64 protein-coding genes, 1 tRNA gene and 4 pseudogenes (2 of these 69 cut by a window edge) are annotated in these 53,690 nt (G+C 67.7%); 31 read left to right on the plus strand and 38 right to left on the minus strand.

Going from position 1 to position 53,690, the window contains the following annotated elements:
• From cmk to CHC09_RS36535, 3 genes are all read left to right on the plus strand, one after another.
• On the plus strand, positions 1-50 hold the final stretch of the coding sequence (gene cmk, locus CHC09_RS36525) for a (d)CMP kinase (protein WP_089297853.1). It extends 667 nt beyond the left edge of the window; only the last 50 of its 717 coding nucleotides appear in the window; its start codon lies off the left edge, out of view; it ends in the stop codon at positions 48-50.
• Entirely contained in the window at positions 47-1,489 is a 1,443-nt protein-coding gene (der, locus tag CHC09_RS36530; RefSeq protein ID WP_089297854.1) for a ribosome biogenesis GTPase Der, read from the plus strand. The genes cmk and der overlap by 4 nt, the downstream gene beginning before the upstream one ends.
• 51 nt (positions 1,490-1,540) lie before the next feature.
• Positions 1,541-1,614: transfer RNA gene (locus CHC09_RS36535), tRNA-Pro, on the plus strand.
• 69 nt (positions 1,615-1,683) lie between these two features.
• On the opposite strand, the gene CHC09_RS36540 is transcribed toward CHC09_RS36535, so the two are convergent.
• The 17 genes from CHC09_RS36540 to CHC09_RS36620 all read right to left on the minus strand — a co-directional run bounded on the left by CHC09_RS36540 (position 1,684) and on the right by CHC09_RS36620 (position 11,873).
• Positions 1,684-2,850 (minus strand): tyrosine-type recombinase/integrase, encoded by a 1,167-nt coding sequence (locus CHC09_RS36540; protein WP_089297855.1) that lies wholly within the window; start codon positions 2,848-2,850, stop codon positions 1,684-1,686.
• Complete coding sequence (locus tag CHC09_RS36545; RefSeq protein WP_275407951.1) at positions 2,847-3,053, minus strand: helix-turn-helix domain-containing protein; 207 nt, start codon at positions 3,051-3,053, stop codon at positions 2,847-2,849. The genes CHC09_RS36540 and CHC09_RS36545 overlap by 4 nt, the downstream gene beginning before the upstream one ends.
• Positions 3,054-3,083: 30 nt before the next feature.
• On the minus strand, positions 3,084-5,021 hold the full coding sequence (locus CHC09_RS36550; protein WP_239138770.1) for a replication initiator: 1,938 nt from the start codon (positions 5,019-5,021) through the stop codon (positions 3,084-3,086).
• Positions 5,021-5,317, minus strand: a complete 297-nt coding sequence (locus tag CHC09_RS36555) for a hypothetical protein (RefSeq protein ID WP_089297856.1) — start codon at positions 5,315-5,317, stop codon at positions 5,021-5,023. Before CHC09_RS36555 ends, CHC09_RS36550 begins: the two co-directional genes overlap by 1 nt.
• Complete coding sequence (locus tag CHC09_RS36560; RefSeq protein ID WP_089297857.1) at positions 5,314-6,078, minus strand: DUF2637 domain-containing protein; 765 nt, start codon at positions 6,076-6,078, stop codon at positions 5,314-5,316. Before CHC09_RS36560 ends, CHC09_RS36555 begins: the two co-directional genes overlap by 4 nt.
• Positions 6,075-6,365 carry a hypothetical protein gene (locus tag CHC09_RS36565; protein WP_089297858.1) on the minus strand — a complete coding sequence of 97 codons (291 nt, stop codon included), beginning with the start codon at positions 6,363-6,365 and terminating at the stop codon, positions 6,075-6,077. The genes CHC09_RS36560 and CHC09_RS36565 overlap by 4 nt, the downstream gene beginning before the upstream one ends.
• On the minus strand, positions 6,362-6,568 hold the full coding sequence (locus CHC09_RS36570) for a hypothetical protein (protein WP_089297859.1): 207 nt from the start codon (positions 6,566-6,568) through the stop codon (positions 6,362-6,364). Before CHC09_RS36570 ends, CHC09_RS36565 begins: the two co-directional genes overlap by 4 nt.
• Positions 6,565-6,981, minus strand: a complete 417-nt coding sequence (locus CHC09_RS36575) for an RRQRL motif-containing zinc-binding protein (protein WP_089297860.1) — start codon at positions 6,979-6,981, stop codon at positions 6,565-6,567. The genes CHC09_RS36570 and CHC09_RS36575 overlap by 4 nt, the downstream gene beginning before the upstream one ends.
• Positions 6,978-7,277, minus strand: a complete 300-nt coding sequence (locus tag CHC09_RS36580) for a hypothetical protein (protein WP_089297918.1) — start codon at positions 7,275-7,277, stop codon at positions 6,978-6,980. Before CHC09_RS36580 ends, CHC09_RS36575 begins: the two co-directional genes overlap by 4 nt.
• A gap of 23 nt (positions 7,278-7,300) precedes the next feature.
• On the minus strand, positions 7,301-7,753 hold the full coding sequence (locus tag CHC09_RS36585; protein ID WP_089297861.1) for a DUF6197 family protein: 453 nt from the start codon (positions 7,751-7,753) through the stop codon (positions 7,301-7,303).
• A gap of 117 nt (positions 7,754-7,870) precedes the next feature.
• Positions 7,871-8,353, minus strand: a complete 483-nt coding sequence (locus tag CHC09_RS36590) for a hypothetical protein (protein WP_089297862.1) — start codon at positions 8,351-8,353, stop codon at positions 7,871-7,873.
• On the minus strand, positions 8,350-9,228 hold the full coding sequence (locus tag CHC09_RS36595; RefSeq protein WP_089297863.1) for an FtsK/SpoIIIE domain-containing protein: 879 nt from the start codon (positions 9,226-9,228) through the stop codon (positions 8,350-8,352). Before CHC09_RS36595 ends, CHC09_RS36590 begins: the two co-directional genes overlap by 4 nt.
• Positions 9,229-9,320: 92 nt before the next feature.
• The gene (locus CHC09_RS36600) at positions 9,321-9,698 is read right to left on the minus strand and encodes a hypothetical protein (RefSeq protein WP_089297864.1); all 378 of its coding nucleotides are present in this window, start codon (positions 9,696-9,698) and stop codon (positions 9,321-9,323) included.
• Between the two features lie 17 nt (positions 9,699-9,715).
• Positions 9,716-10,045 carry a hypothetical protein gene (locus CHC09_RS36605; protein WP_089297865.1) on the minus strand — a complete coding sequence of 110 codons (330 nt, stop codon included), beginning with the start codon at positions 10,043-10,045 and terminating at the stop codon, positions 9,716-9,718.
• Between the two features lie 13 nt (positions 10,046-10,058).
• Positions 10,059-10,985: a hypothetical protein gene (locus CHC09_RS36610; RefSeq protein WP_089297866.1), complete on the minus strand. Its 927-nt coding sequence runs from the start codon at positions 10,983-10,985 to the stop codon at positions 10,059-10,061.
• Between the two features lie 90 nt (positions 10,986-11,075).
• Complete coding sequence (locus CHC09_RS36615) at positions 11,076-11,306, minus strand: hypothetical protein (protein ID WP_089297867.1); 231 nt, start codon at positions 11,304-11,306, stop codon at positions 11,076-11,078.
• Between the two features lie 246 nt (positions 11,307-11,552).
• Positions 11,553-11,873, minus strand: coding sequence for a hypothetical protein (locus tag CHC09_RS36620; RefSeq protein WP_089297868.1), 321 nt, complete (start codon positions 11,871-11,873; stop codon positions 11,553-11,555).
• A gap of 169 nt (positions 11,874-12,042) precedes the next feature.
• Here CHC09_RS36620 and CHC09_RS36625 point away from each other — a divergent pair, with 169 nt between their 5' ends.
• Positions 12,043-12,771, plus strand: a complete 729-nt coding sequence (locus tag CHC09_RS36625; RefSeq protein ID WP_089297869.1) for a DUF5919 domain-containing protein — start codon at positions 12,043-12,045, stop codon at positions 12,769-12,771.
• Positions 12,772-12,783: 12 nt separating this feature from the next.
• Positions 12,784-13,251, plus strand: coding sequence for an NUDIX hydrolase (locus CHC09_RS36630; RefSeq protein WP_089297870.1), 468 nt, complete (start codon positions 12,784-12,786; stop codon positions 13,249-13,251).
• Here CHC09_RS36630 and CHC09_RS36635 read toward each other — a convergent pair.
• Positions 13,248-13,799 (minus strand): HD domain-containing protein, encoded by a 552-nt coding sequence (locus tag CHC09_RS36635; RefSeq protein WP_089297871.1) that lies wholly within the window; start codon positions 13,797-13,799, stop codon positions 13,248-13,250. The genes CHC09_RS36630 and CHC09_RS36635 overlap by 4 nt on opposite strands.
• A 574-nt stretch (positions 13,800-14,373) precedes the next feature.
• Here CHC09_RS36635 and CHC09_RS45710 point away from each other — a divergent pair.
• The 5 genes from CHC09_RS45710 (at position 14,374) to CHC09_RS48595 (ending at position 17,575) form a co-directional block, all read left to right on the plus strand.
• Entirely contained in the window at positions 14,374-15,006 is a 633-nt protein-coding gene (locus tag CHC09_RS45710; RefSeq protein ID WP_143232786.1) for a hypothetical protein, read from the plus strand.
• A gap of 271 nt (positions 15,007-15,277) precedes the next feature.
• The gene (locus CHC09_RS36640; RefSeq protein WP_239138784.1) at positions 15,278-16,177 is read left to right on the plus strand and encodes a tyrosine-type recombinase/integrase; all 900 of its coding nucleotides are present in this window, start codon (positions 15,278-15,280) and stop codon (positions 16,175-16,177) included.
• Positions 16,178-16,365: 188 nt separating this feature from the next.
• Positions 16,366-16,884, plus strand: a complete 519-nt coding sequence (locus CHC09_RS48085; RefSeq protein ID WP_239138771.1) for a tyrosine-type recombinase/integrase — start codon at positions 16,366-16,368, stop codon at positions 16,882-16,884.
• Between the two features lie 15 nt (positions 16,885-16,899).
• On the plus strand, positions 16,900-17,313 hold the full coding sequence (locus tag CHC09_RS48090; RefSeq protein ID WP_239138772.1) for a tyrosine-type recombinase/integrase: 414 nt from the start codon (positions 16,900-16,902) through the stop codon (positions 17,311-17,313).
• Positions 17,314-17,443: 130 nt separating this feature from the next.
• The gene (locus CHC09_RS48595; RefSeq protein ID WP_275407953.1) at positions 17,444-17,575 is read left to right on the plus strand and encodes a hypothetical protein; all 132 of its coding nucleotides are present in this window, start codon (positions 17,444-17,446) and stop codon (positions 17,573-17,575) included.
• Positions 17,576-17,753: 178 nt separating this feature from the next.
• On the opposite strand, the gene CHC09_RS36655 is transcribed toward CHC09_RS48595, so the two are convergent.
• The 5 genes from CHC09_RS36655 to CHC09_RS36675 all read right to left on the minus strand — a co-directional run bounded on the left by CHC09_RS36655 (position 17,754) and on the right by CHC09_RS36675 (position 22,224).
• Positions 17,754-18,680 (minus strand): NmrA/HSCARG family protein, encoded by a 927-nt coding sequence (locus CHC09_RS36655; protein ID WP_089297873.1) that lies wholly within the window; start codon positions 18,678-18,680, stop codon positions 17,754-17,756.
• Between the two features lie 179 nt (positions 18,681-18,859).
• Complete coding sequence (locus tag CHC09_RS36660) at positions 18,860-19,510, minus strand: TetR-like C-terminal domain-containing protein (RefSeq protein ID WP_089297874.1); 651 nt, start codon at positions 19,508-19,510, stop codon at positions 18,860-18,862.
• 479 nt (positions 19,511-19,989) lie between these two features.
• Positions 19,990-20,868, minus strand: a complete 879-nt coding sequence (locus tag CHC09_RS36665) for an NAD(P)H-hydrate dehydratase (protein ID WP_089297875.1) — start codon at positions 20,866-20,868, stop codon at positions 19,990-19,992.
• Complete coding sequence (locus tag CHC09_RS36670) at positions 20,852-21,580, minus strand: histidine phosphatase family protein (protein ID WP_089297876.1); 729 nt, start codon at positions 21,578-21,580, stop codon at positions 20,852-20,854. Before CHC09_RS36670 ends, CHC09_RS36665 begins: the two co-directional genes overlap by 17 nt.
• A gap of 143 nt (positions 21,581-21,723) precedes the next feature.
• Complete coding sequence (locus tag CHC09_RS36675) at positions 21,724-22,224, minus strand: hemerythrin domain-containing protein (RefSeq protein WP_089297877.1); 501 nt, start codon at positions 22,222-22,224, stop codon at positions 21,724-21,726.
• Positions 22,225-22,674: 450 nt separating this feature from the next.
• Here CHC09_RS36675 and CHC09_RS48095 point away from each other — a divergent pair, with 450 nt between their 5' ends.
• The 5 genes from CHC09_RS48095 (at position 22,675) to CHC09_RS36700 (ending at position 26,671) form a co-directional block, all read left to right on the plus strand.
• Complete coding sequence (locus CHC09_RS48095; protein ID WP_239138773.1) at positions 22,675-22,851, plus strand: hypothetical protein; 177 nt, start codon at positions 22,675-22,677, stop codon at positions 22,849-22,851.
• 39 nt (positions 22,852-22,890) lie between these two features.
• Complete coding sequence (locus CHC09_RS36685) at positions 22,891-24,075, plus strand: zinc-dependent alcohol dehydrogenase (protein ID WP_089297878.1); 1,185 nt, start codon at positions 22,891-22,893, stop codon at positions 24,073-24,075.
• A gap of 118 nt (positions 24,076-24,193) precedes the next feature.
• Positions 24,194-24,610 (plus strand): hypothetical protein, encoded by a 417-nt coding sequence (locus tag CHC09_RS36690; RefSeq protein ID WP_089297879.1) that lies wholly within the window; start codon positions 24,194-24,196, stop codon positions 24,608-24,610.
• 91 nt (positions 24,611-24,701) lie between these two features.
• Positions 24,702-25,613 (plus strand): methyltransferase, encoded by a 912-nt coding sequence (locus tag CHC09_RS36695; protein WP_239138774.1) that lies wholly within the window; start codon positions 24,702-24,704, stop codon positions 25,611-25,613.
• On the plus strand, positions 25,610-26,671 hold the full coding sequence (locus CHC09_RS36700) for a carboxylate-amine ligase (RefSeq protein ID WP_089297881.1): 1,062 nt from the start codon (positions 25,610-25,612) through the stop codon (positions 26,669-26,671). Before CHC09_RS36695 ends, CHC09_RS36700 begins: the two co-directional genes overlap by 4 nt.
• Here CHC09_RS36700 and CHC09_RS36705 read toward each other — a convergent pair.
• Complete coding sequence (locus tag CHC09_RS36705) at positions 26,657-27,619, minus strand: iron-containing redox enzyme family protein (RefSeq protein ID WP_089297882.1); 963 nt, start codon at positions 27,617-27,619, stop codon at positions 26,657-26,659. The genes CHC09_RS36700 and CHC09_RS36705 overlap by 15 nt on opposite strands.
• 51 nt (positions 27,620-27,670) lie before the next feature.
• Between CHC09_RS36705 and CHC09_RS36710 the strand changes: the two genes are divergently transcribed.
• Positions 27,671-27,907 (plus strand): CDGSH iron-sulfur domain-containing protein, encoded by a 237-nt coding sequence (locus CHC09_RS36710; protein WP_089297883.1) that lies wholly within the window; start codon positions 27,671-27,673, stop codon positions 27,905-27,907.
• A gap of 283 nt (positions 27,908-28,190) precedes the next feature.
• On the opposite strand, the gene CHC09_RS36715 is transcribed toward CHC09_RS36710, so the two are convergent.
• The 3 genes and pseudogenes from CHC09_RS36715 to CHC09_RS36725 form a co-directional block, all read right to left on the minus strand.
• Complete coding sequence (locus CHC09_RS36715) at positions 28,191-29,138, minus strand: SDR family NAD(P)-dependent oxidoreductase (protein WP_089297884.1); 948 nt, start codon at positions 29,136-29,138, stop codon at positions 28,191-28,193.
• Between the two features lie 404 nt (positions 29,139-29,542).
• Complete coding sequence (locus CHC09_RS36720; RefSeq protein ID WP_089297885.1) at positions 29,543-31,801, minus strand: catalase; 2,259 nt, start codon at positions 31,799-31,801, stop codon at positions 29,543-29,545.
• Between the two features lie 221 nt (positions 31,802-32,022).
• A pseudogene (locus tag CHC09_RS36725) lies at positions 32,023-32,289 on the minus strand (SDR family oxidoreductase); the annotation flags it as partial.
• A 527-nt stretch (positions 32,290-32,816) separates the two neighbouring features.
• Here CHC09_RS36725 and CHC09_RS36730 point away from each other — a divergent pair.
• Both CHC09_RS36730 and CHC09_RS36735 read left to right on the plus strand, forming a co-directional pair.
• On the plus strand, positions 32,817-33,488 hold the full coding sequence (locus CHC09_RS36730; protein ID WP_280523926.1) for a GAF and ANTAR domain-containing protein: 672 nt from the start codon (positions 32,817-32,819) through the stop codon (positions 33,486-33,488).
• 40 nt (positions 33,489-33,528) lie between these two features.
• Positions 33,529-34,275, plus strand: coding sequence for a GAF and ANTAR domain-containing protein (locus CHC09_RS36735; RefSeq protein WP_089297886.1), 747 nt, complete (start codon positions 33,529-33,531; stop codon positions 34,273-34,275).
• 182 nt (positions 34,276-34,457) lie between these two features.
• Here CHC09_RS36735 and CHC09_RS36740 read toward each other — a convergent pair.
• Together CHC09_RS36740 and CHC09_RS47260 are read right to left on the minus strand one after the other, a co-directional pair.
• A pseudogene (locus CHC09_RS36740) lies at positions 34,458-34,925 on the minus strand (catalase HPII); the annotation flags it as partial.
• 118 nt (positions 34,926-35,043) lie between these two features.
• The gene (locus CHC09_RS47260) at positions 35,044-35,232 is read right to left on the minus strand and encodes a hypothetical protein (RefSeq protein WP_203833364.1); all 189 of its coding nucleotides are present in this window, start codon (positions 35,230-35,232) and stop codon (positions 35,044-35,046) included.
• An 883-nt stretch (positions 35,233-36,115) separates the two neighbouring features.
• Between CHC09_RS47260 and CHC09_RS36750 the strand changes: the two genes are divergently transcribed.
• From CHC09_RS36750 to CHC09_RS48925, 5 genes and pseudogenes are all read left to right on the plus strand, one after another.
• Complete coding sequence (locus CHC09_RS36750) at positions 36,116-37,030, plus strand: alpha/beta fold hydrolase (protein WP_089297919.1); 915 nt, start codon at positions 36,116-36,118, stop codon at positions 37,028-37,030.
• Positions 37,031-37,108: 78 nt separating this feature from the next.
• A complete protein-coding gene (locus CHC09_RS36755; protein ID WP_342352368.1) occupies positions 37,109-38,116 on the plus strand; it encodes a diacylglycerol/lipid kinase family protein in 1,008 nt (335 codons plus the stop codon).
• 240 nt (positions 38,117-38,356) lie between these two features.
• Positions 38,357-38,860, plus strand: coding sequence for an STAS domain-containing protein (locus CHC09_RS45720; RefSeq protein WP_143232787.1), 504 nt, complete (start codon positions 38,357-38,359; stop codon positions 38,858-38,860).
• Between the two features lie 9 nt (positions 38,861-38,869).
• Entirely contained in the window at positions 38,870-40,027 is a 1,158-nt protein-coding gene (locus CHC09_RS36760; protein ID WP_239138776.1) for an AI-2E family transporter, read from the plus strand.
• 410 nt (positions 40,028-40,437) lie between these two features.
• Positions 40,438-40,816: pseudogene (locus CHC09_RS48925) on the plus strand (IS982 family transposase); the annotation flags it as partial.
• Positions 40,817-40,838: 22 nt separating this feature from the next.
• Here the strand turns inward: CHC09_RS48925 and CHC09_RS36770 are convergent.
• On the minus strand, positions 40,839-41,708 hold the full coding sequence (locus CHC09_RS36770; RefSeq protein WP_089297887.1) for a hypothetical protein: 870 nt from the start codon (positions 41,706-41,708) through the stop codon (positions 40,839-40,841).
• Positions 41,709-41,978: 270 nt separating this feature from the next.
• Entirely contained in the window at positions 41,979-42,371 is a 393-nt protein-coding gene (locus CHC09_RS36775; protein ID WP_143232788.1) for a hypothetical protein, read from the minus strand.
• 245 nt (positions 42,372-42,616) lie between these two features.
• Here CHC09_RS36775 and CHC09_RS45725 point away from each other — a divergent pair, with 245 nt between their 5' ends.
• Positions 42,617-42,820, plus strand: coding sequence for a hypothetical protein (locus tag CHC09_RS45725; RefSeq protein WP_143232789.1), 204 nt, complete (start codon positions 42,617-42,619; stop codon positions 42,818-42,820).
• 44 nt (positions 42,821-42,864) lie between these two features.
• Here the strand turns inward: CHC09_RS45725 and CHC09_RS48930 are convergent.
• Positions 42,865-42,972 (minus strand): annotated as a pseudogene (locus tag CHC09_RS48930) (IS982 family transposase); the annotation flags it as partial.
• Between the two features lie 101 nt (positions 42,973-43,073).
• On the opposite strand from CHC09_RS48930, the gene CHC09_RS47265 reads away from it, so the two are divergent.
• Positions 43,074-43,283, plus strand: coding sequence for a hypothetical protein (locus CHC09_RS47265; RefSeq protein ID WP_203833365.1), 210 nt, complete (start codon positions 43,074-43,076; stop codon positions 43,281-43,283).
• Positions 43,284-43,295: 12 nt separating this feature from the next.
• Positions 43,296-43,712: a transposase gene (locus CHC09_RS36785; RefSeq protein WP_307833949.1), complete on the plus strand. Its 417-nt coding sequence runs from the start codon at positions 43,296-43,298 to the stop codon at positions 43,710-43,712.
• Positions 43,713-43,768: 56 nt separating this feature from the next.
• Here the strand turns inward: CHC09_RS36785 and CHC09_RS48105 are convergent, their stop codons facing one another.
• Positions 43,769-44,659, minus strand: a complete 891-nt coding sequence (locus tag CHC09_RS48105; RefSeq protein WP_239138777.1) for a DUF3618 domain-containing protein — start codon at positions 44,657-44,659, stop codon at positions 43,769-43,771.
• 680 nt (positions 44,660-45,339) lie between these two features.
• Here CHC09_RS48105 and CHC09_RS36795 point away from each other — a divergent pair.
• A complete protein-coding gene (locus tag CHC09_RS36795; protein ID WP_089297889.1) occupies positions 45,340-45,645 on the plus strand; it encodes a MerR family transcriptional regulator in 306 nt (101 codons plus the stop codon).
• 77 nt (positions 45,646-45,722) lie between these two features.
• Here CHC09_RS36795 and CHC09_RS36800 read toward each other — a convergent pair whose 3' ends face one another.
• Positions 45,723-45,995: a hypothetical protein gene (locus CHC09_RS36800; protein WP_089297890.1), complete on the minus strand. Its 273-nt coding sequence runs from the start codon at positions 45,993-45,995 to the stop codon at positions 45,723-45,725.
• Between the two features lie 865 nt (positions 45,996-46,860).
• Here CHC09_RS36800 and CHC09_RS36805 point away from each other — a divergent pair.
• From CHC09_RS36805 to CHC09_RS36815, 3 genes are all read left to right on the plus strand, one after another.
• On the plus strand, positions 46,861-47,064 hold the full coding sequence (locus CHC09_RS36805) for a cold-shock protein (RefSeq protein ID WP_089297891.1): 204 nt from the start codon (positions 46,861-46,863) through the stop codon (positions 47,062-47,064).
• A gap of 341 nt (positions 47,065-47,405) precedes the next feature.
• The gene (locus tag CHC09_RS36810) at positions 47,406-48,608 is read left to right on the plus strand and encodes a GAF domain-containing protein (protein WP_239138778.1); all 1,203 of its coding nucleotides are present in this window, start codon (positions 47,406-47,408) and stop codon (positions 48,606-48,608) included.
• A 497-nt stretch (positions 48,609-49,105) separates the two neighbouring features.
• The gene (locus CHC09_RS36815; protein WP_089297892.1) at positions 49,106-49,300 is read left to right on the plus strand and encodes a hypothetical protein; all 195 of its coding nucleotides are present in this window, start codon (positions 49,106-49,108) and stop codon (positions 49,298-49,300) included.
• A gap of 120 nt (positions 49,301-49,420) precedes the next feature.
• On the opposite strand, the gene CHC09_RS36820 is transcribed toward CHC09_RS36815, so the two are convergent.
• Positions 49,421-50,461 (minus strand): zinc-dependent alcohol dehydrogenase family protein, encoded by a 1,041-nt coding sequence (locus CHC09_RS36820; protein ID WP_089297893.1) that lies wholly within the window; start codon positions 50,459-50,461, stop codon positions 49,421-49,423.
• A gap of 478 nt (positions 50,462-50,939) precedes the next feature.
• Here CHC09_RS36820 and CHC09_RS36825 point away from each other — a divergent pair, with 478 nt between their 5' ends.
• Entirely contained in the window at positions 50,940-51,164 is a 225-nt protein-coding gene (locus CHC09_RS36825; protein WP_089297894.1) for a three-helix bundle dimerization domain-containing protein, read from the plus strand.
• A 15-nt stretch (positions 51,165-51,179) separates the two neighbouring features.
• Here the strand turns inward: CHC09_RS36825 and CHC09_RS36830 are convergent, their stop codons facing one another.
• The 3 genes in view from CHC09_RS36830 to CHC09_RS36840 are tightly spaced (at most 48 nt apart) and all read right to left on the minus strand, a layout consistent with a single transcriptional unit that may run on beyond the window.
• A complete protein-coding gene (locus CHC09_RS36830; RefSeq protein ID WP_143232790.1) occupies positions 51,180-51,602 on the minus strand; it encodes a cation-transporting P-type ATPase in 423 nt (140 codons plus the stop codon).
• A gap of 48 nt (positions 51,603-51,650) precedes the next feature.
• Entirely contained in the window at positions 51,651-52,652 is a 1,002-nt protein-coding gene (locus CHC09_RS36835; protein WP_089297896.1) for an Acg family FMN-binding oxidoreductase, read from the minus strand.
• Between the two features lie 36 nt (positions 52,653-52,688).
• A protein-coding gene (locus CHC09_RS36840) for a phosphoketolase family protein (protein WP_089297897.1) crosses the window boundary here: on the minus strand, positions 52,689-53,690 show its final stretch. Its footprint extends 1,404 nt past the window's final position; 1,002 of the gene's 2,406 nt are visible here — the last part of the coding sequence; its start codon lies off the right edge, out of view; its stop codon occupies positions 52,689-52,691.

Genomic DNA, 53,690 nt, shown 5'->3' on the forward strand with positions numbered 1-53,690 from the left:
AGGTCGTCCAGCAACTCCTCAGTCTGCTCGACAGCAAGGTAAGTAAGTGACTGACTTTCCCGCCGGCCTCGATCTCAACGATTTCGAGGGCGGGCTAGATTTCCCCTCCGATTCCTCCTCCGGCGCGCCGGACGACGACTCCTACAACGGGCCGGTGCCGGTCGTAGCCGTCGTCGGCCGCCCCAACGTCGGCAAGTCGACGCTCGTCAACCGGATCATCGGCCGCCGCCAGGCGGTCGTCGAGGACGTCCCCGGCGTGACCCGCGACCGGGTGCCCTACGACGCGCAGTGGACCGGCCGGCGGTTCACCGTCGTCGACACCGGCGGCTGGGAACCCGACGCCAAGGACCGCGCCGCGGCGATCGCCGCCCAGGCCGAGATCGCCGTACAGACCGCCGACGTGGTGATCTTCGTCGTCGACGTCACCGTCGGCGCCACCGACGTCGACGAGGCCGCGGTGAAGATGCTGCGCCGCAGCCACAAGCCGGTCATCCTGGTCGCGAACAAGGCCGACAACCAGAACCTCGAACTCGAGGCGGTGTCGCTGTGGTCCCTCGGCCTCGGCGAACCCCACCCGATCTCCGCCCTGCACGGCCGCGGCTCCGGCGACCTGCTCGACGACATCCTCAACGCGCTCCCGCCGACCCCGGCGATCATCGAGGGCGCCCCCCGCGGCCCGCGCCGCATCGCCCTCGTCGGCCGCCCCAACGTCGGCAAGTCGAGCCTGCTCAACCGCATCGCGAAGGAAGAGCGCGCGGTCGTCGACTCGGTCGCCGGCACGACCGTCGACCCGGTCGACAGCCTGGTCGAGATGGGCGGCGAGGTCTGGCAACTGGTCGACACCGCGGGCCTGCGCAAGCGAGTCAACCAGGCCTCCGGCACCGAGTACTACGCGGCCCTGCGCACCGCCGGCGCGGTCGAGGCCGCCGAGGTCGCCGTCGTGCTCCTCGACTCCGGCGAAGTCATCAGCGAACAGGACCAGCGAGTGATCACCCAGGTGATCGAGGCCGGCCGCGCACTGGTGATCGCCTTCAACAAGTGGGACCTGGTCGACGAGGACCGCCGGTTCTACCTGGACAAGGAGATCGACCGCGACCTCAAACGGGTGACGTGGGCCGTCCGCGTCAACATCTCCGCGAAGACCGGCCGCGCGGTCGACAAGCTCGCCCCGGCGATCCGCCGCGCCCTGGCCTCCTGGGAGCAGCGAATCCCGACCGGCGCCCTGAACCAATGGCTCACCGCCCTGACCCAGGCCACCCCCCACCCCGTCCGTGGCGGCCGGGCCCCTCGCACCCTGTTCGCGACCCAGGCCGGCGTGTCACCGCCCCGGTTCGTCCTGTTCACCACGGGGCCGTTCGACGCCGGATACCTGCGGTTCATCGAGCGCAAACTCCGTGAAGAGTTCGGATTCGAGGGGACGCCGATCGAGGTGTCGGTGAAGCCCCGGAAGAAGACAGGGCCGGGGGGTCGCGGAAAAGCCCACGGTTGAGGTTGGTAGTCTTTAGGAGATGTCGCGCCGGGCTGGGGTTCGGGGCGGGATCGGGCTGTAGCGCAGCTTGGTAGCGCACTTGACTGGGGGTCAAGGGGTCGCAGGTTCAAATCCTGTCAGCCCGACGCAGGTCAGAGGGTATATCCTATCGAAGGATATACCCTCTCTGCATGTCTGGGTGACTAACTGGGTGACTAAGCCCCAGGAGTGTCACCCGAACCGAAGATCCGGTCCATGGCCACCGCCCCGTTGAGCAGCACCGGCCGCAGCTGATGACGGTAGACGGTCTCGGTGATCGAGGTGCCGGAATGCCCACACAGGTCGGCGATCTCCTCGATGCTCATGCCATTGTCCGACAACAGCGAGACGAAGCTGTGCCGCAGTTCGCGCGGGGTCCAGTCGGCCGGATTCATCCCGGGAATAGCTGCGATGATCGCCCGGAAGGCTCGCAGCACGTTGTGCCGGTCGAGTGGGGTACCGGCCTTGCTGGCGACGACGTAGTCACTCGGTCGGGGATCTCCCTGTGCCGCATGCTGCGCTTTGAGGGCTCGGACGCAGCGGATGGGCAGGGCGAGCGATCGCCGTGACTTCTTGGTCTTGGTGTCGCCGTGGGCTCGTACCGAGTGCCATACGTGGATGGCCGGCGGAATCGGCGGATCGGCGTCCGGTCGTCCGACCAGATCGACGTGTTCCCAGGTGAGTTCCCGCAGTTCCTCGGTGCGAGCACCGGTCAGCAGGGACAGGACCACGTAGGCGTGCAGGCTGCTCGACTCGGCAGCGGCGAGGAGCGCTTTGGCCTGCTCGTAGGTGAGTGATTTGGACGGTCGTCCGGCGGTGCCGGTCGGGACCTTGCACAGGTCGACGACGTTGCGCATGACCAGGTTGCGGGCCATGGCCCGGTTGACGGCACGGTTCAGTATCGAGTGCAGCAGTCGCAGCGTTCGGGTGCTGAGGATCTTGGCTTTGTCGGCGAGCCACTTGTCGACGTCAGTGGCAGTGAGGTCACGCTGCTTGCTTGGGTCACGCAGCTTGCGTGCGCCGATCGCGGGGATGATGTGGCTGTTAGCTAACAGGGTGTAGTTCTTGATCGTTTCCTGGTCGACGTCGGTGAGTCCGTAGGTGAGCCAGTCGGTGACGGCGTCTGCGACCGTGTAGCCGGTCGTGGGTATCGACAGTCCGTCCTCATACTCGCGGATCTTCTGCCGGAGTGCGGTGTTCGCTTCGGTTTTGGTTTTGCCGCTTGCTTTGCGGACGATGCGCTTGCCTGCGGGGGTGTAGCCGACGGTGACCGAGGCGATCCAGCGCTGGCGCGCTTCGTCCCAGTGCAGCCCGCCATCGCCCCTGCTACGGCGTTTCGTCATGCGGCGACTCCTCTCGTGCTCTCCCGTTCCAGTAGGGAGACGTATTCGGTGATGGCCGACTCTGGGACGAGTCGGGTGCGGCCCTCCTTGACGGTACGCAGTCGGCCGGAGCGGATGAGTTCGTAGATCACGGAGCGGCTGAGGCTCAGCTGCCGCATCGCTTCGGGGATGCGGTACAGGGCCTTCCGCTGGGGCTCGTTCAACGGCGTTCCTTCCTAAATGGGCGGTGGTGATTAAGCGGCTTGCAGGGCGGGCAGCACGGCGAACCCGGCTTCGTAGGCGAGTTCTTCGCGGCCGGTTTCGTGTCGGGCGCGGGCCATGGCGGCGGCGGTGTTGGCGAGTAGGGCGTCGCCGTTGTTGTGCCAGCCGACTCCAGCGAAGGACAGCGTCCCGACGATCAGCGTCGTCTCGTCGGGGTGGTCGACAGCGCGCACGGTGCCGGGGTCAGCGTCGGTCTGCTGCTCGGTTCGGCGGAAGGCGATGCGGGTGTCGCGCAGCGTGCCGAAGCGGACGACGCGGCGGCGGGTTTTGGTAAGGAAGTGTCCGGCGAAGCCGAAGCGGTGAGCCCATCGGCGCAGCCGTGTGTAGGGATTGGTGGCTGTCCCGTTGCTGGCCGGTTTGGTGTCAAGGCTGGCTTGACGGTCGGCGACGCAGCAGGGGCAGACGGTGTACCGGGTGTTGGCGCCGCAGTCCCGGCAGTCCCAGGGCGTGTCGAAGGGCTGCCGACGTTCGCCGGATTGCGGTGCCCGGCGTGGCCTGTCGATCAGCTTCTGCCGGACGTAGGTGGCGGCCAGGGCACTGAGAATGCCGAGTACGTCCGCGATCGAGGCGGCCTTGTCGCTGACGCGCTTGATGAGTACGTCGAGCAGGTGGCCGGTGATCGGTGTGGGGCTGGTGGGGCGTCCGAGGTTCCAGCAGGCGGCGACGAGGCGGGAGATATGGTCGCCGTCGGGGTCGTATTGGCCGATGGTGTCGTCGGTGATGCGGGTGGAGGAGAAGCCGGTGGCTTCGGTGCTCTTGGTCGTGTACTTGGCGAGGTAGCCGGCCTTTTGGGAGGCGACCTGTTCGCTGACCATGTCGTCGGTGATGCTGCCGTCCCCGGCGAGGGTGAGCGGTTGGATGTCGAAGCCTTTGTCGGGGTCGCCCCAGCGGATCTGCCAGCCTTGCGGGCGGTCGGGGTGGGCCGGGGTGGTGAAGGAGATGGTCCGTACCGCGTGCTGGAAGGCGGCGATGATGTCGTCGACGTCGACGCCGGGCGGGGGGATGAGGACGGCGTCGGGGTCGTCGGGGTGTACGCCGTCGAGGCGGACCAGGGCGTGGAAGTGGACGACGGCGCGGCGTTGCATCTCGGCGGCCTTGCCGTGGGTGAGCTGCGCTGCCGGGACCTTGCGGATCTTGCCGCTCGGGGTGCTCTTGGCGACCGGGGGCAGGCCGCGGGCTTTGCAGAGTTGGGCGAGGTAGCGGTCGGCGGCTTGTTTGGTGCGGTGCCATAGCTCGGTGGAGAACAGGTTCCAGACGACGTGGTGGTCGTGGTCGTAGCAGTCGAGGCATAGCGGTCGTCCGAGGGCGGGGTCGTCGGCGGTGTGGCGTGTCCAGCAGACGGCCGGGTGTCCGTGTTCGCAGAGGCCGGTGTCGCGGCGGGCGTGGCAGGGTTCGGGACGGCAGTCGCAGCGTTTCCGGTTGGTGCAGGTGTGTTTGCGTACGACGCGGGTGTGCACGGTGCCGAAGCTGGGTGCGGTGAAGGTGGGGAACACGGCGGGGTGCTTCGCCACCGTGGCCGGGATGCCTTTGCCGCCGACGAGGAATGACCGCAGGATCTGGAAGGCGTCGCGCTGGTAGGTACGGGCGCAGGAAGGGCAGACCGAGGCGAGCCGGGTACCGCACGCCTTGTAGATGGCGGCGTCGGGGAGCTGGTCGGTGTGCCGGGAGTCGAGCAGGGTTCCGGCCCGGTCGAAGGTGTCGAGGCTGCCGGACAGCCGGACGGGGCGGGTGCAGCCGGAGGCGGCCTGAACGTGGGACAGCCATTCGAAGTAGTCGGGCTGGGTAGCGCGGGCGAGGGCTTGCCCGGCGGCGGACGACGCGGCGGCTGGGGCTGTCCAGGCGGGTTCGATGTTCGATCCCGTACCCCGGGCAGACTGCTCCCGGGGTGCGAGGTCCAGCGTCGAACTCATCAGGCAGCGATTCCGGTAGTCGGGTGCTGCGGGCCGTGGTGGCCGGGGTGGGTGAAGGTCACCGTGTGCTCGATGACGGTGATCCGGCAGGCCGGGCACCGCTGTTCGCGGGGCAGGCGGCGTCCGCAGTCGATGACGGCGGTGGTGTCACCGAATCGGACGGTGACCGGGTTGCGGCAGGGTCCGCCGGGAGCGATGGCGACGATGGTGCGCCGGGTGTCGTAGGGGTGCGGTTCGTCGGGGTTGGCCGGGCAGGTGTGGGTGAGGTGGTGGACGTCGACCTGGACGGCGGTCATCGGGTACCGCCGAGCACGGGTGCGTGGCCGTTGATCCGGGTCGGGGCCGGGTTGTCGATGGCCGAGAGGAGTTGCCCGGCGATGGCTGGGGTGGTGTTGAGCCGGGCGGCGAGTTCGTCGTCGGTGATGGGCTGGGTGGAGGTTTGCCGGTGCTGCATGGTGATCATGCGGGCGGCTGAGACGAGCCGGGCCGGAATGTCCTCGGTGCGGTGACGGTCGGTGTCGGCCGGCGGTGCGGTGTGTACCGGTGCGGGGACGGCGGTAGTGCCGTCGACCGTCTTGGTGTCGTCCACCGTGCTGGTGGGGGTGAGTTCGTTCTCGCGGTGTTCGATGGCGGTGAAGTCGGGCCGGATTTTTCCGGCGACCCATTCGACGGCGGCGACCAGGCCGACGACGAGGGCGAAGATGATGCGCAGTCCGATCGGGCCGGGGGCGGCGGCGTTGACCGCGCCGGAGATGACGACCACGACGATCAGGACTTTGAGGGCGGCGCGTTTGGCGTCGGCGGCCATGCCGACGGTCTGGGTGATGGTCAGCATGGAGACGATGGCCAGGTCGAAGACGGCGGGCACGATCCAGGAGAAGATGCCCGCGCCTAGGTGGTCGAGGAAGTGGGCCTGGTGGAGGTAGCTGGCGGCGACGGCACCGACGACGATGCCCTTGTTGGCCAGCTTGATGATCCGGATTGCTTTGAGCATGCCGGGCACGGCCCGTTTGGCGTATTCGGTCGCGAATTGCTGGGTGAGGCTGGTGGTGGTCATCGGATGCCTCCGTCGTTGGTGACGGGGATGACCGCTGTCACGCCCATGCAGGCGGAACACCAGACGGCGGCGAGGCCGTCGTCGAGCATGTCGTTGACGCGGTCGTCGAGGGTTTCGAATTCGGCCGGGAACAGCGACAGGTCCTGGCATTCGTCGCACCACTCCTGGGTGGGGCACAGCGACAGGACGGGGCCGAGATCGTCGTGGATTCCAGCGGGGCTCATACCGCCGATGCACCAGAGGCAGTCGTCGGCGGCGAGGTGTGCACCCAAGTCGATGAGGCTCATTCGGTGCCTCCCCGGGTGTCACTGTCGGTCGCCGGGTTGATGTTGCGAGCGGGATCACTCCAGCCGCAGACGTCGCAGCCGTAGTAGCCGCAGTACTGGCAGCAGTCGGATCGGTCCTGACCAGCGGTGGCCCTGCCGAAGGTGTCCTCGCAGCCGTAGTCGCCGCAGAGGCAGGTCACGTTCTCGGATGAGGTGGCAGTCATCGGTGGCCTCCGGCAGCACAGGAGAGACAGGTTCCGATCGAGCGCGGGATGTAGTAGTCGCGGGTGTTGCCGCAGGTGCCGCAGGTGCGGCGGGCGATCAGCATCCGTTCGATGACGGCAAGCTGTGCCGGGCTGGCGATGCGTTTCGGCTTGGCGAGGTCGCGCCGGTAGAGGTAGGCGATGCGGCGCTGCTTCTTGTGTCGCCAGAGGATTTGGGCGACGGGGTCGAAGCCGCCGGGGCAGAGTCCGTCGGCCCGGAGTTGGCGGCGGGTGGCCAGGGCGTCCGGGGCGAGCCGGAAGGGGAAGGTGGGGAAGCCGTAGCGGGTTCCGGTGGGGTCGTAGAACTCGACGCGGATACCGGTGCGTGCACCGAGAGCGTCAAGGAATTCGCTGGTCAGCGCGGAGGTGGTCATTTGTCGCCTCCCCAGCGCTGGTGGGCGGCTTGGCGGGTGATGCCGAGCCGGTCGGCGATCTCGGCCCAGGAGTAGCCGTGGGCTCGGAGGCCTTTGACGGCTTCGGTGATGGCCTCGTCCAGGAGCGAGGAGAGGCCGACCATGTCGGTGAGGGCTTCGACGTCGCCGGTGGCGATGCGTCGGGCGTAGGCGCGGATGATGCGCTTGACGAAGGCGGCGTATTCGTCGTTCTCGACGACGTCGCGGCGGCGCGGCTTGGACGGCCGGCTATCGCCGGATCGCGGTTGCGGTGTCAGGGCGGGGTTGACGTAGGAAAGGCTCACCGGGTGCCCCCGGTGTGGTTGGTGGTCTCCCAATCGTTGGCGGCGTCGGTGAGGCATTCGATGACCTCGTCGAGGGTGCGGCCGTCGTAGTCGTTCCAGTCGCCGATGACGTCGATCGAGCTGGCCGGGTATCCCTCGGCGGGGATGTATCCGCCGTCGATCCAGTCGGCGAAGAAGCGCATGGCGCGCATCGCGGTGAGGGTTTCGGGGTTTTCGTCTCCGTCGAGGGTGCATATGCCGGAGGCGAGGCAGCGGCCGGTGGCGGCGGTCATGATGGCGCCGGAGGTGCAGGCGGGCGGGAACGGCCCTTTGGTGTCGGCGGTCAGGTCGTAGAACTGGTGCTGGGTCCAGCCGTGGGTGCTCAGGTAATCGGCGGCTCCGCGTAGCAGCGTGGAGGGCCTTTCGGGGTCAGTTGTGGGTGTGGTGGTCGGTTGGTGGGTAGCCTTCATGGCAGCCACGTCCCTTTCTTCGGATGGGCGTTCGGTGATGGACAGGACCGGTCTTGCTTGCAGGCGTTGAGCCGGTCCTGTCGTCCGTCACATATGCAGTTGTGGGTTCGCGGCCGTTCAGCAGCCGGGGCAGTGCCGACGACCGGACGAGTTACGGCGGGCCGCAGCGATGGCGAGGATGGCGGCCAGGGCCAGGACGCCGAGGATCTGTGCGGCGTGGGCGGCGATGAGCTCGACGAGCTGGCCGATCAGGTAGGTGGCGACGGCGGCGAGTCCGGCGATGGTGCCGGTGATGGCCGTGACGATGACCGCGATCCGGGTGCGGCGGGGTCGCCGGACACGGGTGCGGGCGTACTGGCCCGCCGAGGTGACCCGGACGGCGGGTCGGGTGGGCTGTAGCTCGCGGATACGGATGTCGACCTGGAAGCGGTCACCGGTCATCCAGCGAGGAGGCCTGACGGCGATGAGGGTTCCGGCAGCGCGGTGGTTCGCCAGCAGATTGGCGAGCTGGGTAGCGGTACCGGTGACGGTGTGGTCGCGGTTGATGTAGTGGCCGGCAGGCTGAGGAGCCGGTCGACCGGTGGTGGTGTGTGTGGTCATGCGGCCATCTCCCATTGGATGGTGGTGGACGGTGCAGGAACGGTGATGCCGGACGGGCGTCGCATCCAGGCGGCGTAGTCGGCGATGTTGTAGATGTCGGTGTCGGACAGGTAGGCGGCCTTGATCCGGTACGGCAGGCGTCCTTCGGCGAGAAGCCAGGCGGCTCCCCGGTTCTCGGGGTCGATGTCGGTGGCGGAGTAGCCGAGGTCGGCCCAGCCAGCGCCGAGGATCACGTCGGAGCTGCCGTTGGTGGTGCAGCGGAACGCGGCCCGGTAGCCGAACAGGTCCCGCAGCGAGGCGGGGATGATGTCCCAGGAGGGACGCTGCGTGGCGGCGATGACCGGCATACCGCAGGCCCGGCCGAGCGAGACGAGGCCGCGCAGCAGGGTGGCGAACTCTTCGCGCTGTTCCTTGGTGCCGAGCACGGTGGAGAACATGGCGAGTTCGTCGATGATCGTCACGATCGTGGACAGGTTGTCGTCGCGGTCGACTTTGCGGCGACGGTGGACCAGGAGCCACATGTAGCGGTTGGTGGCGACGATCAGCAGCCGTTTGAGGACGCTGATGGCGGCTTCGATGTCGTTGCCGATGAACGCGTCGGCGATGTCGCGCCAGGGGCCGAGTTCGACGTACTTGGCGTCGAGCAGGACCAGGCGGGTGTTGTCGGACAGGGCCGCGTGCGCGGCGGCGAGGTTGATCAGTCCGGATTTGCCGCCGCCGGGTTCTCCGGCGACGAGCAGGTTGTGATAGACGGTGTCGAGGGTGACGTGATGGCCGAATTCGTCGATGCCGATGAACATCGGGTCGAACATCGACAGGCCGGGTGCGACCGGTACTCGGTCGGTGCCGAGCGGGTCACGGGCGATGATGGACATGGAAGTGGCCTCCAGTAGGCGATAAGCTGCGGATACCGACGCGGAGGACGCTGGTGCTTGGAGGCCGTTGCGGCCTTCGCGTCGGTTCCGATCTAGGCGGTTACGGGTGTGGTGATCGGGTCCCAGCCCGTGGCGACACGCCGAATACGACGGCGCTGCGCTTCCTGGACGAACAGGGTCGCGTTGTAGGCGCAGGTCGACGCCAGCGTGAGGACCTGGAGGCGTTGCGCCTCGGTCAGGCCGGGGTTCGTGTCGCAGGACGAGTCATAGCCGTCGATCAGGAACAGCTTCATGAGCGTCTGCGCGCCGAGCATGAGGTCGGCGGCGGTCTGCAACAGGTGCGCCACCAGGGCGCGGTTGTCGGTGCACAGGTACGTCAGCGCGTACTGGTCGCTGTGCCGGGTGAGGTCGCGGGCGGTGAGGCAGCCGCGGTATTCGGGCCGGTCGTAGCCGGACAGGTCGAGGGTCATCGGAGGTACCTCGCTTGTCAGTCGAGGGGGCTACAGGTGTGCTCGCGTTGTGAGCCGTGACAGCCGCAGGCGAAGTTGCCATCGGCGTCGAGTAGGCGGATCACGTCGAGGGGCGACTGCTCGACGGCCGGCTCAACCGGGTGGACGACGCCGGTGGCGTCGATCCAGGAAGTAATGGCCACATGGCGGAAACCGGCGCGGCGGATTCCGTCGATACAGCTGACGAGGTCGTCGTGGCTGCGCGGATAGTCGTGTCCGCCGAGCTCAAGGGCTCCGATGCCGTAATCGTGGTCGAAGGCCACGACGAAATAGACGATTGGAATCTCGTTGCCGTGGTTGTCCTGCATGGCAGGTGTCCTTTCAGTCCCAGGGGTCGTCGTCGAAGGTGTCGGCGGCCGGGGCCGCCTTGCCCTGCTTCTTGCCGTTCGGGCTGGCGGTCGATTTGCCAGCGGCAGCGAGCGGAGGTTCGGCGGGAACGTCCGGCAGGTCCAGTGCGGTCGGCACGTCGGTGGGTGCCGTGTACGCGAATGGCATGTTCTCGGTGTCGATGACACCGGGCAGCGGTGAACTGACCTTGGCGGTCAGGACTTCGCGTCGTTTGATGTCGAACCGCAGGTAGGCGGCCTTCTCGCTCTCGCTGGCGAGTTCCACCAGTACCGATTTGGCGTGGCAGGTGACCGCGATCTCTTCGAGGCGGTTTTGCAGCCGGGACAGCGACAGGCCGGGCCGCAGGTAGACCCAGACACGTTCCCCGACAGGGGTCGGGCGTGCCCACAGGATCAGCGGCAGGCTGCCGGACTTGTTGGCGATGATGAACTGCGAGAAGCACACACGCAGTCGGTGCCGGACGATGAAGCACCACCCGAGGGCGATGACCCGGCGACGGATAGCGGGAACAGCGGCCGGAATACCGACCAGCGGCGCCATGATGGCGAGGGTGACCAGGGCGGGGGTGGCGTTGGCCAGGGCGATCCAGCCGTAGACGAGCGCCATACCGGCGCTGATTTCCGGGAGCCACCACCAGATCAGCCGTAGGACCGGCCAGATCCGGAACATGATCCAGACGAAAGCGCCGGCTACGAGGGCGATCGGGATAGCAAGGAGCCCGGCCAGGATCGGGTGCATGTGGTCGGAAGCCACGGTCATGGCGAGGATGCCGACGATCAACGCGGTGATGATGAACGCGATCCGGGCGTTACGCGCCGAGGAGCGCAGCGCCTTCTGTTCGATGACGGTGACGGTTCCGGACCTTCTGCCGAAACCGAAACCTCGGGTAGATTTGGACACGACTTGTCCTCCCTGCTGAGGGGTGGGATGGGTTGGAAAGGCGTGGGGTCGGCAGGTTGGTAGCCCAGTTCCGACCCCGCGCTTGTTCTGTCAGGCCTCGCGTGCGTGCGTGTGCCCCAGAGGATCGGCGCACGGCGACAGGACGCGCTCACGCAGGCAGCGAAGCTCGTTCAGAAGTGCATTCATCTGGATGTCTTCGACGATTAGCTCGGCAATGTAGCGGCGACGTTTGGTGTCGTCTTCGGCCGCTGCCTCGTTGAAACGCACGATGAGACGCTCGACGGCGTCGATATCGTGGTCCGGAGTGGTGTATTCGGGCATGATCAACCGCCCCTCTCAGGGGATAATGGTTGGGAAGGCGGCGAGGCCAGCAGGTTCAGTAAGCCCAGTACCGGCCCCGCGCCACACTTCGGAAATGCTGTGGCCGTTAACGGCCGGTGGTCGAGGATGCTGGAGAACCAGCGGGATTCCTGGACCGTCAGGTTGAATCAGTGGAGATGACGACCGCGAACGGTCGAAGGGTTGCCACGGACACTGTGGCTTGGATGTTCCGGTGTTGCTGAGGTGCTACTTGCTTGCCGAGGTACTCGTCAGGGGCTTCAGCGACGCCGCGCGGAACGCAGTGCCGTTACGTCCGTTGGTCGCCCATGCCTTGGCCTCCAGCGCTTCGAGCGCGACGAACTGACCAACCTCCACCGACGGGATCTCTCCTACCGTCGTGACGTTGATGACCTCGCCGCCCGTTTCGTCGAGCGCGACGACCTGGGTTGACCACATGAGACGGCCCGTTCCTCTCTCGGACCGCTGATTGCCCTTCTCGTCCACCTTCGGCTGAGCCTTCTTCGCCACCGTGAACGTGATGCCGGTGGTGTCCACGTAGATCTTCACGAGAGGTTCCTCCCTGGTAGTGAGCGCATCCCCTTTGGATGCTTGCTCGGTGCGGCTATTTGCTCGCACATCAAGCAGACCCCGAGAAAGGTGACGTCGGAACGGCCTTGCCGTGACGCTTGGGACGTTTATAGTTAGAGAAACGTCCCGGTGGTGGAGGGAGCTCGAAGTGGCCAACGAACGCCTACGAGATGCGCTCGATCGAGCCCACGTTTCGCCTGCCGAGTTGGCGCTCTACACGGAAAGCGATGTCAAGACAGTCAGTCGCTGGCTCGGAGGCCGCGTTCCGCACCCACGTACCCGTTTCAAGATCGCCAAGCGGCTCAAAGAGGACGAGGACTTCCTTTGGCCTGGTGCGCGGAGGATGGAATCCGAGTCAACTGACGCGTCCGGAGTCGTGCAGCTTTACTCAAACCGGGGATTGGTCCCGCCGACTCTTTGGGACAGGTTGCTTGATCAAGCGACGGCCGAGATTGGAATCTTGGTCTACGTGGGCATGTTCCTGACCGAGAAACCGGATCTCATCGGCAGCCTTCGGTCCAAAGCGGCAGCCGGCGCACGGGTCCGGGTGCTTCTCGGTGATCGCGACTGCGCGGCGGTAAAGCAGCGCAGCATCGATGAGGGGATCGGCCGCGACACGATTTCAGCCAAGATCGACCAGGCGCAAGCATTCTTCCGACCGCTACGGGGCGCAACGAACATCGAAGTCAGGACTCACGAAACGGTGCTTTACAACTCCGTATACCGCTTCGATGGCGACATGATCGTTAACCCGCACGTGTACGGGAAAACTGCGCCGATGGCTCCCGCGATGCATCTACGAAAGAAATCGACACACGGACTCTTTGACACCTACGCGGACAGCTTCGAGGCTGTCTGGGATTCGTCCAACAGCTAGCGGGAGCGCGTCGTGCCGAAAACTGACTACCTGAACGACCCTGCGGCGCCAAGGGCTAACTCCCTGGTCGTTGCAGTTGCCGTTGTACTCCGTGACAGCGAAGGCCGTATATTGCTCATCCAGCGGGCTGATAACGGACTTTGGGCTCTGCCTGGTGGCGCGCAAGATCTCGGGGAAAGCCTCCATGATGCAGCTAAGCGAGAGGTTAAAGAAGAAACCGGGCTTTGTGTAGAGATCGAAAGCATTGTGGGAATCTACTCTGATCCGAACCATGTAATCGCCTACGACGATGGCGAGGTTCGGCAGGAGTTTTCGATATGTCTACGTGGATCGGTAATCGGTGGCGAATTGAAGCCAAGTGTTGAGTCAACGCAGGTCTGTTGGTTTACCTCCGGCGAGCTAGACGACATTGAGATTCATCCGTCGATGCGCATCCGAATCAAGCATGGTCTTGAGTCGAGGCAGCCCTACATCGGCTAGACGCCCGTTGCTCTGGCGAGCCGCTGGGCGGTACGTGCGATCGCAGCCGTAAGGTCTGGCTCTGCGCTCGTTATGAAGGTGGTCACCAGATCTTCCGGACCGTAACGCTGCTTTATCTCGGCTACACGGCTGTTGAAGTCGGTGGGCGTCCCGTCGGGAGTCGTCGTCAAGTCGCACATCCATAAGCAATCTCGGACTGGTCCCTCTTCATCAACAAAGGCAGCGAGTTGGTCCTCAAGACCTCGAAGTCGTGCCTCTCGAATCGCACATGAATGATGGGCTACAAGATTAACGAGACGAGATGGCGCTTCAATCGATCGCAGAAAATAGGCCCCATCTAATGGATGAAAGCCTGTCTTTTTCAACTCAGGCGCATAGCCAACGTCATGGAGAACAGCCGCTGCCTCAAGCAATGGGGCATCCACACCCGCAACCAAAGACAGTTCCCTTGCCTTTAGAGCCACGCCTTGTACGTGAGCCCACCGACGGGGAAGCACCGACGCAAGCGTCCTTTCGGACGTCTCGTAGGCCCAGCTGATCAGAGACATGTCTAGACCATAGCGGGAGTGCTGACAGCGGATAACTGGCCGGTCGGATGCCGGATCTTGTTCAAACTTTCTGTACGTCTTTAAAGCGGCCCGAAGCGGGGCCGCCAACGCCGCCGCCTGGGCGCGCGTCCGTCGCTTAGCTGGCGCACGCGACGGCCACGCAGGCAGCCCGTCGGCTGGCGTGCAGGAGCGGATCGGGCCGCGGCGACGACAGGGCCATAGGCAGTTGAGGCTTGGGGAGGTTGGCCGGCTGCCGACCGGGGGCGGCGTGGGCGGCGGCCAGCGGACCGCGCCGGGCCGCCGGGCGAGTCGCTGCCGTCGAGCGTCGGGGTTGGCGGCGCGCAGTGTGCCGGGCCGCTCCTCCGAGCTCAAGGGCGCTTCGCGTCGCAAGCGACGGCCACAACCCGGCCGCCCTTGGACCTCGGAGCCTCTGCGACCCTCGGGCAGGTGTCGTGGGCAGGCCGATGGCCTGCCCTTCAGGATGCGCGCCGCCAACCCCGTCACCGACTCGGTGTCGTCGCGAGCCCGGCGTGTCAAGGCTGGGTTGACTCATGACAGCGAATAGAGTCCATCTATGTCCTGGCCTGAGTTCATCGCATCCCTGGTTCAATCACTTGCCTGGCCGGTCATTGTCGTGGTCCTATCCTTGGTGTTTCGTAAGACGATCATGCGGATCGTGACGGATGCGGTAAACGGGCGACATCTCAAGAAAGCGAAACTTGGCCCTATCGATCTTGAGTGGGCGACCCTTGATGAGGCTCGGGCCAACGCTCTCGCTAGCGATCCCGAAACTGCTGAAGAAATCCCAGGTGCCATATCCGAGAACGAGCAATCTTCGGATCTACTGAGTCTCGCTGAAGTCCATCCGTCAGCTGCAATTATGCTGGCAAGTCAGCAGCTCGAAGGAGCACTCTTGCAGAGCGTCCGATCTCAGCGTCATGATCTGCCGCGTTACGCGGGGATCATGACACTGGCGACGGCTGCTTTACGTGGTGGAATCATCTCGGGTGAGGTAGCGGATCTAGTGAAAAGTCTTTCTAAGGTTCGCAATCAGGTGGCACATGCGCAGGGACTTGACACTCAAGAGATCACTCCAGCTCGGGCGGCGGACTACGTCGCAACAACGCGGTTTGTTATCGAAACCCTGCAACGGCACATGCCGAAGGATGCTGGGGATGATCCACACTCAGGTCAAGCAGGCGAGTGACTAACTGGGTGACAATCGTCGGTGATCACGGTGGACGCCCATGGACAACTGAGGACTGATGTTGGCAGGTCAGCGGAATGATGACCAAGCTCATTCAAGATCATGAGTTGCCTGGGGGTCAAGGGGTCGCAGGTTCAAATCCTGTCAGCCCGACAGCGAAGGGGTTTCCACAGGTCACAGACTTGCGGAAGCCCCTTTTTCGTGTCTGACGACGTCACCGGGATCGAGCACGCCGCTTGTAGACCTGGAAGACGGTGACTGGGCCGGCTTCCTGCGCGACTGGGACCGCAGCCTGCGGGCCGCTAACCATCCAGAAACGACCCGCTACAACTACCTCCTGGCCGCCGCCCAATTGGGCAAATATCTGGCGCAGGAATCCCCGGACTACGACGCCCGTGATGCCGCGAAGGACCCGACCCTGGTGTCGAAGGCACACGTCGAGTCCTTTCAGGCCTGGATGATCGAGACCCGTTCCGCGTCCACCGCCTTGAACAAACACAAAAGTCTGCAGCAGTTCTTCAAGTACCTCCTCGAGGAAGAGGAGATCGACAAGTCGCCGATGGACCGGGTGAAGCAGCCGCAGACCCCGCAGAAACTCGTACCGATCATGGGCGATGACGACACGAAGAAACTGCTCGACAACGCCAAAGGCAAGACGTTCATGGCCCTTCGTGACGAGGCGCTGATCCGGCTGTACTACAACACCGGGGCCCGCCTGTCGGAGATCGGGAACCTGTTGCTGACCGATCTGGACATGAACGGCGAGTCGGTGCACCTGCACGGCAAAGGCGCCAAGGACCGCCGGGTGCGATTCGGGCCGAAGACATCCCGGGCGCTGGCGCGCTATCTACGGGCCCGCGCAAAACGCAAAGGTGCCGACGGTGTTCCTCAATTGTGGCTGGCCGAACGAGGCGTGAAGCCGCTGGCGCCGAACGGGATCAAAATCATGCTGAAGCGGCGTGGGGCCGCGGCTGGCGTGACGAACGCGCACGCGCACCGGTGGCGGCACAACTTCGCCCACGAGTGGCACAAGGCCGGCGGTAACACCGGCGACCTGATGCTGCTGCTGGGCTGGGCGTCGGAGGACATGCCGCGCCGGTACGGGGCAAGCGCGGCTGCGGAACGGGCTCAGGAGCTCCAGGTCCAGATGGGCATCGGCCAGCGCGTCTGACCGCGAGTACGGCTGACCTGACGGAAAAGGGGGGCGTTCCGAGACAACCGTAGACAACTTCACCTGCGACGGGTCCCGTCCGAGGATGAAGGAGCGGACCGCGGAGGCGGTGCGTGCCCTTTCATCGAGTCAAGGTGTCCGTCCTTGCTTCGGGCGAGGGGCTTACCGCTGCCGGGGGTGAGGCTGTGATGGACCTTCAGAGGGTTTGCCACGGCCTCACCCCTGCCTGGTTTGACTATCTGCGCGACTGGGACCGCACGCTGCGCGGCGGGAACTATCCGGAGACGACCCGGTACAACTACCTGCTCGCCGTAGCCCAACTCGGCCGGTACCTGATCGAGAACGCCGACGAGTTGGAGGCTGGGGATGCGGCGCAGGATCCGACCGAGGTCGAGCGTGGGCACGTCGAGGAGTTCCAGGCGTGGATGGTGACGACGCGGTCGGCGTCGACGGCGTTGAACAAGCACAAGGGCTTGCAGCAGTTCTTCAAGTGGCTGGTTGAGGAGGAGGACCTCGAGCGGTCACCGCTGGACCGGGTGAAGCAGCCGAAGACCGCGCAGACGCTGATCCCGATCCTCGGCGACGCCGAGACCGCCAAGATCCTGGCGACGTGCAAGGACAAAGGCTTCCTGTCGCTGCGCGACGAGGCGATCATCCGGGTCTTCTACAACACCGGCGTCCGGCTGTCGGAAGTCGCCGGGCTGTAACTCGACGACGTCGACATGAACAGCGACACGTTGCTGTTTCACGGCAAGGGCATGAAGGACCGCCGGGTGCGGTTCGGCGGCAAGGCCGGGCGGGCGTTGAGCCGGTATCTGCGTTCGCGTGCCCGTCGGCGCGCGGCCGGTTCGCCGGCGTTGTGGTTGCCGGAGCGGGGCGAGACGCCGCGGTCTTCGAACGGCATCAAGATCATGCTCCGGCGTCGCGGGGAGCAAGCCTCGGTGGCGAACGTTCATGCGCACCGATGGCGGCACAACTTCGCGCACGAGTGGAAGCTGGCCGGCGGTGACACCGGCGATCTGATGCTGGTTCTGGGCTGGGCCTCGGACGATATGCCGCGCCGCTATGGGGCGAGCGCGGCGGCGGAGCGGGCGCAGCTGGTGCATGTGCGGCTGCGTATCGGCGACCGGATCTGACCTTGGGGGAGGACGGGCATGGCGTTGACCGAGCGGCAGCGGATCCGGCGGGCGCGGATCGCGGCGCATCGCCCTCGCCTACGCCGGGCATGCCGAAACACCGAACGACGCTGGCACCACCGCCCGATACGTGAAGGCGACCTTGCAGGAGGTCGCCACCGCACTGGCCGGGCTGACCGGCGAGCCGCACCCGCTGGCACTGCCCGACACCCTTGCGGTGCTCAACATTGCCAGCGATGCGCTGGTCGGTGAGTACGACTAGTGGCTGATTGGGTCAGCCTGAGCGAGGTAGTCTTCGCGGGCCTTGAGCAGTAGCGGCGGGAGAGGGTCATCGCCAGGCGGGTCCGGCTGCATGCTGCCCTCGCGCCGCGAGACGGTGTTCCTGGCGGCGGGGCGTCAGGAACACCGCTGCCCTGGTGAAGCCGGAGGACTGCCGGAGTTCAGACAGCGAGAGTGCTCAGGTCGTGCTGCGCTGCCCACTGCTCGAGGGTTGTCGTGGTCAGGCCGTAGCGGGCGGCGTGGTGGGGCCGCGCGGGGTAGCCGACGCGGTTGGTCCAGGTGTCACCCCACGCCGTGGGTGCGCCCATGCGCTGCTCCTGTTCCTGCCGGGAGAGGAAGACGGCCTCGACTTTGCGGCCGGCGGCCTTGGTGAGGGTGTCGGCGATTTCGGTGTGCGTCAGCGCGTCGCCGGCCAGGTCGATCTCGGCTTCGTGGAACTTGCCGGGCTCGGCCACGGCGGCGGCAACAGCCTTTCCGAAGTCGTCCGCGCAGATGAGCTGCAGTAAGGACTGCGGGCTCGCGGAGGTGACCAGCTTGCCCTCAGGCAGCTCGGGGAACTGGGTGGCCTGCTTGGGCGGGAGGAAGTTGTCCATGAAGAAGGCGGGCTTGAGGATGGTCCAGTGGTCGAGGCCGGCCTGCCGGATCGCGTCCTCGGCGGCCTCTTTCTCGTCCCAGTACGCCTTCATCACCGGGTCGGTCACCTCGATGTCCGGGTGCTGGCTGCGCCATCCGGTCGCGGACACGGACGTGTGGATGATCTGAGTGACGCCGGCCCGCTTGGCGGCGGTGGCGATGTTGCGGGCTTTGCGCTGCTCCGCGCCGGGATCGGCCGGGTCGACGCCCGGCAGTTGCACGGAGAAGACCGCATCGTGTCCGGCGCTGGCAGCCTCCAGGGATGCGGCGTCGTCCAAGTCGCCGGTCGCGAGGGCGACGCCCTGGTCGGCGAGCGCCTGGGCGGCGGCCGAGGAGGGATTACGCACGAACGCGGTCACGGAGTGACCGGCGCGCAGCAGTGCCTGGACGGCGGCGCCGCCCTGCATCCCGGTTGCCCCGGTGACCAGCACTTTCGCTTTGTTCTCGGAAGTCACAGCACACCCTGCCTTCGGTCGATCACATGGAAACGGTTGACGGTCACGACGACCCGTCAACTAGAGACACTAGCGTATCGAGTCGATGGCGTATCGGGTTTGTGAGCTGCCTGACCGGAGGTCGGCCGATAGCCGGCCGCGCAGACATGGCGTGAATCGAGCAGCGAGCCAGACTGGCTTCAGCTGGTGGGGGTGCCGCCGACCAGGGGCAGCAGCACCTGGTCCACCAGACGAGCAATCCCCTCGACATCGAGAACGGCACCGAGCAGGTCCTCCTGCAGGACCAGCACCCCAACCACTGCGGCGATCTCCAGCCGGCCCGGCGCCAGCAGAAGCTCAACCCTCTCCGCAGTGATCTCGCCACGCTCCTGCGCGCGGCGCAGACAGGAGGCGATTCCCTCGCGCTGCCCGGCGATGAACCGCTCACGCAGGATGTCGGTGATCTGAGGGTGAGAGGCGGTGGCAGCGGCCAGCACAGCCGAGAAGCGACGCCACCCGGGCTGCAGGCAGCCGGAACTGTCGGCCAGCGTCGCGACAAGGTCCTCGCGCAGTGTCCCGGCGGCCGTCACCTCGGCCCGCACAGCAGGGAGCAGGAGGCTCTCCAAAGCGTCAGCGACCAGGTCCTCGCGCGAGGCCCAGCGACGGTAGACGGTGGCCTTGGCCACCCCCGCGCGCGCGGCCACCGCACCCATGGTCAGATCCGCGTACCCGCTCTCCATGATCAGGTCCAGGACCGCCTCGATGATGCGGGTATTCCGCGTCTCGTCACGGGCAGGCCCGAATGCGCCACCGGGACGCTGACGTCCAGCGGGGCGGGTCGACCTGGTCATACGCGCGACGGTACTGCATCCACTTCCCCTGCCAACAAACCCTCCTGCCCCACGGGAAGTCGGCGGGTGGGATTAACGCCGCCTGCTCACATCACGGCATCGAGCGAGGGAACCCTCTATGTGAGGGGCGCTGGCTCGACCGTCAACTCAACGCCAGATCAGAGTGGGTCCCAAACTCACGCCCAATGAAATCCGCATGCAGATACCGAGACCCGAACTCCCGACCAAACTGGTTCGCTACTCGCGCTGAGAACCAGTGCAGAGAAGCGGTGTTACAACGACCCACTGATCTCCGCGCACTGACAACGCCACACCACCCTCACCTGGTTCGAACGCGTCTACGGCTACGCCCTCCCCTCTCCGGCCACGCGGAACACCGAATGATGCCGACACCACAACGTGCGCAATATGAAGGCGACCTTGCGGGAGGTCGCCACTGCACTGGCCGGGCTGACCGGCGGGCCGCACCCGCTGGCGCATCAGAGCCCGGCGATCGTGTACGCGACTTCGTCGACCAGTTCCCGCGCCAGGAAGCCGGTCCGGCCGAAGCGTGGCGCCAACCGTTGGCCGCTGACCGCGTGTGCGAAGGCACCCCAGCAGGCGGCCTGGTCGGTGTCGGCGCCGCGGCTGACCAGCCCGGTCACGATTCCGGCGAGGACGTCGCCGCTGCCGGACGTGCCGAGCCCGACGTCGCCGCTCTCCTCCCGCCAGCATCGGCCGTCCGGTGCGGCGATGTGCCCGTACAGCGAGATCACGGCCGAGTAGCTGCCGGCCAAGGTCATCGCCTCGGCGGCCAGGTCACCGGGGTCACGGCCGAGCAGATGACCGGCCTCGACGACGTTCGGGGTCAGGATGACCCGCCGGGAACGGCCGGCCAGCAACCGCGGGTGGCGGGCGAGGGCACCCAGCGCGTACGCATCGAGCACGACGGCGGTCTTCGCGTCGGCCGCGGCGAGGACCCGGCGCATCAGGGCCGCGGTCTCGTCGACGTTGTCGAGACCAGGCCCGATCGCGATCACGTCGGCGTCCGCGGCCAGATCGAGCAGGTGTTGCGGCACGTCACCGGAGACCGAACCTTCGTCGGTCTCCGGCAACCCGACTACCCCCGCCTCGGGGACGGCGATGCTCAGCGCCGCGGCCGTGCTGGAGGTGACTGCGAGTTGGAGCCGCCCGGCGCCGGCGCGCAGCGCGGCGACACCGGCCAGCAGCACGGCGCCCGGGGTGAACCGGGAGCCGCCGACCACGAGGACCGTTCCCCTGGATTCCTTTCCGCCGCTCGGGGCCGGCAGCGGCCACTCCCGCAGCAGCCGCGGCGTGATGACCTGCTCGGCCTGAGCCTGTTCAGACTGGTTCGGCATGGACGTCCTCCTGCCGGGTCGACGGCACGCCCTTGACGCGCAGGTGCTCGACATGATTGAACAGCTCGGGGCGCAGGACGGCACCGTCGCGACGCCAGACACTGATTGAGCAGTTCGCGACGGTGGTGCCGCGGACGATGTCCATCAGTTCCGCCTCGGTCAGTGACTCGATGAGGTATCGCACGAGCAGGACGATCGCCTCGTGCCCGACCAGCAGTACCCTCCCTGCCGGGTGATCGGCGCGTAGGTCGTGCAGGAGGCTGCGCAGCCGTAGGAGCACGTCGACCCAGGACTCACCGCCCGGCGGCCGGTAGTAGAACTTGCCCAACCGGCGTCGCCGTAGTGCCTCGTCCGGCAGCCGGTTCGTGACACCGGCCGTGGTCAACAGGTCGAGCACTCCTAACTCGCGGTCGCGCAGCCGTTCGTCGATCACCACGGGTATGTCCAGTTCGGTCAGTGCCAGGTCGGCGGTCTGCCGTGTCCTGAGGTAAGGCGACACCACGGCCACCTCAGGCCGGTCCTGCTCGAGCAGGTCGATGAACCATCGTCCGACCGCCTGGGCCTGCTCTCGACCGATGTCCGACAGCGGTACGTCGGCGTCGCGTTCCGGGATGTCGATCACGTCCAGACCGGCCGTCTCCGCGGCTTGCGCGGCCACGTTGCCGCTGCTCTGTCCGTGGCGCAGTATTCCCAGCCACGCCAACTCCGTCATGTCTTCTCCGTACCCGCGCTCGAGTTGGCTACCGGTAGGTCTTTGTCCGGCATGGTCATGCCCGGCACCGGGCTTGCTGGTCGAGTGCCGGCCGGGTGCGCCACATTGTTCTGCGCTCTGGCGGCGGAGCCGCCGTATGCCGGTTAGGCGACGACCGCGTCGACGGCCTTCTTGAGCGCCGAGGGCTGGGCGGGGCTGCGCGGGGCGTTCTCCCGCAGCTCGGCCATCCGGGCGCCCATCTCCTGCAGTTGCTTACGGCCGAGGCCGTCGCGAACTTGGGGGAACCAGTCCTGCTCCTCCTCGTCGATGTGGTGCGTGACGTTCTCGATGAGCACCGTGGCCTTGGCGTCGAACCGTTCATCGTCGCCATCCATAGCGAACAGCTCGGCACAGAGCACGTCCGCAATGTGGTGTTCCTCGTACGACTCGAGCACGTCGTCCTCGAGGCCGGGCAGCATCCTGCGCACCTCGGGATACATGACCTCGTTCTCGAGGTACGTGTGCACCGTCAATTCCTCGATGATCTGCTTCACGATGCGCGTCTTCGCGGCGTTGCCATTTCCGCCGGTATTTTGGAATTCGCGAAACAGCTTTTTGATCGTTTTGTGGTCATCCTTGAGCATTACGATGGCATCCGTGGACATGAGTACCTCCCGGTGAAGCGGGTGACAACCACCAGACGTACCCGCCCTATGAACGGGTAAACGGTCATCGCCGCCGGATCCGGCCTCGGTTGGCGAGCGGCTCCGGCGTTCAACAAATAGCCGTAGATGCGGCGGTGGTTCTCCGCCGAGGCCGGCGATTGAGGCAATGGTTCCGGCCGCGACCGACTGTATGAATCCGAGGACCGCCGATCCGGCGCAGCGCCCGAACCGTGGGTTGAGCTGAATCCGTAGACGCCGATCGGCTCGGGGTCGCCGGCGGCGACCTGGTCCAGGTTTCCTCGCAGCGCGGCGCCATCCGGGTCCCGGCCCGTCGCGCGGCGGTACTCCGAGCAGGCGACGGACGAGCCCGGCCGGCTGCACTCCGAACTGTTCCGGGGCACCCGCACCGGCGGCCTCGGACCCCTGCGCGACCTGCAGGACCTATACCTGATGGCCGCCGAGCGCGACATCTGCTGGACCGTCGTCGGTCAAGCCGCCAACGGCACCCGTGACCACGACCTGCTCGAGACCGTCACCACCTGCGAGGCGGAGACGGCCATCCAGCTGAAGCGACTACGGATCCGGATGAAGCAGGCCGCCCCGCAGGCGCTGGTTGTGGCGTCATGACCGAGGATTACCGAACTACTTCCTGGGAACCCGGCCAGTATGCGAGCACTCACCTGGCAAGGAACCGGCAAGGTCTCGGTCGAGACCGTTCCCGACGCGACTATTCAAGATCCGACCGATGCGATCGTGCGGATGACGTCGACCGCTATCTGCGGCTCCGACCTGCACCTTTACAACGTCCTCGGCATGTATCTCGATCCGGGCGACATCCTCGGGCACGAGCCGATGGGCATCGTCGAGGAGGTCGGCTCCGAGGTCACCCAGATCAGCCCCGGCGACCGCGTGGTGATCCCGTTCAACATCTCCTGCGGCCACTGCTGGATGTGCAGCCGTGGCCTGACCGCCCAGTGCGAGACCACCCAGGTCAAGAGCGAGGGCAAGGGCGCGGCCCTGTTCGGCTTCAGCCGCCTGTACGGCCAGGTGCCCGGCGCACAGGCCGAGTACCTGCGGGTGCCGCAGGCACAGTTCGGCCCGATAAAGGTGCCCGACGGGCATCCGGACGAACGCTACCTCTTCCTCTCCGACGTCCTGACCACGTCCTGGCAGGCAGCCCAATATGCCGACATCGCACCCGGCGACACGGTGCTGGTCGTCGGCCTGGGCCCGATCGGGCAGATGAGCGCGCGGATCGCCCGGCATCTCGGTGCGGAGCGGGTGATCGCCGTCGACGAGGTGCCCGAACGGCTGGCGATGGCCGGTCGGCACGGGATTGAGACGCTGGACTTCGCATCGGTCGACGACGTGCCGGCGGCGGTGCTGGAGCTGACCGGAGGCCGCGGCGCGGACGCGGTGATCGAGGCGGTCGGTATGGAAGCGCACGGCACGCCGTTTCAGGCGGCCGCGATGAAGGCCGCCGGCATGCTGCCCGATGCCCTCGCGCGTAAGGCCGTCGAGACCGTCGGCGTGGACCGGATGGGCGCGCTGCGCACCGCCTTCGCCGCGGTCCGCCGGGGCGGGACGATCTCGATCATCGGTGTGTACGGCGGTCAGGCCGACCCGTTCCCGATGATGGACCTGTTCGACAAAGGTGTGACCCTGCGGATGGGCCAGGCCCACGTCAAACGTTGGGTGGACGACATCCTGCCGCTTCTGACCGGTGATGACGACCCGTTGGGCGTGGACGACCTGGTCACGCACCGGATGTCGCTGGAGGACGCACCACATGCCTACGAACTGTTCAACAACAAGGAGGACGGCTGCATCAAAGTCGTACTCAAGCCCTGACCAGACGCGAGCCGGCCGGAGGCTTCACGCCGTCAGCGACCCTTTCTGAACATGGCGGGGCACCGCCGTGTCCCTGGATCAGCCGTTTGACCGCTGGTTGTAGGGGCACTCGCAGGTCATGACCGACACCGTTCTGCTTCGATCCGCGGTTCTCGGCGCCTCGGCCGGCGCCCGCAGCATGACCCCACTGGCTCAGCTGGCGCTGCGGAGACGCGGCTGGGTCCGGGTTGCCGCGGGTGCGGCCGCGCTGGGGGAGATGGCGTTCGACAAGTCGCGGAAGGCGCCGAGCCGGTTGCGGCCGGCGCCGTTGGCCGGCCGGGTGGTGCTCGGTGCGATCGCCGGGGCGACCTTCGCCCGGAGGCGGGGTGCCGGGATGGCCGGACCGGCGGTCGTCGCCGGTCTCGCCGCGGCTGCGGCCAGCTTTGCCGGGGCGCGGTGGCGGACCTACGCGGTGGAGCACGATTTCGCGTTGCCCGGTGCGATCGCTGAGGACGGCGCCGCGATCGCTCTCGCCTGGGCGTCCTCCCGCGACTGACCCGTTGTTGAAGCTGCTGGTTGCGGGGTACACGGTGCACCTTGACGTCATCCGACACGGCCGACCTGTTGTGAACGCCGGGGAGGCGCTTGTGGTTCTCGGTCGTGAGCTGATCGACTGCGGCTACCGGTTCACGACGGTCACTCCGGCGACGCAGGCCCGGGTCAACCGGCGGCCGGAGAACGCCGTCGCCCGGGATCTGCGGGATGTGTTCGGATGGAGGCGGCCGTTTCGGCCGGAGTCGGTGCCTGGCGAGGTCTTCGACCTCTTGCGGGCTGCGGGTGCGGCCGAGGCTTGCGGTTCGCTGTGGCGCAGCAGGGTGCGATTTTCCTCGTACGACCGGGATCTCTTCGTTCATTCGGCGTTTCCGACGGACGCGACCGACGCGGTCTTCTTCGGCCCGGACACGTATCGGATGGCGGATGCCGTTTCCGCGTACGTGGAAGATCGTCGCGAACCGATCGGCCGAGCGGTCGATGTCGGGTGCGGCACCGCGGCCGGTGCGATCGCGATCGCGAAGCGAGCGCCGGACGCGCAGGTTCTGGCGGTCGACATCAACGACACCGTCCTGGACTACGCCCGGGTCAACGCCGGCCTCGCCGGCACCGGGAACGTCCGGGTGTGCCGCGGTGACCTGCTCGATGACGTCGACCGCGGCTTCGATCTGATCGCCGCGAACCCGCCGTTCATGATCGATCCGGCGGGGCGGATGTACCGCGATGGTGGTGGCCCGGACGGCAACGACCTGTCGCTGCGGATCATCGGGGCCGCCGCGAAACGTCTGTCGCCCGGTGGTGCGCTGGTGCTGTTCAGCGGCACCGGCATTGTCGAGGGCCAGGATCCGCTGCGGGCCGCGGCCGCCGATCGCCTCGCCGGCACGGATCTGCGCTGGACGTATCGGGAGGTGGATCCGGACGTGTACGGCGAGGAGCTGGACGGCGTCGCGTATGCCCGGGCCGAGCGGATCGACGTGGTGCTGCTGACCGCGACCCGGCCGACGTGAGGACCTTCGGGGTCGAGGAGGAGTTCCTGCTGCTCGACCCGGCAAGCGGGGTGAACCTGCCGCTCGCCGAGCGGGTTGTCGCCGGGCTGCCGGAGCCGATGCGCCGGCGCAGCCGCCGGGAGTTCCGGCCCAGCATGGTGGAGATGGTCACCGACGTCTGCACCGGCACCGGCGAACTTCTGCGGCAGTTGCACGACGGGCGAGAGGCCGCAGGCGTCGCGGCCGGGAAGGTGGGCGCGGCGCTGGTCGCGATCGGTGCCACCCCGGCCGGCGAGCCGGTCCTGGATGTGACCGACGACGCCCGGTTCCGGGCGATCGCCGCCCACTATCGGCCGATCGCCCGGGATCCCGCGCTGTGTGGCTGTCACGTGCACGTCGGTGTGCCCAGCCGGGCCCAGGCGGTGCAGATCTGCACCCGGCTGCGCGGCGACCTGCCGCTGATCCAGGCGCTCGCCGCCAACTCGCCGTTGTTCGACGGCGCCGACACCGGTTATGCGAGTTGGCGGTACGTACAACTGAAGCACTGGCCGGCGCTGGGTCCGTGGCCGCATCTGCGCACCGTCGAGGAATTCGAGGCGACAGTGGCGGCGCTGGTCGCCTCACGGGAGATGATGGACGCGACCATGCTCCTGTGGTGGGCCCGGCCGTCGGCGTCGTTCCCGACCGTGGAGGTCCGCGTCGCCGACACCTGCCTCGATCCGGCCGACACGGTTCTGATCGCCGCCCTGGTCCGCGGCCTGGTCGACACCGCCGCCGCGGCCCCCGGCCCGATCCCTCGGATGTCCGGCGTGCTGCTCGACGCCGCGCACGGCAACGCCGCCCGCACCGGCATGCGCGAGACCCTGCTCGACCCGGTCACCGGACAGGCGTATCCGGCCTGGGACCTGGTCGGCGATCTGGTCGACCGGATCACCCCAGCTCTGCGCCGGCACGGCGACCTGGACACCGTGACCGCCGGGCTCGACCGGATCCGCCGCGACGGCACCGGTGCTGAGCGGCAGCGCCGGCTTCTGGAGAAGCTCGCCGTTCCCGAGATGCTGGCCTCAGTCGCGCAGTGACGACCATCCCGACGCCCAGGCGTCCAGGACGCCGTGTGCCCAGAGGTTGTCGACGGCCAGCGCGCACCGGGCGCCCCAGAGCACCTGGCCGGCCAGATCCGGGTCGGTGCGGGCGAACGTCCCACACAGGTCGTGGGCCGCGATCTGCTCGTGCACCGCATCGGCCTCGACGTGCTCGTCGTAGAACGCCGTCGCGGCCGCGTCACCGCCGAGGCGGCGCAGGCCGGTCCCGTACGCTCGGTTCGGCAGTGACGAGGTCATCTCGTAGGCGGCCAGGTGGCCCAGGATCGCGCCGCGGCGGGCGCGGTGCAGGCCGAAGAACGACATCAGGTTGTTGACGGCGAGGGTCGTGGCGGGCACCCGGTCGACGTACGCGCCGTAGGCCGGGTCCAGGCCGAACCAGGTCATCGTCTGCTTGAACAGCTCCTGATGCATCCGCCCGGTGACGCCGGCGCCGTACTCGTCGAGCTGGATCTCGACCAGCGCGGCCTTGGCCCGGCCCGCCAGCCGTGGAATCGCCCAGGTGTGCGGGTCGGCCTCACGCAGCTGATAGACCGAGCGGTGGATCACGAACTCGCGGAACTGCTCATGGGTGGCGGACTGCCCGCGCAGGTAGCCGGAGAGCGACGGTCCGTCGTCGGCGGCCACGATCGCCGCGAGTTCGGCCGGCACCGAGTCCGGATCGGCCGGCTGCGGCACGCCGGCCAGGTCACCCAGCCACGCCTCGAAGTTCCGTTCCAGGCCGCTGCGTAGCCGCAGCAGCCGAGGGTTCCACTCCCAGTCGTCGGCGACGCCGTCCCAGCCCCGGTAGGCGAGTTCGTAACAGATGAACAGCGACAGCTGGAGGTCCTCGGCGTCGCCGGGTTCACCGGTCAGATCACCGGAACCGCCGTTGAGGGTGTCGATCAGGGCGCTGGACAGGGATCCGCGCGGTGACGGCAGTTTCATGACCGGGCGGATGCCCGTTTGGCTCGCCGTGAAACGGAAATTGAGGCGACCATGACGTCGATCATCACACCGTACGAGGACGGTCCGCTGATCGTGCGCGGTGACTTCGAGCTGCGTACCCCGGAGGGCGAACCGATCGATGCGGCACGCGACACCATCGCTCTGTGCCGGTGCGGCAGATCCGCCGACAAACCGTTCTGCGACGGCACCCACAAGACGTTCCGATTCAAAGCCGGCACCGGCCGCGACCACCCGCCCGCGCGGCCCGGCGACCCGCAAGATGCCTGACCGGATCGCCGACACCTGGCCACCTGCTGCCGCTGCTCAAGGACGCCCGGGAATACCTGCAGTCACAACAACACGCCGCGCTCGCCGAACGGGTCACCAGCGTCGCCGACAACGCCACCACGTCCGCCGTGTCACCCAGAGCGGATGCGAACATCACCGCCGATGGCCTGAGCAACTCGAGTCGACACGCCCACGAGAACCGCAGGTGCATTATCGCCGGAGCAGCACTGCGGGTCCGAGCGCCACGGCCGGGATCAGCGGAGACTCCGCGGCGGCGGGGTCGTCACCGGCTCGCGTGTGCTTGCGCGTCGCCCAGCCATTCGCCGAGCCGGCGGCGGGTCCGGCCACGGCGATATCCGCCGTGCACCGCTCCGGTGAGTGGTGGGTCGAACAGTGATCCCGGCCCGGACGCGGCGGTGGCCGGCTTGGTCACGAACGTCGCGCTCCAAAGGGCGACCAGCGACTCGGTGACATGTGGCGCTAGGCGGTGGGCGGCCAGCGCCAGGTGTGAGACCACCCCGATTGTCACCTGCCTGCGCGGGTGGCGGGCGACAGCGAGGATTCCGGCGGCGATTCGCTCCGGTGCGTACGCGGGCGGGATGGCACGCAGTTGATGGCCTGTGTGGTTGGCGGCGCGTTGGAAGAACGGGGTGTCGATGGGCCCGGGCACCACCAGACAGACCCGGATCCTGCGGTGCCCGGCGACCGCCTGCTGAAGATTCAGCGCCAGCCCCCTGATGGCGAACTTGCTCATGGAATAGAGCGGGACCTGCGGATTCGGCATCAGTGACAACAATGACCCGACGAGTACGAGGATCCCGTGCCCTTGCGTCCGGAAGGTGGTCAGGGCGGCACGGGCGCACAGCGTGGTGCCGAAGACGTTGGTGTCGACCAGCCGGCGGATTTCGTCCACCGGCGCCGAGTCCAGCGGCCCGGCGAGGCCGACGGCCGCCGCTTCGATCCAGATGTCGATCCGCCCGAATCGCTGCACGGCCAAGCCGGTCAGCCGTTCGACAGCCACCGGATCCGCGATGTCGGTCGGCACGATCAGCACCTGCCCACCTCGTGCCCGGCACTCGCGTTCCACCTCCGCGAGCGCTTGCGGGCTGCGCGAGGCGAGGATCAGACTGGCACCTTCAGCGGCGAACGCCAGCGCGACCGAACGGCCGACTCCGCTCGATGCCCCCGTGATCAGGACCGTGGCGTCACGGAAAGTTCTGCGGCTGCCCATCAAAGCCCCCCGCGAAGTAGTACGGCGATACCGAGCGGTTACCCGCCGGCGCGGCAATCACTCTCGAAGCGCATCGCCGAGGTGAATGGCAACTCATCGACCGGGGGGCGAGGGTCAGCCGCGCGTGCTATGGCACCGTACGGATCCCAGTGCCCGCTGGGGCGGATCGCCTGAGACGGTTTGGCTGCGGACTGCTGGGATCTGGGCTCGGCGCGCCCGCCACCGTTCTGGTCGGCGCGGTCAGCTTTCTGTTGTCCAGTCTGCCTTCCTCTGGCCCACTTCCGATGGTGGCAGACAGTAACGGCCTCAGCGCCGCCAGCGGTCGCGCGGATCAAAATGCCCGGCCTTTCAACGCCAGCGCCGTCGTTGGCTGCCCGTGCCGTGCAGGTTCGGGGAATGGTCGGTCATACCACGGAAGTGGGGAACCGCTGCCAGATCCGGTGGGAGCCGAGAAGCTGCTGGACGGCAGCGAGAGCCTCCGGCCCGGACCCTACGGCGAGCACACCGAGCGTGTCGGTGATGCCGGCCTGCTCGAGAACGGATGCGCCGTCGCCCCAGGCACCGATCGCTTTGGCGTGCCGCCACGCCTCGTCGACCATCAGCAGCACGCGCGGGTCGATCGTGACGTCGCCGGCGGCTGCGGCCTTGGCATCGCGGGCGGGTAGCGCGTCCGGGGCGGGCGGCGGCGCGGCGGCGAGCAGCAGGGCGTCGAACTCGACGGACCGTGCCGTGGCGAACGTTCGCTGTACGGTGACCGTGCCTATCGTCCCGCCGTGCGGCGCGATGATCAGCGGAACCATGCCGGCGGCGAACACCGCCTCCCGCACCGAGGCCACCCCGTCGGGCTCCTCGTCGCCGACGACGATGCCGACGACCCGGCCGTCGACCGGCGACACCTGGCCCATCTGCGACAGCGCCGGGCTCGGGGCGACCTCGGCGACCGGCTGCGTCGGCTTCGGAACGGGCAGACCGAGACCGGTCGCGACCTGCTCGCACAGCACCGGGTCCACGTTTGCCAGGCACTGCAGCTGCCGTTGTTTGATCGCCTGTTCGTAGCACTTGCCGAGCTCGAAGGTGTACGCGGCGATGATGTGCTCCTTCTCCACCGGCGACATGCTCTGCCAGAAGAGGCGGACCTGGCTGAAGTGGTCGTCGAAGGAGAGTGGGTTGGCCCGGATCTTGGGCGCCTCGGCGACCCGGACCGGCACGTCGAGGAAGGCGTTCTCCGCGTCACCCGCCTTGAACGGGTTGCCGCCGTCGAGCGAGTTCGGCCGGTAGGGCGCGACTCCCGCGTGGACGGCCTGCTGGTGGAAGCCGTCGCGCAGCATGTCGTTGACCGGGGCATGCGGGCGGTTGATCGGGATCTGCGGGAAGTTCGGCCCGGCGAGCCGGGTCAGCTGTGTGTCGACGTACGAGAAGAGCCGGCCTTGCAGCAGCGGGTCGTTGGTGACGTCGATGCCTGGTGGCAGGTTTCCGAGGTGGAAGGCGACCTGTTCGGTCTCGGCGAAGAAGTTGGTCGGCGTGCGGTCGAGCACTAGGCGGCCGACCGGCTGCACCTCGGCCAACTCCTCCGGCACGATCTTGGTCGGGTCGAGCAGGTCGATCCCCGCGAACGTCTCCCCGGGGGTGTCCGGGAAGACCTGCAGGCCAAGTTCCCACTCGGGGTAGGCGCCGGCCTCGATCGCGTCGTAGAGATCGCGGCGGTGGAAGTCGGGGTCGAGCCCGCAGATCAGCTGTGCCTCCTCCCACGTCAGCGAGTGCACGCCGAGCTTGGGCTTCCAGTGGAACTTCACCAGGACCGTCTCGCCGGCGTCGTTGACCAGCCGGAACGTGTGCACCCCGAAGCCCTCCATGGTCCGGTACGAGCGCGGGATGCCCCGGTCGGACATGTTCCAGATGGTGTGGTGCTGCGCCTCGGTGTGCAGCGAGACGAAGTCCCAGAACGTGTCGTGCGCGCTCTGCGCCTGCGGGATCTCGCGGTCGGGGTGGGGCTTGGCGGCGTGGATGATGTCCGGGAACTTGATCGCGTCCTGGATGAAGAAGACCGGAATGTTGTTGCCGACCAGGTCGAAGGTGCCCTCGCCGGTGTAGAACTTCGTCGCGAAGCCGCGGGTGTCACGGACCGTGTCGGCCGAGCCGCGGGAGCCGAGTACGGTGGAGAACCGGACGAAGACCGGTGTTTGCGCGTCCTTCTTCAGGAATCCTGCCCGGGTGAGCCCTTCCGCCGTGCCGTACGAGGTGAACAGCCCGTGCGCCCCGGCGCCACGAGCGTGCACCACCCGCTCGGGGATCCGCTCATGGTCGAAATGCGTGATCTTCTCGCGCAGGTGGTGATCCTGGAGAAGCACCGGACCGCGCGGACCGGCCTTGAGCGAATGGTCGGTGTCGCGCAGCCGCGCCCCCTGCGCAGTGGTGAGGAAGGCGCCCTGCTGCCCGTGCGCGGTGGGCGCCACGCCGGTCTCGACGCCGGTCGGGGTCCGGGTGTCCGGCGTGCCCTGCTCTCCCTTGGGAGGCAGCGGGTCGCGCGGGGTGGTCGGTTCCTCCAGCGTCGGCGTGCCGCTGCCCGGGGCGCCGGGCACGTCCGGGCTGAGCGCATCGGCCACCTTGGCCGCGGCCGCCGCCACGACATCCTTGACTTTCTCGACGGGCTTGCGCGGGGCCATCCCCGGTCTCCTTCCGATCAGCGAACGCCTGGCGGACAGCCGGCGCAAAGCCGGTCAAACTTCTCGAGGTGCGGACCCTAGAGTCGCGTATGCCGCCGACGCGGATCCTGTTGGTTCGCACGGCATCGCCCGCAAGGGGGACGCTCGGAAGCGGCACGTAACGCCGACGGTCTGTGTTCGGCATGGTGGCCCGCCTTCGGGTGGATTCGTCGAACCGGGCCTCAGGGCAGGGGTTTGCCGCCGGTGACGCCGAGCACCTCGCCGCTGACGTAGCTGGACTCCTGCGAGGCGAAGAAGACGTACGCGGGCGCGAGCTCGACCGATTGACCTGCCCGGCCCATGGGAGTGTCCGCACCGAACGATTCCACCTTCTCCTCCGGCATGGTGGCCCGGATCAACGGTGTCCAGATCGGCCCAGGCGCTACGGCGTTGACCCGGATGCCCTTCTCCGCCAGGTTCGCCGCGAGGCCTTTGGTGAAGGTGACGATGCTGCCCCGAACCCCGGCATCGTTATCTCCCTACCGGAGGTGCTCCGTGTCCGGCCCCGGTAGTTCGACTGTGCTCCACGCGGTAACCATCCGCAGCACGATCAGCATCGAGGACTAATCCCCGGCGCCGGTGAAGCCGATGCAGGCACTGCTCCTATGACGACACTGGACCGCGTCATCGCCGCCGCCTTTGCTCGGCCCCCGTCGCCGAAGCGGCCACTGCCACCTTTCGCCGCAGAAGAGCGCGTAGCGTCTGATCGCGACGTCGGGCCCGGGCCGGTGAAGTCAAACGCTATGGTCCCTTGTCCGTCCCGGCGTGCCGAGGCGAAGCCCGGGGGCTAGAGTCAGTGCGGAATTCATTGGTCGTTTGCTGCTGCCCCAGACCCCGGCGGTGTTGACGGGGAGGTGCGGTCATGCGCAGATGTCGAAGGGGAGACAGGGCGTTCCCTCGTGCCTCCCTAACCGGCATACAGCGGCCAGGTTCGAGCCGACGTGGATGACGCCTCAAGTGCTGCGCGGATCCGGCAGTGCCGTCTTCGTCGGCAGGTGAGGGCGCATTGAAGCGTCTTCGGAGAATCTGCTCGGACGCGACCGAGGCGCTCTCGGCGGCCGGAGTGGGTGTGAGCGTGATGGCGGACGGCGGCGTCCGTGGTGTGGCCGCCGCGTCGGATCCGATCATTGAACGCATCGAAGAGCTCCAGTTCACCTTGGGGGAGGGCCCGTGTGTCGATGCGTACGCCACCAGCCGTCCGATTTTTATTCCTGATCTTGACGAGCACGCCATGCGGCGATGGCCGGCCTATGCACCAGCGGTCCACCAGCAGGGGATCCGGGCGGTGTTCGCCTTCCCTCTCCAGGTCGGAGCGGTCCGTCTGGGCGTGCTCGACGTATTTCGCACCGATGCCGGGCAGTTGTCGAGAGACCAGCTCGGCCAGGCTGTCATGTTCGCCGACCGCGCGGTGACGATCTTGCTGGACGGCCAGGATCAGCTCTCCAACGACCAGGAACTCGACGAGGCCGTCGAGCACCGCGCGCGCCTCTACCAGGCTCAGGGCATGGTCATGGTTCAGATGGGGATTTCTCTCGCCGAGGCGATGGTCCGGCTGCGGGCCTACGCCTACGCCGAGGACCGCCCGTTGTCCGAGGTGGCCGCCGACATAGTGGCCCGCCGACTGCGTTTCGATTCGCCGCAGCTGTGAACACCAGACTTATGACCGCCAAGCCGGGAGGCAGCCAGCCATGACGACCGTTTCCGCTGATAGCCTCGCGCAGGTCTTCGTCGAGGTCGCCGACACTCTCATCGACGAGTTCGACCTGATCGAATTTCTGCAGATGCTCGCCGACCGGGTCGCCGGACTCACCGACCACGCCACGGTCGGCATCCTGCTGGCCGATCCGAACGGTCGTCTGCATTTCATGGCGGCTTCCGACGAGAGCGCCAAGCTACTCGAGTTGCTGCAGTTGAAGCAGCAGGACGGGCCATGTTTCGACGCGTTCCGCACCGGCCGGCCGGTGGTGAACACCGATCTGAACGCCCCCGCCGCCGCCGAGTCGTGGCCGCAGTTCGCGCAGCATGCCGCGGCCCTCGGGTTCCGGTCGGTGCACGCGTTCCCGCTGCGGCTCCGAGACGAGATCATCGGCGCGATGGGACTGTTCGGCCGGACCGTCGGTGACCTCGGCGACGGCGACGTACGGATCGTGCAAGCGCTGGCCGACGTCGCGGCCATCAGCCTGCTGCAGGAACGGACCATCAGCCGCGCCGAGGTCCTCACCGAACAACTACAGGCCGCACTGAACAGCCGCATCGTCATCGAACAGGCCAAAGGCGCCATCGCACAGACCTATCAGGTCGACGTCGACGCCGCGTTTCAGCTCATCCGCGGGTACGCCCGCCGGACCAACCGTCGCCTCAGCGAGATCGCCTACCTGGTCGTCACCGATATGCCGAGCCTGACCGACTTCCATCAGCCGGCCACTCGCCGATGATGTCACTCGCCGGGGACGGTGACGCCGGCGTACATCGACCGCGGGCGTGGTGGCTACGCGAAGGCGCGATGCGATCGCTCGGTGGGCGGGATACGGCGAAGAGCTGAGCGCTGCTGGTTTCGCAGTGGTGAATGAGCCGGTGGCCCGTTCCGTCGGGTGCGGAACGGGCCACCGGTTCGTTCTCAGGCGACCAGGGTGGCGAACCGCTCCCAGACTCGGTGTGCTCCGAGAAACTGCTGGACGGCGGCGAGGGCTTCCTCGCCGGATTCGGCGGTGACGACCCCGGGGGTACCGGCGACCCCCGCCTGTTGCAACACGGTGGCTCCGGCGCCCCAGGCTCCGATCGTCTTCGCGTGCCGCCAGCACTCGTCGACGATCAGCAGCACCCGGGGATCCACGTCGGGCGAGCCGGGACCATCGGCCTTGGCGTCGCGGGTGGGCGGCGCGTCGGGGGCCGGAACCGGAGCCCCGGCGAGCAGGACGGCGTCGAACTCCACCGAGCGGGCGGTCGCGAAGGTCCGCTGCACCGCCAGGCCGCCGACCAGACCGCCGTGCGGGGCGATCAACAGGGGCACCATCCCGGCGGCGAACACCGCGCTGCGGACCGTCGCGACGCCGTCCTTCGAGGACGCGGTGACGTGACCGAGCATCACTGCCGCGGGGATACCGGTTGGTCAGGCCCGGGCAGGGGGAGAAGTCCTTTCCCACCCGGGCCGGTGAACCCTGCCGGGCAGCAGCCGCTCCGAGCGTCCGTGACCGGACCGAAGGTCAGCCGTCGGAGGAGTCGCGACTGCCGGCCTTCGCCAGCCCGCGGCTGGCCATGTATCCGATGGTGAGCATTACGACGTAGAACCACGTCCGGTCAGCGCGGAAGTAGTCGCCCGCGGCGCCGTTGTCGCCGTTGCCGTTACCGTCCACGATCATGGACGTGACCAGGACGCCCAGGACGGCGACCACGTAGGCGATGAATTCGGTCGTTTGAAAGCAGGCTTCGTCTCGAGGGACCGGCGGTGAGGTCGGTCCTGGCTCACGACGGCGTCACGACGGACTGTTCCGGTTGCACTGGACATAAAAGGCTCCTGATGAGACTGAGTTGCGCGGGCTCGTCCGCCGAAAAGCTGGCGGAGGCGCGGGAAAGCCGCAGGAGTCTGGGCGGCGTGTAACCGGGTACAGGGATTTCGATACCCGTGCCTTACGGCAACAAACACGATGGCTGACCATCGCGAATCCCCGCCCGTCTTAGCCGCTTTGATGAATCCTCATCCGGTACGTCCAGATCGCTCATCCTCGACTTCCAGCCGGCTTGAGGACGACGAGGGAGCAGCGGGATCGCGGGCGGTTCGGGGAACGCTGGTTTGCCGCCGCCTGTAACGGGGAACAATGGCGGCCGAGATAGACGCCACCGCGGTGAGTGACTACGCACCGGGCGGTGGGCCGTCCAGACTTCGCGGCCTCGCTCGTCAGCTCGACCACGTCTCCGCCGCCGGTTCCAGCCGGGCAGCGGACCGAGTCGGCCATCGTTCGAGGAGGCACGCCCTGAACACAGGAATCTCCGGCCGATGGCCGCTTCGTTCCTCGTCTGCCCGGACCCGGGCTCGTCTGCGTTACTCCGTCGACCAGCCCGGGGCGGCAGCCGAGGGGGATGCCGTCCCGGGCTGGCCGGCACCCGACGCCCGCGGGCGAACACTCCTGCGAACCGCGTCCCGGCCCGCCACGACGGAGATCTGACCATGAGCCATTTCCAAGCCCTTGATCCGCACGCCGGCCGTACCGCTGCGCCGGTACGCCCCGGGCGGCCACCAGCAGACCGCCGCTCCCACCACCGGCGGAACAGGTGACCATGACGCCTGACCGCGACCGGACACGCCGCGACGACCGAGCCCGGATCGGTGACGCTGCGATCGCCTACACCGTCGCCGGCGCCGGCGAACCACTGCTCCTGATCCACGGCCTCGGCGGCAGCCGCCGCACCTGGGACCACCTCCTCGGCGATCTCGCCACCAGGTACACGGTCATCGCGCCCGACCTGCCCGGACACGGCGAATCCGACGCGCCGGCCGGCGACTACTCCCTCGGGGCGCTCGCCGCGTCGCTGCGCGACCTGCTGGTCGTCCTCGGCCACTCCTCGGCCACCGTCATCGGCCACAGCCTCGGCGGCGGCGTCGCCTTGCAGTTCGCCTACCAGTTCCCCGAACGCATCGAACGACTGGTGCTGATCAGCAGCGGCGGCCTCGGCCCGCAGCTCACCCCGATGCTGCGCGCCGCCACCCTGCCCGGCGCCGAAACCGTCGTCGCCGGGCTGGCCCGAATGCCCGAACCGCTCACCCGGCGGGCATTGTCGCTGGCGTCGGCGGTCACGCCGTGGCTGTTGGCCGGACCCGATGCCCGCCCACTGGCCGAAGGGCTGCACCGCCTCATCCACCCGGGACAGCGGCGTACCTTCATCCGCACCGCCAAGACCGTGATCGACTGGCGTGGGCAGACCGTCAGCGCCGTCCGGCATCTGCGACAACTCACCGGCCTGCCCACTCTGCTTGCCTGGGGAAGCGACGACAGGACCATCCCGCCCGCGCATCACCGGGCCGCGGCGAACCTGCTGACCGACCCGCAACTGCTCGAGATCAGCGGAGCCGGCCACTACCCGCACGAGACCGCCGCCGACCGGCTCCTGCCCGCTCTGTACCGGTTCCTTGACACGACGAAACCATTTCGGTACGCCGAATCGCACTGGCGCGACCTGCTCACCGCATCGTGATCCCCGTTGACACCGTGCGATTCCTCATGGCCTGTGACCACTGAGCCGCTGCCCGTTTCCCGAATTTGAGGACTTGCTGTGAACGCACTGCCATCGACCCGTTCCCTGCGCTGCGCCGTCGTGGTCAACCCGATGAAGGTCGCCGACCTCGATGAGCTGCGCCGGACCATCACCGGCGCGCTGACCGCCAAGGGGTGGCCGGAGCCGATGTGGCTGGAGACCACTGCCGACGACCCCGGCGCCGGCCAGGCCACCCAAGCCGCCCGCGACGGCGCCGAACTCGTCTTCGCCTGCGGTGGCGACGGCACCGTGATGGCTTGCGTCACCGCCCTTGCCGGCACCGACATCGCGCTGGCCGTGCTGCCCGCGGGCACCGGCAATCTGCTCGCCGCCAACCTCGGGCTCACCGGCGACCTCGCGACCGGCATCGAGGTCGTCCTGCAAGGCGGGCGCCGCCGCATCGACGTCGGCACCGTCGGCGAACAGAGCTTCGCGGTCATGGCGGGCATGGGCTTCGACGCCCACATGCTCGACGCGACCAACGACACCGCCAAGAAGCACATCGGCTGGCTCGCCTACGCCGCCGGAGCCGCCCGCCACCTGCGCGACCGCCCCATGCGCGTACGCATCACCCTCGATGACCGGCCGCCGCTGACCCGCCGCCCGCGCACCGTCATCGTCGGCAACGTCGGACGGCTCCAGGGCGGCCTGCGACTGCTCGCCGACGCCCAGCCCGACGACGGACTGCTCGACGTCGCCATCCTCAGCCCGCGGACCCTGCGCCACTGGCTCACCCTCGGCTGGAGTGTGCTGCGCCGCAAGGAAACCGTGCCGCGCATGGAGACCTACACCGCGACCCGGGTCGAGATCCGCAGCAAGCACGTGCAACCCCGCCAACTCGACGGCGACCTCATCGATCCCGGTAAGGAGCTACTGGTCACCGTACGCCCGCAGGCGCTGCTGCTGTGCGTCCCGCAACCGGCCGCCGACCCCGACCTCGCCCAGGACGCCGAGGCGACCAGTCGCGCCGCCGACGACATCCGCACGCCACGAATGCGTGACCGTCACTCTCTGCCCGCCGTCTGACTACCTCCGTGGTTCGCGCTCGGGTCGACCTCGCTGGACTATGCGGGTGGCAATGTCAGCATGCAGACCGAACTCCGACCGGCACCTGTCTCCACCGTCGTCCGGTCGTCGACCAGGTTCAGGTCTGACGGGAGATCGGGATCGACCAGCACACTGCAGACGCGTACCGTCAACGATGCGGCTCGTGGCGAGCCGCGGCCCCAGACCCTGGCGCACAACCAGCCGCTCGTGGGGTGAGATATGCCGCAGTACATGTCATCCGATTGCACCGTCACGGTGAGCAATCCAAGTTCAGCGCAGGTGGTAGAGATCTGCGTCGCCGGCGAGCTCGATTTGGACGCCGCGCCCATGCTGGCCGAGGTCACTGACCATCTGATCGGTCTGGCCCCGCTGCGAGTCGTCGTCGAGCTCGGCCAACTCGGCTTCGCGGGATCAGCACTGCCGAACTGGCTGGCCAGAACGCAAGACCAATTGCACGGCCGCTCGTCCCTGGCGATACGCCACCCTCAGCCGCTCATCAGCCTGGTCCTCACCATCACCGAGATGGCGCACCTCATCGACCAGGGCCGGGTCGATGGCCGAGCCCGTCCCGCATCGATGCGCTGGCCGGCGCGGCGCCGTGCCGGCCCCGGCAGGCGGATGATCCGCCGGGCTTTCCCGGCTGTTCACGCTGGTGACGAGCGTGCGGTACCCGCGACATCACCAGCGAGACTGTTTCCGTTTGCCTGCTCACAGCCCGGGTAGATCGAGGGCGTGCGTCCCGTCGACAACCGTACGGTCGCGCGGTACACGATGGTCGTCATCGGCCTCGTCCTCGCGACTGTGCTGCTGCTGTTGCTGGCATACCAGACCCGGCAGGTGCTGACCTGGATCGTGATCGCGGTGTTCTTCGCGGTGGCCCTGCATCCGGCGGCGAGCTGGGTGGAGCGTCGCGTGGTGCGGCGCCGGCGGTGGCTCGCCACCCTGCTGGTGTTCCTGCTGGCGTTCGCGTTCATCGGCGGGCTGATCGCGGTCTTCGTCGTTCCGCTGGCCCGCGAGGGTGCTCAGCTGGCCGGTGATCTGCCGAAGCTGATCACGGACGTCCGTGCTGGGCGGGGCCCGGTCGGTGCTCTGGCCGAGCGGTTCCATGTGTTGGACTATCTGCAGAGCCACGCCGAGCAGCTGCGCGGCTACGCTGCCGGTCTCGGTGCGCCCACCCTGGTGGTGCTGCGCGGCGCTGCGACCAGTGTGGCGGCTGTGGTCACGATCTTCGTTCTGGCGTATCTGATGGTGCTGGAGGCCAACAAGGTCGTCGACGGTTTCCTCGGCCTGTTCGACCGGCGGCGGGCGGAGCGGATTCGCCGGGTCGGCCACGACTGCGCCAAGACGGTGACCGGCTACCTGACCGGTAACCTGCTCATCAGCGTGGTCTGCGGCCTGCTCACCTATGCCGTACTGGCGGTCCTCGGGGTCCCGTTCGCCGGGCTGATCGCCCTGTTCGTCGGGCTGGTCGACCTGATTCCGCTGGTCGGTGCGACGCTGGGGGCGGTGGTCGGCGTTGTTGCCGCGTTCACCCAGTCGGTGACCGCGGGCATCGTGGTCATCGTCTTCTTCGTGGTCTATCAGCAGGTGGAGAACCATCTGCTGCAGCCGCTGATCTTCGCCCGGACGGTGAAACTCAACCCGCTGGCGGTGCTCCTCGCGATCCTGATCGGGGTGGATCTGGCGGGCATCCTGGGTGCGCTGCTGGCTATCCCGGTCGCCGGGATCATCCAGATCATCGCCCGGGACCTCCGGGACACCCACCGCAGCCGGCTCACGGCCGACACGGAATACCCGCCGGTCTCGTACGTCGATGACCCCGACTCGTCCGATCACGCCCTGCAGCTCCCGCGGCACCCGGCCGCCGGTGAAGCCGCGCCGACCCGCTGAATCCGCAGCGTCGGCTGGCTCGAACTCAGCGAGCGGCTGTCCCATACCGCGCTCCTGCCCGGTCGCCCATCCGACGCAGCCTCGATCTGATCTTCCGCGACGAACCGTGCAACCAAGCGCCCGTGGACGGGCGTCACCGGCCGAAGCAACATCGGGGCTGGCGCCAACGGCTAATGCGCGCCGGGTATGGGCGTGCCCGCCCTCGTCGGCTGACAGAGCCCGCCCGCCTCAAACGCTGCGGACGAACGAACCCGACTGGATTGGTCAGGTAGTCGAGCGGCGCACTTTCGGGTGTGGCCGAAGCTCAGTGGCTGGGCCGTCGACGGCGCCAGGGCTGGAGAACACCACCGGAGGGGCCGCGGGCCGGACGGGCGCCCGCGGCACCCAGTCCGCTGCCACCAACTCAGCTGCGGGTCCTAATCGCCGCTTTGGAGGACGACCCCGGCCTGCTCACCGCCCGGCCAGGACAGCTGATCATCGCGTACAAGGGCTGCGTCTCCGCTGAACTCGACCGCTGGCTGGCCGAACGCGGAGCCCGGCTGCTGCGGCGCTCCTACCGCAACCGGACCCCACATCCCGACGAACCCCTGCTCAAACCCGTCCGCCAGTTAATCGAGTCGGTCAAAGACACTCAGAGGCCAACTCGATCTTGAATTGCATGGCGGCCGCAGCATCGAAGGCGTCGGCGCCCGCATCGCCCAGCGACTGCTCGCCATGACCGCCGCGATCTGGCATAACCGCACCACCGGACAGCCCCTGACCAGGTCCTTAATCGCGTGCGACCACTGACCTCAGTTATGACTTACGCGTCTTAGTTCCGAGGCGCCAGCCGAGGGGGAATGCCGCCGACCGGGACCGCGAACGGGCGGGCCACCGGGACTCCGACCGGGACTGCGACCGGGCGAGCCACCGGGACTCCGAACGGGCGGGCCACCGGTACCGGGACACCGACCGGGCGGGTGACCGGGACTCCGAACGGGCGGGCCACCGGTACCCGGACACCGACCGGGACTGCGACCGGGCGAGCCACCGGGACATCGACCGGGACTCGGAACGGGCGGGCCACCGGGACATTGACCGGGCGGGCGACCGGTACCGGGACATCGACCGGGCGGGCGACCGGGCGGGCCACCGGGACATCGACGACCGGTACCGCGACATCGACCGGGACTGCGACCGGGCGGGCCACCGGGACATCGACCGGGCGGGCCACCGGCACCGGGACTCCGAACGGGCGGGCCACCGGGACATTGACCGGGCGGGCCACCGGGACCGGGACATCGACCGGGACTTCGAACGGGCGGGCCACCGGGACATTGACCGGGCGGGCCACCGGCGCCGGGACACCGACCGGGACTCCGAACGGGCGGGCCACCGGGACATCGACCGGGCGGGCCACCGGGACCGGGACACCGACCGGGACTTCGAACGGGCGGGCCACCGGGCGGGCCACCAGGACTCCGGCCGGGCGGGCCAGCGGGACTCCGAATGGACGGGCCACCGGGCCACCGACCGGTGGGGGCGCCGGCACCGGCACCGGCGCGCGGACGACGGTGCCGCGCGGGTTGACCGACTGCGTGCCGAGGGCGGTCCCGGCCTGGGCGGCCGCCGGGGCCAGCAACAACGCTCCGGCCGTCATGATCCCGACGCTCAGCGCCTTACGAACCCACATCTTCTTCATGAGAACGAGCTCCCTTTCCAAATGGTCAGTACGGGTTTCCGCGTATTCAATTGTCGATTCTGGAACGTTGTTTTTTGGTGCAGCGGTGTCCTGGGGCGTTTTGTCTGTCCGGGGACCCGCTCGTCGAGGTGCGCCCATGAGGTGTCGCCTGGTGCTGCGGTAATGGCTCGGGCGCGCGCGATTCGCCCTCGTGCGTAAACGGTTCGGGAATCACGGCCCGTCGGAGAGCACGGCGCCTGTCCGAGGTACGCCGCCGGCGGCCATCACCAGTCAGGTGAGACGGTCGTCACCGGGCGCGACCGGGCAGCGGTGGCAGGCCACCGGAGCGCTCGCGATTCCGGCCGGAGGAACGGCCGACGGGCCGCTCTCCGTGGAGGATCGCGGTCCACCGGCCGGGATGCCGCTGACCGCCCCGAGGTTCATCCGCGTCGGCGCGGATCCGTCACCACCGGGCAGGTCCTCCGGGATCGCCTCCGGCGCGACCGGCCGGGCGGCCGGGGCATGCCGATGGGCGTGTGCCCGGGGAGGGGGCTTGGCGCGCCGAGTCGGCCTGTGGCCGGCGAGGGCACGGAAGGCCCGGATGCCGCCGCTCGCCTTCACGAGCACCGCCGCCACGGCACCCGACGCCGCACGCGGCGTGCGCTCGACCCTCCGGCCCGGCATCGGCCTCACCCCTCGCCGTCGGCCTCGCTTTAATACTCCGGTTCTTCCGGAACAAGCGATGTCGGCCACTCGGTATCGGTAACGACGTGAGCGATCGGAAAGTCACGTGGGCAAATCACGAAGATCATATAAATCAAACGTAAGAATGCAAGACTGGTCGAACGGGAGCGCGGCAACCGTATTGTGTGTATGGTCGTCGGCGAATCGCCGGGGCGAATGCGTTCCAGGGCGAAGGCGACGGCTGGATGAGCTGGCTGATCGTTGCCGGCCGCACCCCGAAGCAAGCCGAGCAGGTACCGACCTGGCGGACCGCGACAGTTCGGGGCGTAACGGCCTTTGCTGAGGCCAACGCGAAGGTATGGGCCGAGATCGATACCGGGAGCGCCGATCCTTGGACGCTGGGAATCATGACCGCGTCTGAAACTTGGCGGAAGTACCGGCAGGAGTGACGACGAGCGTGAGGTCCAGCTAGACGAGTAAGTCCTAACGGAAGTCAGTGGTCGCACGCGATTAATGACCTGGTCAGGGGCTGTCCGGTGGTGCGGTTGTGCCAGATCGCGGCGGTCATGGCGAACAGTCGCTGGGCGATGCGGGCGCCGACGCGCTGACCGAGGCCGCCAACGCCCAAGGCATCCAGGTCGGGCGTTCCCAGGTACGGCGGATACTGTTGGCCGACGGGGCCCGATGGCGACAGGTCCGCTCATGGGCGGTGTCCAAGGACCCGCAGTTCGTCCCAAAAGAACAGCCGTCATCGAGCTCTACACCCGTGCGCCGGAGAACACCACGGTCGTCTGCGTCGACGAACTCGGCCCACTGATCCCGCGCGTCTACCCGGCTCAGCCCGGCTGGACCGCCGACGGCAACCGGGTCAAGGAAGAAGTCGCCTACTGGCGTGAACCGGCCAAGACCTAGGTCTACGGCGGGCTGCGCATCCGTGACGGGCACGCGGTCACGATGTGCGCCGACCGGCGTAACAGCCTCTGCTACCAGGACTTTCTCACACTGCTGGAGAAGGGCAATCCGGCCGGAGAGATCGTTGTGGTCACCGACAACCTGTCCTCGCACACCTCGGTATCGACCCGCGAATGGACCCTCGGGCATCCGCGGATCCGGCAGGTGTTCATCCCCGAGAACGCCTGCTGGCTCAATCTGCAGGAGCCATGGTGGCGGATGTTCCGTCGGCAAGGACTCGCCGGCCAGCAGTTAGCCAGCGGCAGCGACATCCGCACCGTGACAGCGGTAGCCACCGGTCAGCTCAACGCGAAGGCCAAACCCTGGATCTGGGGGGCGACCGCCGCCACCGAACGCGTCAACCGCCTGAAAGCCACGTACAAGATTTAAGGAACGACGCACCAGGAGGGCGGGACGAGATCTGCTGGGATGCGCCCTGGGGCGGTTCAGCGGTGCAGTCGTAGCCACGACGTAGGCCGCAAGCGGGCACGGCGTGCCGCGGCCTGCCGCCGCCGGGTGACGACGACCGCCGTGCCGATCACGGCCGCGACAGCAGCGGCGATCGCCGTCGGCGGCAGCGCTCGGCGCACCGTGGGATTCCGGCTCGCCTCGACAGCCCGGCCCTTCACGGTGCTCGCGGCCTGCCCGGTCTTGCCCTTCGCCGCTGCCAGTTGTTGCCGGATCCGGCCACCGGTGCCACTGAGCGCCTGCCGGGCGCGGGTCTTGACGTCGGTCTTGGCCGCCAGCGCCTGCACGGTGTCACCGAGGCCGGTGCGGGTCTGCTCGATCTCGTCACGTAGGTGCCGCGACTGGGTGGGAACCTGGGAAGAAGTCATGAATGCCGTCCTCGCTGCTTGCGGCTTTTCTCGAGGCTTCGGCTTCATCGAACTGCTGACACGTTTCAGCGCTTTCGTGGTCAGTGCGTCCTGCTCCTTCCCGGACAGCCTCACGTAGGCGAGTGACGACTCGCACCGCTCGCGTAGGTCGTCGCGGTCGAACCAGCGCAAGGGATGGCGCGGGTGGGCGGTGTCGTAGATGCCCTGGCCGTGGGCTTCCATGATTAGCAGGTCGTGGCGCCGATAGTCATTTGCTTCTTCCGGAGGAAGTAGGGCGCTGAGCATCTGATCGCGCCAGTCCCACACCGACTCCTCGTCGTCATCCCAGTCCTGCGGATCGCGGTGATTGAGGCCCCGATACATGTCGAGAACGTCGCCGGCGCTTGGTGGGTCGGTGTTCATGATGACGATCGACAGGGCGTATTCGTCGGCGAGGCACACGGGCCGGGGGATCCGGCCTTCGCCAAGTTCATGACCGACCCGCATGATGCGCTCGCCCATCCGTACCAGCGCATGGGCGCCGGGGGCTCGCAACACCAAGCACCGCCGTTCACAAAATCTATGCCGGAGCGAGTAGACATGCTCGCCGTCGTCGGTTAACGTTCCTCTGGTCGAGAACGAAGCATCACAAAAGACGCGGACGAGAACCGCCCTGCTGAGGCGAAGGAACTGGACCGACAACGATCCGGTTCAGGCATGTCGCAGTTCGAGGTACCAGGCACGACGCAGTGACAGCAGAGTTCAGCAGGATCCCGGGTTTGTTGGTGCAGGTTTCCCGGGTGCTCGAGGTGGCGGGGCCGAAGTGGTGTCAGGGCTTCGCCGCAGGCAGGGAACGTTCGTCGCACGTGTTCGGGGCCATGAAGTCGCGTGGGGTTCCGGCACCGGCGGACCGGTACAAGGTTGTGGATAGATATAGATGGAAGTCAGAGGAAAGGGAGGGCTGCGCACCGTTGGATCGCCCGCTACCGGCCGCATGTGATGGGTTGGGCGCGGACACCGCAGTTTCCATCGAACGAGAGGTGGTCTCCGGTCACGCTTACGCGATCCTCGCACCCGAGGTCCGAACCCTGGGCTGGTGCGGAAACGACAAGCCGACGCTCCTGTCGGTAGATGGTGTAAGACCCGCAACCCTTGGGCCCCGGCGCTTTCAAGCGCCGGGGCCCTCGTGATGGAAGGTGTTCATGGGCCAACCCGATGACATGCTCGATGATGAGGACTACCCCGCCTACACGATGGGCCGCGCCGCGGAGATCATCGGCTGCACGCCGGATTTCCTGCGCCGGCTCGGCGACGCGAAACTGATCGACCCGCTGCGGTCCGGCGGCGGGCACCGCCGCTACTCCCGCTACCAACTCCGGCTGGCCGGCCGGGCGCGGGAGATGTGCGACCAGGGCACCGACCTGGTATCCGCCTGCCGCATCATCATCCTCGAAGACCAGCTCGCCGAGGCCCTGCGCCTCAATCAGTCCCGCCGGCCCGACGACTGACCACCGTCCTGCCCATCACACGCGGGCAGGTAATCCCCGAGGTGACGCGAACCAGCCGCCCCCTGCTCTCAACGCTGTCAGGGCAGGGGCCGATCCTCGTCGACGGGCAGGAACGTCTGCCCGTCGTCACCGGCCGCCGGCGCCAGACGATCGGCGCGCTGCGCGATCGCGTCCGCCTGCACCAGTACCGCATCACCGAGAGCTCGCAACCGTGCCGCTGCTCTCCCGCTACGCGCGGCGACCGCGCCGGCATGCAGCCGTGCCGCGGCGCGGCGCAGTTGCTGTGCCGTCGATCGCATCACCGCAGCGGTACGCATCTTCTCCCGGCCGCTGAACTCCTGCCCCGCCATCTGCCCGCCCTTCCCGCAATCCGTGCGTGTCATACCGCGCCGCGGCTGGGCGGGAACCAGAAGAAGATGACCAGAAGAAGATAACCACCCTCCCTACCCCTGCGGCGATGCGCCGAGCCCCTACATCAAGCGAGCTGTCGAGCGGCATGACCGGTCCCGACCCTGGCCGATCGGCGGACACCAACTGCGGGCTGTGTCTACCGTGGCGGGGTGCCCCAGACGCTGCCGCTCGCGATCGGGCAGCTTTACGACCCGACCCGACCCGGCCGGGTCTGCCGGAGGGCCTGTCGTGGCGGTTGTCCACCCGCGGCGTGGAGCCGCTGCTGTCGTTCGTGCTGCCGAGCCAGGCCGAGATCGACGCGGTGCACGGGCGTACCGGCGCGGCGGAGTTCGCGCTCATTGTCGAGCCCAATGTGCTGATGCTCTGCTGCCGCCTCGGCGCAGGCCTGAGCCGGCAATGCCAGCCCTGGCATGCGTGCCGGCAGGAGGCCGGCTATCCGTCCGGGCTACCCGGCACCGAAGCGCCCCCGGAACCTGCATCTGCGGCTGCACGTCGACCTGGTCGACGCGGACACCGGGATCCTGCGTGCACACGGCGAGGTGTCCTGCCGCCACCGTTCGTCGCCGCGATGCTGCGCCGCCAGGACAGAGACGCACACAGGGAGACCGGGACTGCTACCCGTTCTGTGCTACGGTCTCCGTGTTGCAGTTTTGATTTCCGTAGACGTTTCCAGCGCCTGATGGGGTTATCTGAAACCCTTCCAGGCGCTTTTTCGTTTTGTCGTGTCGGTTCGGCGCGGGCGATCAACGCGGCGGCGTAAGAGTCCGCACACCGCGGTCTCGAACAGCCTGCGAAGGAGCAGACATGGCTACAGGTACCGTGAAGTGGTTCAACGGCGACAAGGGCTTCGGCTTCATCACTCAGGACGACGGCGGCGCCGACGTCTTCGCCCACTTCTCCGCGATCGCGTCGAGCGGCTTCCGCAGCCTCGATGAGAACCAGCGGGTGGAGTTCGACGTCACCCAGGGCCAGAAGGGCCTGCAGGCGGAGAACATCCGCCCGCTCTGACCCACATTCTGCGAACGGCGGCCCGACTGGTTCAGCGGGCCGCCGTTCGGCATTTCCGCGGGCGGTGCACACCGTCGCCGAACTCGCCGGACTTTTCGCCGTCTCCGGCCCGCCGTGTACCGGGTCGTGGAACGCGTCGCCGCCTCGGCCTCAGCACCGTGACCTTCCCCGGCCACCCGCACAGGGCCGACCGGCCATCGGCCAGGCCCGCGCATTCGCAGACGAGAGGCACCACCATCATGACGGCGCTACCAGACCAGTGATCGGCTCACGAGAACCCGGTAAGCGGCGGGCAGCCAGCCGACGCGAACCTGCGCGCCCTGTTCGGCCAGTCCATCGCCGTGTTCGCCGTGCTGTCCGGGCCGGCGCACGTGCTGGAGACCGCGAACCCCGCGTTCTTCGCCGCCCTCGGCGAGGACCGGGCCCGCGCCGGGATCCCGCTCGCCGACCTGATGCCTGAACTGGCCGACCAGGGCTTCCTCGACCTGCTCGACCAGGTGTACCGCACCGGTGAGCCCTACACCGGCCACGACGCCCGCATGCTGCTGGGCCGCGGAGCGCAGGCGCGGGAGGCATACTTCGACTTCACCTTCGAACCGCGACGCGCAGCCGACGGCACCGTGACCGGTATCCGGATGATCGGCGTGGAAACCACTCAGATCAAACACGCGCAACGGCTCATGACCAAACACCGCGCCCTGCTGGAGCAGATCGCCCGGCAAGCGCCACTGCCCGAGGTGCTCGACGGCATGGCCCGCAGCATCGAGAACCTCTCCCCACACGGAACGCTTGTCTCCATCCTGCTCGCCGACCCCGACGGCCGGCACCTGCTGCACGGCGCCGCACCGAGCCTGCCCGGCTTCTACAACCAGGCCATCGACGGGATCGCCACCGGTGACGGCATCGGCTCCTGCGGCACCGCAGCCCACCGCCGTGAACCGGTCATCACCAGCAACATCACCACCGACCCGGCGTGGGACGCGTTCCGGGACCTGGCCGAGGCGGCCGGCCTGGCCGCCTGCTGGTCGATGCCGATCCTGGCCCGCGACGGCCATCTGCTGGGCACCTTCGCCATGTACCACCGCATCCCACGCACCCCTGAGGACATCGACCTCGCCCTGGCCCGGCTGTTCGCCGGCACCGCGGCCCTGGCGATCGAACGACACCACATCGAACAGGCGAAACAAGCAGCCGAGGCCAGTGCCAAATCGGCTCTGCAGGAGCTGGCCAAGACCGTCCGCGCCGAACGCCAACTACGCGCGGAGGCTGAGCAGCGCGCCGAGGCCGCCGCGGAACTCAATGCCCGGATGCGCGCCGCCGCCGCCGCGTTGGCCGACCGGCCCCACCCGAAGCACTGCCAGCTCGGCGGCGCCGCTGACTGTACCGAACCCGCCGAGATCAAGATCGCTGACTCGTGGGGCGACTCGGCATGGGGCTGCCTCACCCACGTCGAGGAAGCGATTATTAACGTCCGGTCGGTGTTCATCGCCAGCGAACAACTCGGCGGCCTGGCCGCCTACCTCAACCGATCCGGCCAACGGTAAACGGACAGATGCGCCTGCTGCTGGCCGTGACACCGTGGCGGTAACGCCACGGACAACGCCTGCCGGATAGGGACGGGCTGCTATAGCCAGCGCGCTGTCCATGAACAGGATCGCCCGAGGGCTGCCAGCTCAGCCGAGGGCGCGGACAGCCGCTGCTGGACGCGGCCGCGGCAGGTGGCGGCCGCGCGGCCTGGTCCGCAAACTCGAGGTCGACGACCGATATCGTGGCCTGGGACTCGGAACGCTGGCCATCCGCCGGATGCAACACCGGCATCCCGGCTACGCATGGCGGACCACCGCGCACTATCCGACCGCCGGCACCTTCTGGACCAACGTGAGCACCGAACCCGAATGCGTACAACAAAGCGAACTGATCGTGTAGACCATGCTCACCACCGTCGCCCGCCAACTGTGAGCCACGTGCCGCACCAGGACCACCAAATCGAGGAACCCTCGGCTCACGCGCCGGGCCCGGCAGCCGGGCAGACCCGAGGCTGATGGCGGCCGTCGCCGGCGCACCGCTGCGCGAACTCGCCGCCGTGTACCTACCGGCACTGCGCGACCTTCCCGGCACCCAGCCGGTCGACATGACGGACCTGCTCATCGTCGGCGCCGCCGCCAGCCGCCTGGACCGCCTCATCCGTCCACCCGGGACATCCGGCGGGCGACCAGCGGTGACGTCGGGTCCGTAACGCCAACGGTGCGGCGCGCGACGTCGTGGTCGCCTACAGGTGGGTGTGGGCATGCTGGCATCCGCTGCCGGCTGACCGACAGGGTGAGCTGGTCGGCGTTGCCGCACCTGCAACGGGCCGCTACTTGTGCAGCAGAACTTTGAGTGCGCCGGTGTCGCCGGCGCGGCTGAACACCTCGTAGGCGTCGACGACCTGTTCGAGCGCGAACCGGTGGGTGATGAATTTCTGCGGGGCGAGTTGTCCCGTGCGCAGCAGCTTCAGCAGCGTCGGGGTGGACCAGGTGTCGACGAGGCCGGTCGTGATGGTGACGTTGCGCGTCCACAGGTCTTCCAGGTGCAGCGTCGCCGGTCCGCCATGGACGCCGACGTTGGCGACGTGCCCGCCCGGGCGTACCAGGCGGGTGCACATCTCGAAGGTGTCGCTCAGCCCGACGGCTTCGATCACGACGTCGGCGCCGAGTCCCTCGGTGAGCCCGGCGATGATCTGTGCCGGATCCTGCCGGGCCGGGTTGACCGTGACGTCCGCGCCGAACTGTTTCGCGGCCTCCAACCGGGTGTCGGCGAGGTCGATAGCGATGATGTGACTGGGGCTGTAGAGCCGGGCGCTCATGATCGCGGACAGTCCGATCGGTCCGGCGCCGACGATCACCACGGTGTCACCGGCCCGGATGCCGCCGTTGACGACACCGACCTCGTAGCCGGTCGGCAGGATGTCGGAGAGCATCAGCACCGCTTCGTCGTCCAGACCGGCAGGGATCAGGTAGGTCGAGGTGTCGGCGAACGGAACTCGCGCGAAATCGGCCTGGGTGCCGTCAATCTTGTGGCCGAGAATCCAGCCGCCACCACCGAGGCATTGCCCGTAGCCGGCCTCTCGGCAGTAACGGCAGCGACCGCAGGCGCTGATGCACGAGACCACAACCCGATCACCGGGTTTGACCGTAGTGACGGCCGAGCCGACGGCCTCGACGGTGCCGACGGCCTCGTGGCCGAGGATCCGGCCAGACGTGATATCCGGCAGATCACCTTTGAGAATATGCAGGTCGGTGCCGCAGATCGTGGTGGCGTCGACGCCGATAATCGCGTCGGTGTCGTCGACGATACGGGAATCCGGAACGTCGTCCCAGCTTTTTTGTCCAGGACCGTGATAGACGAGTGCCTTCATGACCAGCCTTTCAAAGGTCGATGATGCCCAGGTGATGGCGCCATGTCATAAAAGACAAGCCGCCTACGGCGAAGAGCGCGCCATGGTGGGCGACTTGGTCGATGAATCCTGCGGCTCAGCAGAAGGGTCGGCGAGCGGCGGTGCGGACAGCCACCGGGGACCGGAGTGACGCCTTGACCGTACGCCTCCTCACGCTCTCCAGCGCGGCCGGTGTCACATCCCCACTGTTTTCCGCCGTCGCGACGTCAGGCAGAGGATTTAGTCCCGTCCCTGGCGGGCCGGTATCCACCTCAATGAATCGACCTTGTCAACTCCTGCCAACTTTCATTGTTCATGCCCGCATCGGAGCCGGCACACGACAGGCGTGCAAGGCTTGAATCCAACGAGATGAGGCCGTGAAACGATGCCGGAACAACGTGTCCGCCAACATGCCGCCCAGCCTGCATTTCCAGTTCCGCCCGGGACAGAATCTGGCCGGATGGCCGCGCAGATAATTGACCGGACCGACGATGACCAAATCGATGAGATCGTCGGTCGGCTCGAGCGACGCTATACCAGAGATCAGATCTCAAGCGCCGACCTCGACAGCCGGGTACGCGGGTTCTATCGTGACTTTGCTACCGCCCGTATCCGCAGTTTTGTCAGCATTTTCGTCGAGCGTCTCGTGCGCCGGTCGATCGAAACACCGGTCCCAAGTCGCTAGGCATTCCGCGCCGAATTACATTGCCCTGTGTCCCTGACCGCAGTCGGTGACGGACAGCGGGCCGCGATGGATCTGCACCCCTACGCCCGAGGAAACAGGAGCGTTCATGCCAGAGACCACCCCGACCGTGGTGTTCACGACGATCACGAACAGGATCACCGACGCGTCGGTGAAGTCGGCGGTGGCCAGCGTGGAACCGGCGGCGGCGAGCAGGACCAGCACGAGCGGGTCACGCAGTTGGGACACGACCCGGCGCCACAACGGCGGCGGGCGGCGGCTCGGCAGCACGTTGCCGCCGTCGCGAGCCAGCCGCTGAGCGGCGTCACCCGACGACAGGCCGTCCGCATCCGGCGCGGCGAGGTGCGTTGTGCCGGCCCTCGCGGGTGGCCGGGTGATGTCCGATGCATCCGGAGCGACCTGCAGGTTGGGTACGGTCATGGCGTTTCTCGCCATGCTGGATCGTGGTGAAGCTCCGCGTGGCCCGCGTCAGAACCGTTCGATGACCTGGTCCGCGGGTAGTCGTGGTGTGTGTGGGGCGGCGGTGCCGGCCGGATCGCCGGTGGTGATCCGCAGCACGAGGTGCGGGTGGCCGAGGCCGGCGAGCAGGTGCCGGATGCGTTCCCGGGTGACGGCCACTTCGATGGTGGCGCTCAGCGGCAGGACTGACAGGCCGAGTTCGGTGGCGGTGAGCCAGGCGGCCGACAGTGCTTCGCCGGCGCGGAGCCAGTCGACCTCGCCGTCCTCGGGTCCGTAGAGGATCGCGAACGTGGCGGCGTTCTCGTGCGCTGTGGAGATGGGCAGGTCGCCGTGGTGGCCGAAGTCGCGGCCCGGCACGGTCGTCTGGGCGTCCTGGTCCGGGATGGCGGCGTCCGGGATGCCGCTGCCCAGTGGCCGGGTGCCGCCGGTCCAGTAGTTGACCTCCGTCTGCCAGGTGATGTCCGCGTTCTCGGCGCGTTGCGCCTGGTCGGCTGCGCTGGCCAGCTCGAGCACCTGGTCGGGACGCAGTATGTGCAGGCCCGCGCCGGCGGATTTGACGACTGCGACGATCGCGTTCAGCTCGTCGGCGTCTGTTGTGGTGCCCGCGGTGGGCCGGCGGTCGGTGTGCCGCAGCCTGATGGTCTGCCGGTGGCGTCGCGCTTCGAGACTGACCGGGATCCGGTGGTCGAGGCGTAACCGCGCGAGGTGATCGGGGTGTGCGGGGTCCGGCATGCGCGCGAGGATGGTGTGCCAGCCGTCGGCGGTGAGGCTGACCAGGGCGTGGTGCAGTGCGGCCCCGCAGCTGAGGATGGCGAGCCGGGAGTGGGGGTCGGTGACTTCGGCCCCACGGCTGTGATCGAGGTAGAGGTTGAGTTCGTTGCTGGTGAGACGCCAGCGCCAGGGTTGTGTGTTGTGGATCGATGGGGCGTGCCCGGCCGTGGTCGCGGCGGTCGACAGCGCCCGGGCCTCGGCGCGGGTGTCGTCGGCCCGGATCGACGCTTCGGTGCTCATATCGGGTTCCTTCCGGTGTGCTGAACGTTGGGCCCGTCAGGGCGTGTGCGGCCAGGTCCAGTCGCGGATCTCGGGTAGGTCTTCGCCGGTACGCCGTACGTATGCGCGGTGTTCGGCGCGTTTGTCGACCATCTGCTGGCGCAGCACGGCGGCCTTGCGGCCGCGGCCGGGGACGCGGTCGATGACGTCCATGACGAGGTGGAACCGGTCCATGTCGTTGACGACGAGCATGTCGAACGGCGTGGTCGTGGTGCCTTCCTCCTTGTAGCCGCGGACGTGCAGGTTGTGGTGGTTGGTGCGCCGGTAGGTGAGGCGGTGGATCAGCCACGGGTAGCCGTGGTAGGCCATGATGACCGGCCGATCGGTGGTGAAGATGGCGTCGAACTCGGGGTCCGGCAGGCCGTGCGGGTGTTCGGAGACCGGTTGCAGGCGCATCAGGTCGACGACGTTGACCACCCGGACCTTGAGGTCGGGCAGGTGCTGCCGCAGCAGGTCCGTCGTGGCGAGGATCTCGCATGTCGGTACGTCGCCGGCGGCGGCTAGGACGACGTCGGGGTCGCCGTCGTCGTTGCTTGCCCAGTCCCAGATGCCGAGGCCGCGGGCGCAGTGCAGGGCGGCGTCGTCCATGTCGAGCCAGGTCGGTGCGGGTTGTTTGCCGGCGACGATGACGTTGATGTAGTCGCGGCTGCGCAGGCAGTGGTCGGCGACCGAGAGCAGGGTGTTGGCGTCCGGCGGCAGGTAGACCCGGACGACCTCGGCTTTCTTGTTGACGACGTGGTCGATGAAGCCGGGGTCCTGGTGGGAGGTGCCGTTGTGGTCCTGGCGCCAGACGTGGGAGGTGAGCAGGTAGTTCAGCGACGGGACCGGTTTGCGCCAGCCGAGGTGCCGGGTGGTCTTGAGCCATTTGGCGTGCTGGTTGACCATCGAGTCGACGATGTGGATGAACGCCTCGTAGCAGGAGAACAGGCCGTGCCGGCCGGTCAGCAGGTATCCCTCCAGCCAGCCCTGGCAGGTGGTCTCGGACAGGATCTCCATGAC

The sequence above is a fragment of the Actinoplanes regularis genome, from assembly GCF_900188005.1.
Classification (GTDB): domain Bacteria; phylum Actinomycetota; class Actinomycetes; order Mycobacteriales; family Micromonosporaceae; genus Actinoplanes; species Actinoplanes regularis.

What these genes read in the sequence shown, in the direction of transcription:
- CHC09_RS36540 (WP_089297855.1), bottom strand. Translation starts at nt 2,850, where the DNA reads ATGACGAAACGCCGTAGCAGGGGCGATGGCGGGCTGCACTGGGACGAA.
- CHC09_RS36550 (WP_239138770.1), bottom strand. Translation starts at nt 5,021, where the DNA reads ATGAGTTCGACGCTGGACCTCGCACCCCGGGAGCAGTCTGCCCGGGGT.
- CHC09_RS36555 (WP_089297856.1), bottom strand. Translation starts at nt 5,317, where the DNA reads ATGACCGCCGTCCAGGTCGACGTCCACCACCTCACCCACACCTGCCCG.
- CHC09_RS36560 (WP_089297857.1), bottom strand. Translation starts at nt 6,078, where the DNA reads ATGACCACCACCAGCCTCACCCAGCAATTCGCGACCGAATACGCCAAA.
- CHC09_RS36565 (WP_089297858.1), bottom strand. Translation starts at nt 6,365, where the DNA reads ATGAGCCTCATCGACTTGGGTGCACACCTCGCCGCCGACGACTGCCTC.
- CHC09_RS36570 (WP_089297859.1), bottom strand. Translation starts at nt 6,568, where the DNA reads ATGACTGCCACCTCATCCGAGAACGTGACCTGCCTCTGCGGCGACTAC.
- CHC09_RS36575 (WP_089297860.1), bottom strand. Translation starts at nt 6,981, where the DNA reads ATGACCACCTCCGCGCTGACCAGCGAATTCCTTGACGCTCTCGGTGCA.
- CHC09_RS36585 (WP_089297861.1), bottom strand. Translation starts at nt 7,753, where the DNA reads ATGAAGGCTACCCACCAACCGACCACCACACCCACAACTGACCCCGAA.
- CHC09_RS36590 (WP_089297862.1), bottom strand. Translation starts at nt 8,353, where the DNA reads ATGACCACACACACCACCACCGGTCGACCGGCTCCTCAGCCTGCCGGC.
- CHC09_RS36595 (WP_089297863.1), bottom strand. Translation starts at nt 9,228, where the DNA reads ATGTCCATCATCGCCCGTGACCCGCTCGGCACCGACCGAGTACCGGTC.
- CHC09_RS36600 (WP_089297864.1), bottom strand. Translation starts at nt 9,698, where the DNA reads ATGACCCTCGACCTGTCCGGCTACGACCGGCCCGAATACCGCGGCTGC.
- CHC09_RS36605 (WP_089297865.1), bottom strand. Translation starts at nt 10,045, where the DNA reads ATGCAGGACAACCACGGCAACGAGATTCCAATCGTCTATTTCGTCGTG.
- CHC09_RS36615 (WP_089297867.1), bottom strand. Translation starts at nt 11,306, where the DNA reads ATGCCCGAATACACCACTCCGGACCACGATATCGACGCCGTCGAGCGT.
- CHC09_RS36635 (WP_089297871.1), bottom strand. Translation starts at nt 13,799, where the DNA reads ATGTCTCTGATCAGCTGGGCCTACGAGACGTCCGAAAGGACGCTTGCG.
- CHC09_RS45710 (WP_143232786.1), top strand. Translation starts at nt 14,374, where the DNA reads ATGTCCTGGCCTGAGTTCATCGCATCCCTGGTTCAATCACTTGCCTGG.
- CHC09_RS48085 (WP_239138771.1), top strand. Translation starts at nt 16,366, where the DNA reads ATGGACCTTCAGAGGGTTTGCCACGGCCTCACCCCTGCCTGGTTTGAC.
- CHC09_RS48090 (WP_239138772.1), top strand. Translation starts at nt 16,900, where the DNA reads ATGAACAGCGACACGTTGCTGTTTCACGGCAAGGGCATGAAGGACCGC.
- CHC09_RS36660 (WP_089297874.1), bottom strand. Translation starts at nt 19,510, where the DNA reads ATGACCAGGTCGACCCGCCCCGCTGGACGTCAGCGTCCCGGTGGCGCA.
- CHC09_RS36665 (WP_089297875.1), bottom strand. Translation starts at nt 20,868, where the DNA reads ATGCCGAACCAGTCTGAACAGGCTCAGGCCGAGCAGGTCATCACGCCG.
- CHC09_RS36670 (WP_089297876.1), bottom strand. Translation starts at nt 21,580, where the DNA reads ATGACGGAGTTGGCGTGGCTGGGAATACTGCGCCACGGACAGAGCAGC.
- CHC09_RS36675 (WP_089297877.1), bottom strand. Translation starts at nt 22,224, where the DNA reads ATGTCCACGGATGCCATCGTAATGCTCAAGGATGACCACAAAACGATC.
- CHC09_RS48095 (WP_239138773.1), top strand. Translation starts at nt 22,675, where the DNA reads ATGGCCGCCGAGCGCGACATCTGCTGGACCGTCGTCGGTCAAGCCGCC.
- CHC09_RS36685 (WP_089297878.1), top strand. Translation starts at nt 22,891, where the DNA reads ATGCGAGCACTCACCTGGCAAGGAACCGGCAAGGTCTCGGTCGAGACC.
- CHC09_RS36690 (WP_089297879.1), top strand. Translation starts at nt 24,194, where the DNA reads ATGACCGACACCGTTCTGCTTCGATCCGCGGTTCTCGGCGCCTCGGCC.
- CHC09_RS36705 (WP_089297882.1), bottom strand. Translation starts at nt 27,619, where the DNA reads ATGAAACTGCCGTCACCGCGCGGATCCCTGTCCAGCGCCCTGATCGAC.
- CHC09_RS36710 (WP_089297883.1), top strand. Translation starts at nt 27,671, where the DNA reads ATGACGTCGATCATCACACCGTACGAGGACGGTCCGCTGATCGTGCGC.
- CHC09_RS36715 (WP_089297884.1), bottom strand. Translation starts at nt 29,138, where the DNA reads ATGGGCAGCCGCAGAACTTTCCGTGACGCCACGGTCCTGATCACGGGG.
- CHC09_RS36720 (WP_089297885.1), bottom strand. Translation starts at nt 31,801, where the DNA reads ATGGCCCCGCGCAAGCCCGTCGAGAAAGTCAAGGATGTCGTGGCGGCG.
- CHC09_RS36735 (WP_089297886.1), top strand. Translation starts at nt 33,529, where the DNA reads ATGACGACCGTTTCCGCTGATAGCCTCGCGCAGGTCTTCGTCGAGGTC.
- CHC09_RS36750 (WP_089297919.1), top strand. Translation starts at nt 36,116, where the DNA reads ATGACGCCTGACCGCGACCGGACACGCCGCGACGACCGAGCCCGGATC.
- CHC09_RS45720 (WP_143232787.1), top strand. Translation starts at nt 38,357, where the DNA reads ATGCCGCAGTACATGTCATCCGATTGCACCGTCACGGTGAGCAATCCA.
- CHC09_RS36770 (WP_089297887.1), bottom strand. Translation starts at nt 41,708, where the DNA reads ATGAAGAAGATGTGGGTTCGTAAGGCGCTGAGCGTCGGGATCATGACG.
- CHC09_RS36775 (WP_143232788.1), bottom strand. Translation starts at nt 42,371, where the DNA reads ATGCCGGGCCGGAGGGTCGAGCGCACGCCGCGTGCGGCGTCGGGTGCC.
- CHC09_RS45725 (WP_143232789.1), top strand. Translation starts at nt 42,617, where the DNA reads ATGAGCTGGCTGATCGTTGCCGGCCGCACCCCGAAGCAAGCCGAGCAG.
- CHC09_RS47265 (WP_203833365.1), top strand. Translation starts at nt 43,074, where the DNA reads ATGGGCGGTGTCCAAGGACCCGCAGTTCGTCCCAAAAGAACAGCCGTC.
- CHC09_RS48105 (WP_239138777.1), bottom strand. Translation starts at nt 44,659, where the DNA reads ATGGGCGAGCGCATCATGCGGGTCGGTCATGAACTTGGCGAAGGCCGG.
- CHC09_RS36795 (WP_089297889.1), top strand. Translation starts at nt 45,340, where the DNA reads ATGGGCCAACCCGATGACATGCTCGATGATGAGGACTACCCCGCCTAC.
- CHC09_RS36800 (WP_089297890.1), bottom strand. Translation starts at nt 45,995, where the DNA reads ATGGCGGGGCAGGAGTTCAGCGGCCGGGAGAAGATGCGTACCGCTGCG.
- CHC09_RS36805 (WP_089297891.1), top strand. Translation starts at nt 46,861, where the DNA reads ATGGCTACAGGTACCGTGAAGTGGTTCAACGGCGACAAGGGCTTCGGC.
- CHC09_RS36815 (WP_089297892.1), top strand. Translation starts at nt 49,106, where the DNA reads ATGGCGGCCGTCGCCGGCGCACCGCTGCGCGAACTCGCCGCCGTGTAC.
- CHC09_RS36820 (WP_089297893.1), bottom strand. Translation starts at nt 50,461, where the DNA reads ATGAAGGCACTCGTCTATCACGGTCCTGGACAAAAAAGCTGGGACGAC.
- CHC09_RS36825 (WP_089297894.1), top strand. Translation starts at nt 50,940, where the DNA reads ATGGCCGCGCAGATAATTGACCGGACCGACGATGACCAAATCGATGAG.
- CHC09_RS36830 (WP_143232790.1), bottom strand. Translation starts at nt 51,602, where the DNA reads ATGACCGTACCCAACCTGCAGGTCGCTCCGGATGCATCGGACATCACC.
- CHC09_RS36835 (WP_089297896.1), bottom strand. Translation starts at nt 52,652, where the DNA reads ATGAGCACCGAAGCGTCGATCCGGGCCGACGACACCCGCGCCGAGGCC.